Raw genomic sequence first — 55,923 nt, 5'->3', positions numbered from 1 at the left:
AATTCGATGGTCTCGGCCGCGCGGGCCAGCGCATGGATCGCGGGAAAGATCATCTCGCGTTGCTCCGGGGTCAGCGCCGCCAGCAGATGCGCCTGTCGCGCAGCCAGTTCGGGCGCCAGCACGGCATGGGCGGTCAGCGCCTTGTCGGTCAGCACGATCCTGAACTGGCGTTGATCGATCTCGCAGGGGGCGGTGGTGATATAGCCATCCGCGATCAGCGCGTTCACGGTCTTGCTGAACTGGCTTTTGTCGATGCCCGCGCTTTTACGAATCGCGGTCGAACGGTCATTCAACCCCATCGCCACCACGCGGATGATCCGCCATTGCGGCAAGGTCAGCGACCCGTGCCGCACCAGAATCGCGCGCGCCTGCGCCGCCAGCTTGGCGCTGAGCTGGGTGATCTGGAACGGCAGAAGCAACGCCAGATCAAAGCCATCGCGATCCAGCGCGCATTCTTCGCTGTCATCAGTCATGCCAAACTCCTCCCACGGCCAACCTCGGGCAAAACAGGTGGATATGTCAACCTTTTCGTTGACAAGTCTACCTTCATCGAACAGGCTGATCGGTAATTCATCAGGGAGGAGATGATGGAAAACCTGTTCAAACCGCTGGCAATGGCGGCCGCGATGACGATTGCCCCGACCCTGTCCTTGGCGGATGACTGGGCACCGCCGGGGCCGATCACCATGATGATCGGATTCTCGGCGGGCGGTGGCGCCGATACGCAGGCCCGCCTGATCGCACAAGGCCTGGAGGAAAAATACGGCTGGAAGGTGCTGCCGCAGCAGCTGACTGGCAACAGCGGGCTCAGCCTGGCGGCCGAACTGGCAAAGGCCCCGGCGGATGGCAGCGTGATCGGGATGGTCGTGTCCGAAACGCTGACCTACAGCGCCCTTGCCGTGGGCGACCCCGGCCTTCAGCTGGAAAATTTCACCTCGCTTGCGACCACCGCGAAATTCGAGCTGGGCCTTGTCGCGATGGCGGGCGGGGCCTTTGACAGTTGGGACAAGGTGGCCACGGCCGGAACGGAAGGCACGCCGATCCGGTTCGGCATCGCCTCGGACCGTCAGGGCGATGTGGCCTATCTGTTCGGCCAGGCCGTCGGCATCGACTGGAACATCGTGCCGGTCAAGGGCGGTGCCGGGGTCATGAACGGGCTTCGGGGCGGCGATCTGGATCTGGGCTGGGTCGCGGGCGCACAGTCCAAACCCGTCCAGCAGGGCGAGATGGTCAACATCGCCAGCGGCATCCAGACCGCGTTGACGGATTCGCCGGATGCGCCGCTGATCACCGATCTGGGCAGCCCCTTCGTGATCGACGGCTATTTCATGTTCATCGCGCCGGGCGATCTTGCGCCGCAGGCCCGGACGGCGATTGGCGCGGCGATCAGCGATGTCATCAACGACCCCGCGACCGAGGCAAATGCCCTGATCACCAAGTCCTTTGGCGGGCCCGACGTGATCACCGGCGACGCGCTGGACACGCGCATGCAACAACTGCTGGATGACGCGGCACACCTGCTTGAACAAGCCAACGCAAGCTGATCGCAACCCCGGCGGAGACATGCAGATGTCGCGGAACAAGGCAAACCTGATCCTTGGCTGCGGCGTGGTCGTTCTGGCCCTGACGGCACTTGCCTTCTGGGTCCCGAACGACAGCGCCACGGGCCTGATCGTCAAACAGCGCGGGCGACTGTCGATCGGCGATGCGATGGCACCGACCGCCGCCCTTGCCCTGATCCTGGTCGCCGGGCTGCTGATCCTGTTCGAAAAGGGTAAGCCCGCGCCCCGGATCACGTCACGGAACCTGCGGTTCCTGATCGCCTTTACCGGGGTCTTTTTCGTGTCGCTGGCGGTGATGCGATGGGCGGGGCCCGCGATCATCTGGACGATGGGCGGCCTTGGCCTGACCGAACATTCCTACCGCGATCTGCGCGACACCGCGCCCTGGAAATATGCGGGCTTTGTCATCGGCGGCACGGGACTGGTCGCGACCCTGATGTGCATGATCGAGGGGCGTGCAAGCTGGCGGGCCGTTCTGGTCGGCCTGCTGGCCGTCGCCGCCCTGATCGCCGTGTTCGACCTGCCCTTCCCTGATCTGCTGCTGCCCCCGAATGGTGATGTATGACGGAAATTCTGGACTATATCTGGCTGGGCGTCCTTGCCGTGTTTCAGGGGCCGCAGCTGTTTTCCCTTCTGGGTTTCGCCATCCCCGCCGCGCCTGTCATGGTTCTGGCAGGGCTGCTGGTCGGGATCGCCGTCGGCGCGACACCGGGGCTGGCTGGGCCGATGGCCATGGCAATCGCCCTGCCGATCCTGATCTCGATCTTCGGCTTTACCCCTGATGCGTTGCTGCCGGTCTTCGGCTTTCTGATCGGCATCATGAAGGGGGCTACGGTCGGCGGCGCTGTTCCGGCGATCCTGTTCAACATGCCCGGCACGCCGGATGCGTTGATGACCACGCTGGACGGATACCCGATGGCACAGCGGGGTCAACCGAAACGCGCGCTGCGGATCGCCCAGCTTTCATCGGTGACAGGGGACACGTTTTCCGACATCGTGCTGTTCGTCTGTGCGCCCTTTCTGGCGGTCATGGTCGAGGCCTATCTGGACCTGCCCGAAAAGACCGCCCTGCTGATCCTGTCGATCTCGTTCATCGCGGCGGTGATGGGCGGCTCCGTGGGCAAGGGGCTGCTGTCGGTCGGGCTTGGCCTGATCGCGGCATTTGTCGGCACCGGTCAGGCGTTGGTTCCGCGCCTGACCGGCGGGGTCGAGGGGTTGTCGAACGGCTTTTCGCTGGTCGGCGCGATCCTTGGGGTTCTGATCCTTGGCGAGATCTTCAAAAGCATCGAGGACATGATGCAGCGCGACCGCGCACAGCCCGCCACACAGCGCCGCGACACATCCGCCGTGCAAGATGGGCTGCAACCCGGCGACATGCGGCGGATCGCGCCACATGTCGCGCGCTCTGCCGTGATCGGCACCATCATCGGCGCCCTGCCCGGCGTCGGATCGACCCTTGCCGCCACGCTTAGCTATACTGTCGGGCGCAAGCGCCACGAAAAACGCCGCAAGGACAGCGATCCGGGTTTCGGCGAGGGCGCACCCGAGGGCATCGCTTCGACCGAGGCATCGAACTCGGCGGTTTCGGGCGCGAACCTGATCCCGGTCCTGTCCCTGGGCATCCCCGGCAATGCGGCGGCGGTTTTTCTGATCCTTGCCGCAGACAGCATCGGCGGGTTCAATCCGGGGCCGGCCGTGTTCAAGTTCACCGCCCCCGCAATCAACCCCGAACTGGTCACGGCCTTCGGCATCTTCACCCTGATGGTGATCGGCAACCTGCTGAACTGGACCATCGGCGGCAGGTTCATGCGTTCGATGGGGGTACTGGCACGGGTGCCCGGGCAGATCCTGCTGCCTGCGGTCCTGTTGCTGACCCTGACCGCGATCTATGTGCAGGAAACCAGCCTGTTTGCGCTGTGGGTCACCTTCGGCTTCGGCATTCTGGGTTACCTGTTCCGCCGCAGCGAGGTGCCGGTGCTGCCCTTCGTGATCGCCTTCATCCTTGCGCGCCCGCTGGAACAGACCGCACGCGAGGCTTTCGCAGCCACCGGCGGCGATCCGTGGTTCCTGTTCAGCAGTCCGACCTCGGTAATATTCACCGTCGCGGCGATCGCATCGGTCGCCTTTCTCAGCCGCAAATAGCGGCAACCCCGATTGATCGCGACAAGACGGGCGATACTGCCCCCCGGACCGCTTATCGGATTTTCCTCAGGCGTGCCGCCTGCGCAGCGAAATACACATCCCACGGGACATGATCGCGCCCGGTGACGGCGCGAAAGTCGCTGCGGTTGTCATAGCTGCCCAGCCGGATGCCCTGATAGATACCCGCAATGATCGGGCCGATGAAATCGCCCAGTTCGGCCGTGCGATCGGCGGCAAATTCCGCGTCGGACACCGGCTGATAGGACAGGGTGGTCCCGAAATGAAGGTTCAGCAGATCGACCAGCCGGGCCTGTGTGATCGGTGCGCCGTGCAGGTTCACCACCTTCCCGTCATGCGCATCGCCCGTCAGCAGCTCCGCATAGGCGGCGGCAAGTTCATCGCGTGTAGTATAGCCGCACAGCCCGTCGCCCGCGCTGTTGGCGACCTTGCCCGCCGATTTGTAGCTGTCGAGATAGTCCAGATCCGGCTCGATATAGATGCCGTTGCGACCGATGGCCCAAGCCAGCCCGCTGTCGCGGATATCGGCCTCGGTCTGGCGATTGGATTGCACGACGGGGGAAAACGGGGTGCCCCGATCCGGGCCCTGGATGCTGGTATAGACGATCTTGCGCACACCCGCCTTCCGGGCGGCATCCATGACATTGCGATGCTGCGGGATACGGTCCTGCGGCGAAGCCATGCCCGAAACCAGCAGAACGGTATCGACCCCGTGCAACGAGGCCTGCAACGCGACCGGATCATCATAATCGCCGGGGCGGATCTGCACATCCAGATCGGCGGCCCGGTCCGGCATGCGGGCAAGCCCGATCACGGCGTCGGGGCCCAACCGATCCACAAGGCTGCGGATGATCGCCCGACCCAACTGACCCGAGGCGGCGGTGACGGCGATGGTCATTAGATTTTCCTTTCCCTGTCGTGACGCGCGGCAAGATCATTGCCACGCATGTTCTCAGCCGTTGTGATAGGCCTTGCTGACGGCAAAGCTGTCTTCGAACCACTGCCACAGCACGACCTTGCCATCGCGTGTCTTGGCACGCAGCGCGAAGGAAAATTCCCCGATCTCGGCCCCGGAATGGGTGGTGATGCCGTTCATCCGGCCAAAGACGGCAACCGTATCGCCCTTGGCGAAAGCGTCCTCGTTCTGCCATGCGGTGGTCTGAAAATTCTGGCCGAACAGGTCCATGAACTGGAAGACGCGCGCTTTCCCGTCCCATGTGCCAATCCACGGCAAGGTCGCGTCACCTTCGTTTTGCCAGACCATGTCATCGGCCATCAGGTTTCCGACCGTTTCGGAATCGCCGCTGCCCATCGCGCCCATGAAGGCCATGACCGTCTGCAGGCTGGCCTGGGTCTGGGCGTCACTGTCCTGTGCGGCGGCCTTCTGGGCCAGCATCATGGCCAATGTGCCGCCGATCGTTGCTTGCATCAGATGTCTGCGCTGCATGTTTCTTCTCCTTGTCGATGATCAGATTGCGGGCTGGATGATGGTCCAGCCAAGGTCGGGGTTCTCACGAAAGGCAAAGCGTTCAAGATGGCTGGTCATCACCTCGATCACGCGATCCAGCTGGGTCCGGGTTTCGGCCGTGGCGACCATGCGAAGCCCCTTGTCCGATGCGGTCAGCTCGGCATGGCCGAAAGGCAGTTCGATGCGGCCGCTGCGTTCGTCGAATGTGACCGGAGCCTTGTGCCCGAAATGCTTGCACATCTGCCCCAGAAAACGTCCGGCGCGCGGGGTTTCGAAAGTCGTTTCCGCCTTCATGCGATTGCTCCTTCGCCTTGCCAACGAAAGATAGCCAAACGACATTGTTCCGTGTATCGCTTGAATGCGGAAGATACAGTTAAGTCAGGCGGAACAATGATCGACCAGCTGCGTCACATGGCCATCTTTGTGCGGGTGGTCGAGGAAGGGTCTTTTCGCGGTGCCGCCAGCGCGCTTGGCCTGTCGCCGTCGCGGGTCAGTCAGGCGGTGTCGGATCTGGAAAGCTGGCTTGGGGTCACGTTGCTGCATCGCACGACGCGCAAGATCGCGCTCAGCAGCGAGGGACGGATGTTTCATGCCCGCGCGGCGGACATGCTGCGCAGCGCCGAGGCCGGGTTGAACGAACTGAACGCCCTTTCGCTGGAACCCGTGGGGGCGTTGCGCATCTCGCTGCCGGCGTTTCTGGCATCCTCGGAACTGTCCAGCGCGATCGGAGAGTTCTCGCGCCGTCATCCCCATGTCGCGCTGTCCATCGCCTATAGCGACCACCGCCTTGGCCTGATGGAAGACGGGTTCGACATGAATGTGCGCGCGGGCTGGCTGGATGACAGTTCGATGATGTCGCGCAAGCTGGGCGAAAGCGCACGTGCGCTGGTCGCAGGCATCGACTATGCCGCGCGCCATCCCGCGCCGACCACCCCCGCCGATCTGGAAGATTGGGACTGGATCCGCTATCGCCAGCGGTCCGACATCACGACCCTGGAAGCACCCGACGGGCAGATCGTCAAGGTGACCGGCAAGTCGCGGCTGGAGGTCGACAATGTCGAGGCGATGTATCATTTCGCCTGCATCAACAGCGGCGTGACGGTCCTGCCCGAACATGTCGCCGCGCGGGGCGTTCAAGCCGGGCTGCTGACCAGACTGCTGCCGGACTGGCGGCTGAAACCGCTAGGCTTCTATGCCGTCTGGCCGGACAGCTCGCGCCGGCAAACCCTGACGCGGCTGCTGGTGCAGTTCCTGACAGATAGCCTGCAGGGGAAGTCGGCCACCACCCCGATCTGACATGACGGCCAGCGGACAGGCATCGCCCGCCCGGTGGCACGTTTGTCGATCTGGCGACGGCGGCTTACGGGATCTGAATGCCGATCTTGCCGACATGGCCCTTTTGCAGGAATGCCTCTTGTGCGCTGCGAATGTCGGCCAGCGGAAAGCTGTCGGCAATGACGGGCCGGATCTCGCCGCGTTCGATATATCCGACCAGATCGGTAAAGACACCGGGGTCCTGCCGCGTGCTGCCGATCAGCGTCTGATCCTTCAGATACAGCGTGCGCAGGTCCAGCTCCACGATCGGACCGGCAATCGCCCCCGAGGTGACATAGCGGCCACGTTGCGACAGCGCCGTTAGCAGTTCGGGCCAACGCGGGCCGCCCACAAGATCCAGAACCACGTCGAAGGCGTCATCCGGCAAGGCATCATCGCGATCCAGAATGGTATCCGCGCCAAGGGATCGCAGCGTGTCGGCCTTGGCGCGGCTGGTCACGGCGGTGACATGGGCGCCGCGACGCTTGGCAAGCTGGATCGCGGCGGACCCGACCCCGCCCGAGGCGCCAGTGATCAGCACATGTTCCTGCCCAAGGGCGGCACGCTGAATCATGCCCTCGGCGGTCGAGAAGGCACAGGGAAAGGACGCCAGTTCCAGATCGGAAAGCGGGCTGTCCACCGCGACGGCATGGTCGGTATCGACGGTGGCATATTGCGCGAAACCGCCATCCCGTTCAGACCCAAAGGTCACCAGATCATTCAGATCGTCGCTGGCGGTCGGGCGGTGCATCGGGCGCACCAGAACGCGCTGCCCGATCCGTGCGGCATCGACGCTCTCGCCCACGGCGACGATCCGGCCACAGCAATCTGCGCCCTGAATGCGCGGAAATGTCAGCGCGCCGGACCATGCGCCATCCGCATCAGACGCGCCGTCATAGCCCGTCGCGGCGGCCGAGTTCGTATCGCCGCGCACGGCCTTGGAATACCATCCTGTCCGTGTGTTCACATCGGTATTGTTGACCGCCGAGGCCCCGACCCGGATCAGCACTTCTCCGGCGGCGGGCTGCGGACGCGGCACGTCGCTGCGATACTCAAGGCGGTCAAGACCGCCATGGCCAGTCAGCAGAACAGCCTTCATCTTGTCGGGCAGGGTCATCCGGGGGGATCTCCTTCATTGGTAAAACGTTCGCTCTACTTGCCCATGTAGAACGAACCCTCTACATCGTCAAGCATGAGCGATATCCAAGAAAGAATTGCCGCCGGTCTGGAACAGGCCTTTGCCCGCCACGGCTTTGCCGAGCCAAGCGTCGATACGCTGCGCGACGCCGCCGGGGTCAGCCTGCGCACGCTGTATAAATACATGCCGTCGCGATCCGACATGATGCTGGCCGCGTTGGAACATAGGCATCGGCGCTATCTGAACCGGGTTCTGGATGATCTGCCGGTGGACCAGCAGGCGGCACGCGAGGCGCTGATGGATCGTGTCGCTGACTGGATGCGGACCGAAGCCAGCCACGGCTGCCTGTTTCATGCCGCCGTCGCGTCGGAACCCGGCAGCACCGCGCTGCGCGACCTGCTGGAACGCCACAAGCAAGAAGTCGCGTCCCGCGCCGCCCTTGCGACCGGCCTTGCAGGGCAAGAGATCGCGCTGCTGCTGATCCTGGAGGGGCTGACACAATCATGGCCCCTGCATGGCAAAAATGCCGTCGCCGCGGCCAAGGGGCTGGCAACCTCGCTGGCCTGAACCGGCCCGCCCACAGGCCCGCGCCTTTTGCCCCGCCGCGACCAGGCGATTACCGTATTATACCGAATTTCGGAAAACTGAACTCGGATAGGTGCTGTTTATATCGCTTCTGCAACCTGTATCTTCCTGTTCGTGCAAACCGCAACGGACGGGGGCCGACAGATGCGCGACGATATCGACAGCTTTCCGCAGATCAATCGCGGATATGACACGACCTTCCGCGCCGGGCGGCTAAGCCTGGGGCTGGTGGTGCCGATCACCGCCTATCGTGACAGCGCGGTGCCGGACATGGCCGGGCATCTTGCCCGCGTCCAGCGGGCCGAAGCGCTGGGTTTTCGCGCGGTCTGGTTGCGTGACGTGCCCTTCGATGTGCCCAGTTTCGGCGATGCGGGGCAATTGTTCGACCCCTTTACCTATCTGGGTTTTCTGGCGGGGCAGACGTCGCGGATTGCGCTGGGGGTCGCCTCGATCGTGCTGCCGCTGCGCCACCCGGCCCATGTGGCCAAGGCCGCCGCCAGCGTCGATGTCCTATCCGGCGGGCGGCTGATCCTTGGCGTGGCGTCGGGCGACCGCCCCGAGGAATATCCCGCGATGAACGCGGATTTCGACGGTCGCGATCAGGCATTCCGCGACGCGCTGGACTATATCCGCGCCATGGGCCAGCCAGCGCCGCGCATCGACAACAGTTTCGGCACCACGAATGGCACGGTCGAGATGTTGCCCAAACCGCAGGGCAACCGCCTGCCCCTGCTGATCACCGGATCCAGCCGCCAGTCGCCCGACTGGATCGCCGAACGGGGCGATGGCTGGATGACCTATCCCCGACCAGGGCAGGCGCAGGAACAGGTGCTTGCCCAGTGGCGTGCCCGCCTTGCCGCGTTGGGGCAGCCGCAGAAACCGGTTCTGCAACCGCTTTACATCGATCTGGCCGACAACCCCGAGGAAGGGCCGCAACCGATCCATCTGGGCGTGCGGACCGGACATCGCTGGCTGACCGCCTATCTGCATCAGTTGCAGGGAATGGGCGTCAACCATGTCGCGCTGAACCTGCGATTCAACCGCGCACCCATCGACGACACGCTGGACCGGCTTGCGCGGGACGTGCTGCCGCAGTTTTCCTGAAAGGAGACCGACATGAAGACCATCCTCGTCACCGGCGCCACACAGGGGCTTGGCCATGCAACCGCCGAAGCCCTGGCCCGTCAGGGGCACAGCCTGATCATCCACGGCCGCGACGCGGCCAAGTTGACGCAGACCGCGAACACGCTGCGCGAAACCGGCGTCTCGGTCGCGACCGAGTCTGCCGATCTGTCGGATCTGTCGCAGGTTGCGGCCATGGCACAGCGGCTGACCGCGACCCATCCGCGCATTGACGTACTGATCAACAATGCAGGCGTGCTTCGCACCGCAAGGACCGAGGCTGGCGGCCTTGATGTGCGCTTTGTGGTCAATACGCTGGCTTCGGCCCTGTTGGCGCGGCGCCTGCTGCCGGTGATCCCGCGGGATGGGCGCATCATTCACCTGTCTTCGGCCGCACAGGCACAGGTCGATCCGAAGGCCCTGGTGGGAAAAACCCGCCTTCGGGACATGGACGCCTATGCGCAAAGCAAGCTGGCGATCACATTGTGGAACCAGCATTTCGGTGACAGCCATCCCGATGGCCCCCTGTCGCTTGCGGTCAATCCGGGCTCGCTTCTGGCGACGCGGATGGTCCGCGAAGGCTTTGGTACATCGGGCAACGATCTGAACATCGGCGTCGATATCCTGATCCGTGCCGCGCTGACCGATGAATTCGCCACCGCCACTGGCCGCTATTTCGACAATGACGCGGGCCGGCTGGCCCGGCGCTATCCCGATGCGACCGCCGATGACATCGCCGCGCGGATCGACGCGCTGCTGACCGACCACCTCTGACACCCCGGAAGGAGATTTTCATGAAAGCGATGACCCTGACCGAATACGGCCCCGATGCCGCCTTTGTCGAAACCCAGATGCCGCGCCCGACGGCGACACCCGGACATGTCGTTCTTCGTGTGAAGGCCACCAGCGTCAATACCATCGACATGATGATCAAGGACATGGGCAGCGACCTGCCCCTGTCGCCCGCCCTGCCTGCCGTGCTTGGCATGGATTTCGCTGGCGTCATCGAGGAACTGGGCGACGGTGTGACCGGGTTTTCGGTCGGCGACGAGGTTTACGGCTGTGCCGGCGGGCTGGCCGATCTACAGGGCGCGTTGGCGGAATTCATGCTGGCCGACAGCCGCCTGATTGCCAGGAAACCGCAAAGCCTGTCCATGCGCGAGGCGGCCGCCCTGCCTCTGGTCGGGATCACCGCATGGGAGGCGCTGCACCGCGCCCGCGTCGATGCCGATCAGACGGTGCTTGTCCAGGGTGGCGCGGGCGGCGTCGGCCATATCGCGGTGCAACTTGCCCATCACCTGGGGGCACATGTCTCGGCCACCGGAACCGGCGCAGAGCAGATGCGCGTGATCAAGGGGTTCGGCGCCCGCCCCATCGACTTCAAGACCGCGAAGATCGACGATTACGTGGCCGAACATACCGGCGGCAAAGGCTTTGACGTGGTGTTCGACACCGTCGGCGGCCCCAACATGATCAACTCATTTGGGGCGGCCGCCTTGAACGCCCATGTCGCTACTACGGTTGCGCTGTCGGAAATCGACCTGAGCCCCGCGCATTTCAAGGGCCTGTCGCTGCATGTCGTGTTCATGCTGCTGCCGATGCTGCATGACGTCAACCGCGCCGCGCATGGCGAGATCCTGAACCGTCTGGCCGATCTGGTCGATGGCGGCGCGGTCAAGCCGCTGCTGGATGATCATCGCTTTGCCCTTGATCAGGTCGGCGACGCCTATGCGCGCCTGAAAAGCGGTCAGGCGCTTGGCAAGGTCGTTGTCGAGCTTTGATCCCTGCCGCCCGCCCCGGCATGTTCCGGGGCGGGATCTTTCCGGCCCCGATCACATGCAGGACATGACCCGCCGCCCCTGAGTGATGCCATTGGAACGCGCCGATTGATTTTTTAGACGGTACCGTCTATAAAATATCCATGACCCGCGCGCCCGACAGAATCGACGTTGAACCCACCCGCCGCGGGCGTCCCAGAACGGCGCCCGACCGGTCGCAGGCGCGGGCAAAGCTGATCGCTGCGGGCCTGATCCACCTGACGGAAAAAGGCTACACCGCCGCAGGCGTGGACGACGTTCTTGCCAGTTCGGGCGTGCCCAAGGGCAGCTTCTATTACCATTTTCAGAACAAGGCCGATTTCGGGCTGGCGCTGATCGAGGCCTATCACAACTATTTCCAGCGCAAGCTGGATGCCGCGCTGCTGACGCCCGACTTGCCGCCGTTGCAGCGGATCAAGGCCTTTACCGATGACGCCACAGCCGGAATGCGCAGGCACGGTTTTACGCGCGGCTGTCTGGTCGGCAATCTGGGACAGGAAATGGGCGCTTTGCCCGAAGAATTCCGCGACCGCCTGATCGCGGTGCTACAGGATTGGCAGAACCGCGTCGCGACCTGTCTGGAACTGGCTCAGGCCGAGGGAACGCTTGCGGTGCGCCATGATCCACATGCGCTGGCGGCGAATTTCTGGATCGGCTGGGAAGGTGCCGTGTTGCGGGCCAAGCTGGAACGCCGCGCCGACCCGCTGACCGGGTTTGCCGATTTCTTTCTGGAACATCTTACATCCTAAGGGGGGATCCACATGTTCGACGCCATCCTGATCGAGAAAGAGGGGGACGCGCAGTCCGTCTCGATCAAGCAGACCGACGAGGCGGCATTGCCGCAAGGCGATGTCACGGTCGAGATCGCCTTCTCGACCCTGAACTACAAGGATGCATTGGCGATCACCGGCGCGGGTCCGGTCGTGCGCGGCTTTCCGATGGTGCCCGGCATCGATTTTTCGGGGACCGTGTCGGACAGCGCCCATCCCGATTTCAAGCCCGGTGACAAGGTCGTGCTGAATGGCTGGGGCGTCGGTGAAAAGCATTGGGGCGGACTGGCCGGCAAGGCGCGCGTCAATGGTGACTGGCTGATCCACCTGCCCGACGGGATCGACATGCGGCAGGCAATGGCAATCGGCACGGCGGGATACACGGCGATGCTGTGCGTTCTGGCGCTGGAAAGGAACGGCGTCACCCCGAAGGACGGCGAGGTTCTGGTAACGGGTGCTGCCGGCGGTGTCGGCAGCGTGGCGACCGCGCTGCTGGCGGCCAGGGGCTATCACGTCGCGGCGGTGACCGGGCGGGAAGCTGAACATGACTATCTGCGCGGTCTGGGGGCGGGCAGCATCATCGACCGTCAGGATCTGACCGGCAAGCCGCGCCCGCTGGCCAGGGAACAATGGGCGGCAGCCATCGATGTGGCGGGCAGCACGGTTCTGGCGAATGTGCTGGCCGGGACCCGCTATGGCGGGACGGTCGCGGCCTGCGGTCTGGCGGCGGGGATGGATCTGCCCGCCTCGGTCGCGCCGTTCATCCTGCGCGGGGTAACGCTGGCCGGGGTCGACAGCGTGATGGTCCCCAAGCCGCGCCGGATCGAGGCATGGAACCGCCTTGCGAGCGATCTGGACATGGCCAAGCTAGAAGAGATGATCACCGAAATCCCGATGTCGGATGTGATCGGGACCGCACCGAAATTTCTGGAAGGACAGGTGCGCGGTCGGATCGTCGTCCCCATCGCATCCTGATCCGGCGTCAGGCCGGGCAAGCGTGGCATCGCCTGTCCTTGCCCGGCTGTCTAGCCGCGTGACGGCAGGATCAGGATTGCGCGGAAATCATTCACATTGGTCAGTGTCGGTCCGGTGACAATCTGGTCGTCAATCGCCGCAAAGAAGCTGTGCGCGTCATTGCGGGCCAGTGCGGCAGTCGGGTCGATGCCCTGTTCCCGCGCGGTGATCAGCGTTCGCGGACCGGCATAGGCCCCGGCCACCTCGGCCGCGCCATCGACGCCATCGGTATCGCAGGCCAGAACGTGGATGTCGGGATGCCCGTTCAGTTCCAGCGCCGCCGCCAGCGTGAATTCGGCATTGGGGCCACCGACGCCATCGCCCCGGCGCGTCACCGTGCATTCACCGCCCGACAGCAGCAGCAGGGGCTTGCCCGTTGCCTGCACGTGATCGGTCAGCGACAGCGCCAGCCGCGCCTGTTCCGCGCCCAGATCGCGGGCCTCGCCCTCCAACGCATCGCCAAGGGTCCGCACCTCGCACCCGGCGGTTTCTGCGGCATCGCGCGCGACCGCCAGGGATTGCGACGGCGCCGCGATGATCCGGGTTTCCGCAGTTTCCAGCCGCGCATCGTCGGGCGACACGACAGTAGAAGGCCGGCCAAGGACGGACCGCACCTGCGGCGACAGGTCGATCCCGTATTTCCGCAGGATCGCCTGAACATCGGCGGGGCTGCTGGTTTCGCCCACCGTCGGCCCCGAGGCGATCTGCCCCGGATCGTCGCCGGGAACATCCGAGATCAGCAATGTCAGCAATCGCGCCGGATGGCAGGCCGCCGCCAGCCGCCCGCCTTTGACCGCGCTAAGATGCTTGCGCACGACATTCATCTGACCGATGGGCGCGCCCGATGCCAGCAGCGCCCGGTTGACCGCCATCTTGTCATCCAGCGTCAGCCCCTGCGCCGGAGCGCATAACAAGGCCGACCCGCCCCCCGAAATCAGCGCAAGGACCAGATCGTCCGGCCCAAGCCCGGCCACCAGATCCAGCAGCCGTCGCGTCGCCGCCACCCCGGCCTCATCGGGCACGGGATGGGCGGCCTCGGCGATCTGGATGCCCTGACATTCGCGGGCATAGCCATAGCGCGTGATCACCAGCCCCTCGCAGGGGCCGTAATGCGCCTCGACCGCCTCGGCCATGCGGGCGCTGGCTTTGCCGGCACCGATCACCACCAACCGCCCTTTCGGACGCTGCGGCAGATGCGCGGCTACGACCCGCATGGGATCGGCCGCCTCAACCGCCAGACCGAAAAGGCCCGAAAGAAAACAGCTTGGATCGGCCGAGGCAGAGACAGGCATCGATCAGCACAGCCAGTTGCGATAGTCGCTGACCAGAAGATGCGTCGGATCGACATCCTCTTCGATCTGGGCAAAGCGGCCGATGGGCTCGCGGAAGATATTGTCGGTCTCGTCGTCGTTGACGGTCGAGACCTCGCCGATCAGAACATCGCCGCCCTCGCCCCAGAAGGCGTGCCAGTCGCCGGGGCGCAACGTCACGCTTTCACCCGGCGCGAAGCGCAGCTTTTCGCCCGGTGCGTAATCGCGACGGATGCCGTCGCACCAGACGGTGCCGCCGCGATCCTCGGCAAAGCGGCCCTGATCGTCCGAGCCGTAAAGCTCGATCACCATCGTCGCGCCGCCGCGGTTGATGATGTCCTCGGCCTTCAGCGCATGGGTGTGCATCGGCGACAGTTGATCCTGCCGCGAAATCAGCAGCTTTTCCGCATAGCACATGCCCCCGCCTTTTTGCAGATCCGACAGCAGGCCGTTGCGCAGGGTGAACAGGAACAGGCCCATCTCGTCGAACCGGCCATCGCCGTAATCGGTGATATCCCAACCGCAGCGCGCATCGATCACGTGACGCGCCGCATCGCGGCGGGATCTGAACTCGTCCGGCGTCCAATAGGCGAAGGGTGGCAGGGTAAAGCCATGGCTGCGGATCATGTCATCCGCCTGTGCCATGATCTCGTTGATACGAGAGCGTTTCATGCGATCAACTCGTGCGAGCTAAGGATTTCGATTACCATGGCGGCCGTCCAGGTAAAGCGCCCGCCGCCACAGGCTTCTCCGGTGATGGGATCGTAATATTCGGCAAAGCCGCCTTCTTCAATCAGGCGCAGGCAATCGGCCATGATGCGGTTGACCATCTGCATCTCGCCCGCGGCCTCCAGCCCGTTGGCGATCATGAAATTCACGATCAGCCAGACCGGCCCGCGCCAATAGCGCAGCCCTTCGAATTCAGGCGCCGTGGGGTCGTGGCTGGGCACCAGATATTCACAGCTTTCGGCAAGCGTGGCGATGCGGCGACCGATTGCGGCGGCGCGGTCTTGCGGGATCGGCGCAAAGACGGCCAGAATGCCGCCGATCGAGGCGCTTTGGATCTGTTTTCCGGTTATCCGGTCCAGACACAGATACTGGCCCAGATCCTCGTTCCACAGGGTTTCCATTGCGGCGATGCCCCGGTCGGCCATGTCGCGCGATTCCTGCGCGATCTGATCCATGCCAAGGCGGGCGGCCAGATCGGCAAGATCGCGGCAGGACCGGATCAGGATCGCGTTGAAACCGGGATCGATCACCTGGAAGGGCGACGCGTCATGCAGCTTGCTGTTGTCCCAGTTCAGGCTGCGGAATTTCTGCACCAGCCAGATATAGCGCTTGTACTGTTCGTCGGTCGGACGATGCGCCGGGTTGGCATGGGTCGTGTCGCGGCGGGTAAAGGGGATCACACCCTCGGTCGGGACGCGGGTGAAGGCATCGTCCCAATCGACCGAGTTGTCGCGCCCCGATTCCCAGGGATGCAGCAACGCGACAAGGCCGCTGCCTTTGGGATCGCGGGCGCGGTAGAACCATTGATGCCAGGCATGGATTTTCGGGATCATCGCCCGCGCCTGACGGTCGGCCAGCGCCTTGTCCCGTGCGCGGTCGTGAATGCGGGCCACGGCGAAGCCCGCCACCGGCGGCTGGGTGATGCCCGTGGTCGGCACCGGACGGTTCGTGCCCCAGATTTCGGGGCCCGGAAAATAGCCGTCATCGGGCTTGTGGAAGATGATATGCGGGACCATCCCGTCATCCCACTGATGGGCCAGCAGGGTGTCGATCTCGGTCCAGGCGCGGGCTTCGTCGAATTGCGAAAAGCCAAGCGCGCTCAGCGCCGAATCCCAGTTCCACTGGAACGGATACAGCCCCTGCGTGGGGACCGTGTAGGTGCCACGGTCATTGTCGCGCATGATCTGGCGCGCGTGGTCGATCATTTCGTGTTTCTGCATGGATAGGCCTCAGGCGACGGCGCGCGTGGTATCGGGATCGAACCAGCGCACCCGGTCGGGTTGCGGAGCAAGGGTAAGGGTATCGCCGGGTTTCACGGTCATGTCGCTGTCCAGAACGGCACGGAACAGCGCGCCATCGATATCGCACGTCACCAGCAGGTGCGCACCAAGCGGTTCGACCACCTTGGCCCGTGCGGTCAGGCCGCTATCGGCAAGGCGCAGATCCTCGGGGCGGATGGCAAAGTTCAGCGCCTTGTTCTTTTGCGGACCGTCGATGACCTGCCCGCCGACCGCCCATTTGCCGGCGCCTTTCGGCGTCGCGGGCAGGAAGTTCATCGGCGGATTGCCGATGAAGCCTGCGACGAATTCCGCGGCGGGGTTGCGATACACCTCCAACGGGGTGGCGGCCTGAACGATCTCGCCCTTGTGCATGACGCTGATCCGGTCGGCCATCGACATCGCCTCGACCTGGTCATGGGTGACATAGATCGCGGTGGTGTTGCTTTCGGCCAGAACGCCTTTCAGTTCGGCCCGCATCTCCATGCGCAGCAGCGCATCGAGGTTCGACAGCGGTTCATCCATCAGGATCACGTCCGGCTCCATCGCCAGGGCGCGGGCCACGGCGACGCGCTGACGCTGCCCGCCGGACAATTCACCGGAATAGCGTTTCAGCAACTGATCGATATGCATCAATCCGGCGGTCCGTTCGACGCGGCGCTTCACCTCGTCATTGGGCAGCTTCTGCATCCGCAGACCAAAGCCGATATTCTCGAACACGGTCAGATGCGGAAAGACGGCATAGTTCTGAAAGACCATGGCGATGCCGCGATCCTTGGGCGGCAGGTGATCCACGCGGCGACCGCCGATCCAGACCTCGCCCGTGGTCGCGGTTTCCAGCCCCGCGATGATGCGCAGCAAGGTGGTCTTGCCACAGCCCGAGGCCCCAAGCAGGACCATGAATTCCTGGTCCTGAATGGTCAGGTTGATGTCATGCAGCGCGGTATAGGCGCCGAAGGTCTTGGCAACGTTCTTGATTTCGATAACAGCCATAATCCTGGTTCCTTTTCGTCGCCCCGCCTCAGCGGTTGGCGATGCCCCACATGGCAAACAGGTATTTGCGCACGGCAAAGATGAAGATCAGCGCCGGCACCACGAGGATGAATCCGCCCGCGAATTTCAGGTGCAGCGGCGCCTCGCCAAGGGTCTGCAACAGGAAGGCGGTCAGGGTCCGGTTCTCGATGGTCAGCACGGCGGCGGCAAAGACCTCGTTCCACGAGATCACGAAGGCAAAGATCGCGCTGGCGGTGATGCCCGGCAGGATCAGCGGCAGCACCACCTTGGTAAAGGCGGTCAGCCGGGTGCAGCCCAATGTCCAGGCGGCCTCTTCCAGTTCGATCGGGATGCCCGAAAACAGCGAGAAGGTGATAAGCACCGCGAACGGGATCGCCAGCGTCGTGTGCACCAGCGCCAGACCCAGCGCGGTATCGTCCAGCCCGGTGCGGATAAACAGCACCGCAAGCGGCAGCGCCAGCAGCGGCAGCGGAAAGGCGCGCGTCAGCAGGATCAGCAGGCGGAACAGTTCCTTGCCGCGGAAATCGAACCGCGACAGCGCATAGCCCGCCGGGGCCCCGATCAGGATCGACAGCACCATCGTCAGCGCCGCCACGATGATCGAGTTCTTCAGCGCCGACAGCATCCCCCCGAAATTGGCAAAGAAGGTCAGGCTGCCAAGATCGAAGGCCGGAAAGAAGGACTTGGGAAAGCTGTTCACCGCCTCGGGCGAGGACAGGGTATTGATCAGCAGGAAATACAGCGGCACCAGCACCCAGGCGCATAGCAGCACCACGGCGGCCAGATAGACGATGCGCCCCGCCTTGCGCGCGTCCTGCGGATTGGCGTCGGTCGTGACGGCGGTCATATCGTTGCTCCTTTCGGGACGCGCAGGGCGCGCAGGATGACAAGGGTGAACACGATCGAGATCCCCAAGACGATCAGCGCAAGCGCCGCCGCCGCATTGCCGTTCTGCAGGTCGAACTGATAGGAATAGATCTCACCCATCAGAACCGGGAACAGCGTGCCGCCCAGGGCCGCAACCACCGCGAACACCTCGAAGGCAAGAACCACGCGCAGGATCAGCGCCGTCTGCAGCGAGGGGCGCAGCAAGGGCAGCGTCACCCGCAGGAACCGCTGCCAGGGCGATGCGCCGAACACCTCGGCCGCTTCGTAATATTCCTTGGGGATCAGGCCGATGCCGGCGACAAGAATGACCAGCATGATCGCCGTCGCGCGCCAGATTTCGGCCAGCGCAATCGCCACGAACACCATCATCGGGTTCTGATAGCTGAGGAAATTGACCGGCTGATCGACAAGGCCAAGCCCGCTCATCATGGAATTCAGGAAGCCCGACTGTTCAAAGATCGCCAGCCAGATGATGCCCGCCGCAAGATCCGAAATGCCAAGCGGGATCGTCCAGACATACAGGACAAGATCGCGCCCCTTCTTCATCCGGTTGACCATCGTCGCCATCAGCAGCGCCAGCGCCAGCTGAACCGGCACCACGGCGGCCGCCAGCAGCATCGTGTTCTTCAGCGAGATCGGAAATTTCCAGTGGCTCGCCACGTCGCGGAAATTGGCAAAGGTGAATTCTGCGCCCTGCGTGAACGCCTGTTTCGCCACAAGGGCAAAAGGATACAGGAAGAACACGGCCAGGAACAAGGTCACCGGCAGGATCAGGACATAGGGAAGCAATCGAGCGTTCATGGATCCGCTCCTTCAGGGGTCGCGCATGCGCCGGGTGATTGACGGGATAAGGTGGCCCGGGCCGTGATGGCCCGAACCGGGGTCGGTGACGACGGGGCGCGTCACTCGACCGGGCAAGGACCTTCGGAAGCGGCATCAGGGGCCCAGCAGGGCGCGCCGGTTTCTTCCATGATCCTGGCAAGGGTCTTTTTCTGGTCTTCCAGAACCGCGTCGATCGGCTGACCGGCCAGGATGATCCGCTCGAACGTGTCGACGAAGACGCGGTCGAAATCACCGCCCCGATCGCCCAGTCCCGCAGGCAGCAGACCCGGATTGGCGTCAGGGGCCGCGCTCATCTTGGCGACGGCATCGCCTGCGGCACGAACCGAGGGCGGCAGATCGTCGGGCAGTTCGACATCGACGACCGGGAAGAAATTCGTGGCCCGCAGCGTCGCGATCTGGGTTTCTGGCTGCATCATGTAGCCGACCAGCGCCTTGGCGGCATCCATGTCAGGCGCGGTGCGCGGAATGGCAAGACCCGCCAGGACCGGCATGAACCCGCGACCGGTCGGACCGGCAGGCGCCGGGAAGGCCACGAAATCGTCGGGACGTTCGTTGAAGGCCTGCGCCAGCCGCGAGGTGTGGTCGAACACGATCCAAGCGTCGCCCGACAGCAGCTGTTCCTGCATGAACGAGAAATTGGTCGAGGCCGGGTTGGTATGGGACCACAGTTCGCTGAACTTTTCCCACGCAGTCACGGCCTCGGGCGAGGCGAAGGTCCGCACCACACCGTCGGTATAGGACGGATACAGATAACCCTGGAAAAAGCGGTGTTTCAGACCCTTGGGCCCTGCGGGAAAGCCGAATTTCTTTTCGCCGGTCGCCTCTTCGACATTGGCGGTCCATGCGATCAGCTGGTCATAGGTCAGCGCATTGATATCGGCGCCCTCGGGCAGATATTGCAGCGCCTCCTTGTTGGCGGCCATGATATAGCTGGCCTGCATCCAGGGGATATACTGCATCTGATCGGTGCCCAGCATCGCCAGCGAATTGAATGTATCGCTGACCGAGGACAGGCCAAGATCGCCCAGATCCTGCAGGTCATCGGGGTTCATCGCCGAGAAATTGCCATGCAGCGCGCCCATCACCTCGATCGAGCCCTGCCCGGCCTCAAGCTCGGCCTTGATGCGGGTCAGCCAGGGGCCGTCCTCGTTCGGCTGATAGTCGACGCCGCCGTCAAAGCCCGACAGCACGGTGTCACGCATCGCCTGCGCCTCTTCGACGGGGCGGGCCTGCGTGGACCAGAACAGCACCTCGGCCTGTGCGGCCGTCGCGGCGCAAAGGATGGCAAGGCCCGAAACCGCGCCGGAAAGTTTGGAAATTAGCGTCATGAAGTCCTCCCTTGGCATGACGGCGACCGACCTCCTCGTCGATGCGCCCCTATGGGCCAACCGTCGCGGCACCGCGCCACGTCCGGCAAACCCATCTGATCGCAGACCCGCCCCCTTTTCAGATTGGGGTTACCGAATCCTCGCGACTGACCCATAGTTTGATATAACGATATACCTTCTGTCAAACGAATATGCGCGGCCCGTCGCAAAGCCCCCTCAGAATCACAGCCATCGCTTGATTTTCACATGATATCGCGGCACATATTGTGCCTAATCGTTCTACCAGAAGGCCGTTCCATGTCGGGCAAACCCACGCTTGCGACAGTCGCAGAAAAGGCAGGCGTGTCGGTGCCCACGGTCAGCCAGGTCCTGCGCGGAACCGGGCGCATTTCCGAACAGACCCGCGACAAGGTGCTGAAGGCGGCGCAACTGCTGCATTACGTCCCCGATTCCCGCGCAGCCGCGATGCGGTCGGGCGAGAACCGGGAAATCGGCTTTGTCATCAATCAGTTGATGAACCCCTTCAACGCCGAGGTGGTGTCCGGCGTCGTCGATCTGCTGGAGGCCGAAGGTTATATGGTCAGCATCGTCGATACGCGCGACGACGCCGACCGGCAGGATCGTCAGTTGCAGGCCTTTATCCGGCACGGGCGTGGCGGCCTGCTATGGGTGCCGGCGATGAACACGCCCGACGCAAGTTTCGACCTTCTGGCGACGCATGGCATTCCGACTGTCACGTTCCTGCGCCATGTCCGGCCCGAACTGGATCACGTGGGGATCCGCAATGCCGAAGGCACGGCCGCCGCGACCAATCACCTTGCCGATCTGGGCCATTGCCGGATCGTCTATCTGGGCGGGACCGGCATGCCCATCGTGCGGCGCGAGCGTATTCGGGGCTATCGCAAGGTGATGTCCGAACGCGGCCTTGGCCCCGGACTGATCTGGGATTGTGAGGGCGACAAGCTGGCCGGGATGGATGCGATGACGGCTCTGCTGCAGGCGCATCCCGACGTTACCGCCCTCGTCTGCAACGGCGATATGGTCGCCCTTGGCGCAAGTCTGGCCCTGTTGCGCCTTGGGTTGCAGCCGGGTCGCGACCTGTCCATCGTGGGCTTTGACGACATTCAGGACGCCGCCGTGGCGACACCGCCTTTGACGACCATGTCGGTATCACCGCAAAAGCTGGGCCGTCGTCTGGCGCGTGCGTTGCTGGACAGGATCGAGGATCCGACGATGCCGCCCACGGTATCGGAACTGACGGCACGACTGGTGGTGCGGGACACGACCGCACCCCCGGCCAGGCCCGTTCAGCAAAAACCGGGATAGGCCTGCTGCCTGACCGCGCTTTCGACCATGGATGCCAGCGTGATCAGGTCAAAGATCGGCAGGCCGAATTCCTGTTGCAAACCATGCGCATAGGGCGGCAGATCGGTGCATTCCAGCACCAGCGCCCCGATCCGCGGCTCGCGCGCCAGCAGCGCCCTGGTTGCCGCGTGCAACTCCGCCCGCACCTTGTCCAGATCCATATCGTCGCGGTCGTTGCGCAGAATGACGGCGCTGAATTCTTCGCAATCCTGCAGTCCCTGAACGACGATCGGCACATGCTGTGCGCCGACCCCGGCCAGATGCCGGTCGGTCAGGGCCGGGGCGCTGGCGGTCAGGACGCCGACCGGTGCGCGAGTCATCTGGTGGACAAGCGGCAGCTGGATCAGCGACGACAGAAAGACGGGGACCGAGACGGCCTCGGCGATCTGGCGCTGAAACAGGGCCAGAAACCCGCATGATCCGGTGATCGCCCGCACACCCTGCCGTTCCAGATTGCGCGCACCCTCGCAAAGCCGGTCGATCATCGCGTCGCTGGGATTGTTCAGCAATTCGGGCACGGTGATCCCGTGCAGAACCTCGTAGCAGCTGGTGAAGGGCAGGCTTGACGGGTTCTTGATATGGCCCGGAGGCTTTGGGAAATAGCTTTCCAACGACAGAACCCCGACCGACAGGCCGCAAATGTTCCGTCCACCCTTGGTGACTGCCATGACGATGCTTCTCCCTTCCTAAAACCGGTCCAGACGGAACGGCGACAGATCGATCGAGGTCGGCTGACCCGCTGCAAGCTGGGCAATCAGCCGTCCCGTGGGTGCGCCGCCCGACAGGCCAAGATGGCTGTGCCCGAATGCCAGAAGCACGTTACGATGCCCCGGCGCATGACCGATCACCGGCAGGGAATCCGGCAATGAGGGGCGATGCCCCATCCATTCACCCGCCTCGCCCACGCGCAGATCGGGGAACATCTCGCGGCCAAGGGTCGCAAGGTTCTTGGCGCGGCGATAATCCGGCGGCGGCTTGAGGCCCGCCAGTTCGACCGTACCCGCCAGCCGCAACCCCCCTTCCATGGTCGAGGCGACGACCATGCGCCCGGCCTCCATCAGGGTGTTGTTGATGGTCACGCCGGGATCGCGGATGGTCAGGTGATAGCCCCGCTCGGTCTCTAGCGGGACATGCTGACCCATCGTTTTCAGCAATTGCGCAGACCAGGCCCCGGCGGCGATCACCACCCGGCGAAAGCGCCGCGTGCCATCGCTGCAATGCAGGTCGACGCCGTCCAGATCGGGGCTGACGGCGCGAATATCGGCGCGGTGGATCACGCCCCCCTGATGCAGCACACGTTCGGTCAACAGGCTCAGCAGGCGCTGTGGTTCGGTCGTGCGCCCCTGCCCCTCGGTCAGGATCGCGGCCTGATAATCATGCGACAGGTCGGGTTCGACCTCGCGCAGCTCGCCGGCATTGATCTTGTGCAGCCGGGCCCCGCGTTCGCGCCGCAGACGCCAGCCAAGCGCGCCCAGATCGGCCTTTGCCGCGTCGCGATACAGCGTGACATAGACACAGCGCCGGATCAGATCCAACTGGCCGGTCGGGCGCAGCAGATCCTCGTACAGGTCGACCACAGGCGCATAAAGCGCGCGCAACGCGTCCGCCTGACGTTCGACCCGCGCAAGCCGGCCCGAGGCCAGAAAGCGCAGCAACCACGGGGCCGCGACGGGCAGATGCGCTGCCCGCACCGCCATGGGCCCCAGCGGGTCGATCAGCCAGCCCGGCACCGATTTCCACAGGCCGGGCACGGATTCCGGCACGCAGGACCAGGGCGACAGGTTGCCCGCATTGCCGTAAGAGGCCCGCTGTTCGTCGTCCCCGGCGCGGTCGATGATCTGCACCCGGAACCCCTGTTCCTGCAGATACAGCGCACAGCATATCCCAATGATCCCACCGCCAATGATTGCGGTGACGTTGTCGTCCCGTGACATGTCTTTTCCCGAAGATGTTCTGCAGTCGCCGAAAGGCGCGGGCACCCCGGAAAAAGGGGCGCCCGCGTCGGATCAGTTCGACATTTTCGCCGCGGCGTCGGTCATGATGCCATAGGTCTGACGCATGTCATCGATCCAATCCTGACCGTGGCGATAATCGACCGTCGCGCCCATATTGGCGAACGCCTCGATCACCTTGGGATCCTGCATCGCTTTGGTGGAAGCCTCGATCAGGGTATCGACCACCTCTTGCGGGACATCCTTCGGGGCGAAAATGCCCGACCAGCCTTCGAAATCGCCGGTAACGCCCAGATCGGCAAAGCTGGGCACATCGGGATAGGCGTCCGATGCCGTGTTCACCGCCAAAAGACGCGCTGCCCCCGATTTCAGATGCGGATCGAAGGCCGGGGGAAAAGAGACCGCGCTGTCGATATGCCCGCCGATCAGCGACACCATGGATTCCGACGTGGTGTTCGCATGGACATAGTTCACCTGATAGTCGGCCTGATCGGCGATGATGCTGGCCAGGATGGTCCCCGACGAGGCCGCACCCCACGACCCCTGCGTCACGGTCTGTTCCTTGGTCCCGGCCACGAAACCGGCAAAGTCCTGATACGGGCTGTCGGCCTTGACCAGCAGGCCAAGCGGAACCGAGGACAGTTTCACGACCGGGGTGAAGCTGTCGAAATCATAGGGAACCTGCGCGAAATTCGGCGTGACCAGCACATTGCTGAGACCCGCATTCAAAAGCGTATAGCCATCGGGCTTGGCATTGGCGACCTCGGTCGTGCCCACGACGCCGGTGCCCCCGACCTTGTTGATGACGGCAACCGGCACGCCCAGCACCTCTTCCATCGCATCGGCCCAGACACGGGTGGTCAGGTCGGAATCGCCCCCCGCACCCCAAGGCACGATTACCTTGATCGGCTTTTCGGGATATTCGGCCAGCGCGGGCGCGGCCAGCATGGTCAGGGCGGTGGAACCGGCCGCGATCAGCTTTAGCAAGGTCATGTCAGTCACTCCTGTTGAGATGTTATTCAGCGGCAGCAAGGGCCGCTGCTTTTCGACGTCCGCGCCGGTTCGACCGGATGGCCGAAACCACCGACAGAACCGACAATCCGATAAAGATCCACCCGATGGGCGAAGCCAGCATCCGCAGGTAATCGCCCCCCACGATCGACACCGCCTGATCCAGGTTCTGTTCCAGAAGCGGCATCAGGATGAACCCGATGATGAAGGCGGCGGGGTTCAGCCCGACCAGCCGCATCCCGTAGCCCAGCAGCGTAAAGACCATCAGGATCATCACGTCGGACAGGCTTTGATTGGCGGTAAAGGCGCCCACGACCGCAAAGACGGTCACGCAGGGAAAGATGAAATAGGGCGGGACCGAGGCGACACGCATCCACAGCGGAAACCCAAAGCGGGCAATGACCAGCAGGAACAGATCGACCAGCAGGAACCCCGCGAAGATCGCGTAGATCACATCGGTATGTTCATAGAAGATCGTCGGCCCCGGCGTGATCCCGTGGATCAGGAAAGCCCCCATCAGCAGCGCGGTCACGTCATCGCCCGGAATGCTGAGCGTCAGCATCGGGATCATGCTGGACCCGCAGACCGCATTGTTCGAGGATTCAGCCGCGGCGATGCCGTGAAGCGAGCCCTTGCCGAATTCCTCGGGGTTCTTCGAACTGCGCTTGGCCTCGCCATAGGCCAGAAAGGCCGCCGCGCTGGACCCAAGCCCCGGCAGCGCGCCGATGACCGTCCCGATCCCCGAGGATTTGATGATCGTGCCCAGCACAGACCGGTATTCGCGCAGGCTGACGCGGCTATCGGCAGGGTCGTCCGAAACTTTCAGAACCAGATCCTGATGCGGTGTCTTGCGGCGGCGGACCGCGTCGATCACCTCGGGCATGACCAGAACGCCGATCAGCACCGGAAGGAAAGTAAAGCCGCTCATCAGATCGGGAATGCCGAAGGTCAGCCGCACCGCACCGGTCAGCGACGACATGCCGACCATTGCGAACATCATCCCCAGGCAGCAGGACAGCAAGCCGCGAGGCACCGATTCCCCCGTCATCGAACCGACGACCGTGAAGGCAAAGACCAGCAACCAGACCTTTTCGATCGGACCCGCCTGCAAAGAGATCAGCGAGATCGGCGCCGCCACGAAAATCAGCACCAGCGTCGCCAGCATCTCGCCCGTGACCGAGGCATAAAGCGACATGCACAGCGCCTTGCCCGCCTTGCCGCTGCGTGCCAGCGCGTGACCATCCAGCGAGGTCAGGAACGAGGCCGCCGCCCCCGGCGTGTTGATCAGAATCGCCGAGATTGAACCGCCATAGATCCCGGCCTTGTAGACGGCCAGCAGCATGGTGATCCCGACGATCGGATCGACATAGAAGGTCAGCGGCAGGATGATCGCGATGGCCATGATCGCCGAGATGCCGGGAATGGCGCCAAACACGATACCGACACAGACACCCAGCACGATCCCCAGCAGCGGACCTGCGGACATGACGGTGGCAAAGCCTTGAAAGATATTGCTGAACATCACGACCTCAGAACGACCATTCGGGCAGGTAGACGCGGATCAGTTCGCGGCAGCCATAGAAGATGATTGTGGGCGTGATCAGCGACATCGCCAGGATCGGCATCCATGACCGACCACCCAACAGCACCGCCACGGCAAGGATCACGGCGGGCGTCGCGACCAGAAAGCCAAGGATTGGCAGCGCCCACCAATAGGCAGTGAAGATCGCGATATAGATCACGACCCCGTCCAGCCCTTCGGCCTCGATCAGTTCGGTCGGCAATAGCGGGCGGTCCTGCAGGATGCCGCGCAGCGACGGCAGCCCGATCATCAGCGAAAACAGGATAATCAGCGAGGCCACCACGCGCGGCATCAGCATCGAACCCAGCTGCGTTTCCACCCCGCCCTGCGCCAGCCCATCCAGCGTCAGGATCAGGACCCCGGCCACGATCAGCACCGAACACAGGATCACATCCAGATGCCGGCGTGTCATGATCGACACCTGGATCCGGGAAACGCATTCGGGCATGGACCGGCGCGATGCCAAAGCGGCACCCCGGTCGCCATCATCTGTACGACCATCATTCCTCGACGCCTGTCGCGCCGCCCCTGTTGTTCAGCCTCGCCGTTGATCGGCGTCTTGTTTTCTGTGATCAAGCTTTGATCAAACTGTCATATAAAAGCAAATTTGAAATTTTTTGCTTTCCAACGATTTTTCTTATGGGCACCCTGAGCGCAGGATTTCAGGGGGCCGCATGAACAGCAAGCAACTGACCGTCTTTCACGAGGTGATGCGCTGCGGATCCTTCAGCGAGGCCGCGCGCAACCTGAACCGCACCCAACCCGCGATCAGCGCGATGGTCGCCAATCTGGAACAGGAACTGGGCTACAAGCTGTTCATCCGCCGTTCGGGTCAATTGCTGCCCGTTCCCGAAGCGCATTATCTTTTCGCCGAAACCCAAGACATCATGGACCGGATGCGCACGGTCGAAATGAACATGAAGCGCGTCGGCGAACTGGAACAGGGACAGTTGCGGATGGTGTCGATGCCCGGCCCCTCGGTCGTGCTGATCCCGCGGCTGATCGCGCGTTTCGCCAGCACGCGCACGGGTCTGAACATCGCGCTGCTGACGCGCAGCTCGGCCCAGGTGCGTCACCTGATCGCGACGCAACAATTCGACGTGGGGCTTGCGGATTGGAGCGATGAGGACATCCCCGACAATGGCCTGCTGACGCATGACCGCGTGACATTGAACTGCGTCTGCGCCTTGCCTGCGGGCGATCCTCTGGCCGCGCGGCCCGTCATTGCCCCGCAGGATCTGCGTGAACGCGATCTGGCGGCACTGTATCCGGGCCATGTCACCTATCGCCTGACCTCGCAGGCCTTTGCACAGGCGGGCGTTCCCTTCCATCCCCGGTTCGAGACGCAGTATTTCTATCCGCTGCTGTCCTTTGTCGAGACAGGGCTGGCTTGCGCCGTGGTCGATCAGCTGACCGCCGAAAGCTATCGGCTGGCCCATCCCGAACACCCGCAAGTGGTCTTTCGCCCCTTCGCCCCGGTGGTGCCGTTTTCCGTGGCCATCGTGACGCCGATGCACCGCCCCCTGTCGCGGATCTCGCAGGCTTTCGCGGCGACCCTGAAACGCGAACTTGAAAGCTATGTCACGCCCGCCGCCACCTGAACCGACCGCCTAGCCCGATTTCAGCGCGGCCAGAACCCTCCTTGCGGCGGCGACGACCGGATCGTGGGTTTCCCTGAGGATCTGCACCCGATCAAACCGTTCCGGATCGCGGGTGACGGCCTCGCGCAGCGATTGGCCGAAGGCCATGCGCAGTTCGGTCCCGATATTGAACTTGCAGATGGCCGATCCGCGCGCCAGCGTGCTGCGCTGCGCCACCGGCACGCCCGATCCGCCGTGGATCACCAGGGGCACATCGGTCACGGCCTCGATCGCGCGGATGCGGCCTTCGTCCAGGCCGCCTTCCTTCTGCCGCTGCAGATGGACATTCCCGACCGAGATGGCCATCGCGTCCACGCCGGTTTCCAAGGCAAATCGCGCGGCCTCGTCCGGGTCGGTTCCGGCGGAATCATCGCCGCCGGAATAGCCGACAAAGCCGATCTCGCCCTCGCAGGACACGCCCGCCGCATGGGCCATCTGCACGATCTCGCGGGTCTGGGCGATGTTCTCGTCCAGGGGTTTGCGCGATCCGTCGAACATGACCGAGGTGAACCCGCACGCGATCGCCTCGCGGCATTCCTCGACGGTATAGCCGTGATCCAGATGCGCCACGACCGGGACCGAGGCGTGCTGCGCCAGGTGCCGGAACATCGCGCCCAGCACCGGCAGCGGCGTATGCGCGCGGCAGCCCGGGCCAGCCTGAAGGATCACGGGGCAATCCTCGGCCTCGGCGGCGGCGACGAAGGCGCGCATGTCCTCCCACCCCAAGGTCACGAGGCCCGCGACGGCATAACCGCCCCGCAGCGCAGGTTGCAGCACCTCGGCAAGGGTCACGAGGCTCATTTGAACTTGCTCACCATGTCCATGATGCCGGGGATCGTGTGCAACTGGTGCGCATGGGTCGGCTGGAAATGCTGCTTCAGGCTGCGCTGGCTGAAACCGCCGAGGATGGTGAAATAATACATCTGGTAACCCGGCAGCACCGCGCAGGGATGATAGCCCTTGTCGAGGCAGATCGTCGATCCGTCCACGATGTGATAGGCATCGCCCGGCTTGCCATCCTCGCGCTGGAGCATCTGCAGGCCGGACCCGTAATTCGGCTTGAAGCGGAAATTGTAGGTCTCGTCATGGCGCGTTTCGGCCATGCTGCCATCGTCGGCCTTGCGGTCGGTGTCGTGCTTGTGGCTGGGAAAGCCGGACCAGCCGCCCTCGCCCACCGTGAACAGCTCCGAGACCAGCAGTCGACCCACGCGGTCATGGTGGTTCGACCCCAGGATGTGCTTGATCTTGCGGTGGGTCTTGGTGTCGTCGGACCCGTATTGCACCACGTCCAGATCGGCGGCGCGGACGTCGAAGGGCTCCAGCACGCGGTCGTATTTCGCGCCGGCGACAAAGATCTCGGCCTGCGGGGACTTGCAGGTCAACCGGACCTTCGCCCCGACCGGAACATAGACGCCCTCGGGCTCTCCGTCCCAGACATCCTCGGTCCGGTTGCCCAGATCGGGGTAATGCGCGCCATCGACGGCGACATCGACGGTGCCCGTCGCGGGCACGACGCAGGTCTCGTAGCCCGGCACGGCATAGTCGAAATGCTGGCCCTGCGTCAGCTTCACGATGTTGAAATAGTTCAGCGGAACCAGCCCGTCGTCGATATCGACGATGGGTTCGTTGCGGTTGTCATAGGGGGCGATATGCATGGGTCTTTCCTTCAGCAATCCGTCGCGCCCGGATGGGCGGCCAGGAATTCGTTCAATCCTTGGGTATCGGGCATGGCGGGCGCGCATCCGGGGCGCGACACCACGATCGAGGCGCAGGCCGAACCGCGCAACACGGCCTCGCGCAGGGGGCGGCCATCGGCGATCCCCGCCAGCAGCCCCGCCATGAAGCTGTCGCCCGCGCCGTTGGGCTTGATCGCGGTCACCGGGAAGATGCCGGTGCGGATCTCCTGCCCGTCCGCGAAGGTGATCGCGCCCTGATGGCCCATCTTGTAGACGACCAGCTTGCCTTGGGCCGCCAGTTCGCGCGCCTTGGCCAGACCCTTGTCGATCCCGCCCGCCATGAAGCCGAATTCCTCGTCATTGCCGACGATCATGTCGCTTTCGGCACCGGCCCGCGACAAGACCTGCGCCGCGACCTCGGGCGAGGGCCAGGAATAGGGGCGATAGTCGATGTCGAAGATGATCGGCAGCCCTGCACGACGCGCAAGGTCGAAGGCGTGGAACGTCGCCTCGCGTGCGGGATCGGCGGCAAGGACGGTGCCCGCGGTGATCAGCGCGCCGAAAGCGGCGTAATCGACGCGCTCGACATCCTGCGGCGTCACCTGGAAATCGACGGCGCCGTTGCGATAGATGACGTTCTGGAAATCCTCGATCCGGCTTTCATAGACCGCCAGCGACAGGCGGTATTCGCCCCCCACCACCTGCAGATGGGTCGTGTCGACCCCGTAATGCCGCAACCGGTTGACGGCAAAGCGCCCGACCGCGTCGTCCGATACGCTGGTCACCAACGCCGCGCGACAGCCCAGCTTGACCAGACCCGCGCAGATATTGGCCGAGGAACCGCCCAGATCGGCCTGGAACATCCCGGCATCTTCGGATTTCACGCCCGGCGTGGCGGCGAACAGGTCCATCCCCGCCCGCCCGAAGACCACGAAGCTGCGCTTCGCGATGGCGTCCAGAAGCGCCTGCATCAGACGCCCCTCCGCTGGTTCGCGCGGCCCGATTCCCAGTCCAGATGCGCCTGGCGCACCTTGTCGCTGTCGGTGACATGGGGGGTGCCGACCTCCCACCAGGCATGGCCCTGCTTGGTCCAACCCTCGTAGGCATCGACGTTCATCACGATGACATAGGTGCGGTCGCTGGCCTTGGCGCGCTTGAAGGCTTGGGCCAGCTCGGCGGGGTTTTCGACCCGCTCGGCGGTGGCGCCCATCGCCGCGGCATGGGCCGCGAAATCGACGCCGAAGGGGCGGGTCACGGTCGGGCAATCCGCGATCAGGTTGTTGAAGCTGTCATTGCCGGTGTTGTTCTGCAGCTTGTTGATGACCGCGAAGCCGCCATTGTCCAACAGCATCACGATCAGCTTCTTGTCGCTGAGGACCGAGCTGTAGATGTCCGAGTTCAGCATCAGATAGGAGCCGTCCCCGCAGAAGGTGATGGTGTCCTGATCCGGTTCCTGCTGCGCCTGCGCGATGCGCGCGCCCCATGCGCCCGCGATTTCATAACCCATGCAGCTGAAGCCGAATTCCACATCGACCGTGCCGGTGTCCAGCGTGCGCCAGTTGGCCGTGACCTCGGCGGGCAGACCGCCTGCCGCCGCCACGATCCGGTCGCGGCTGTCGCACAGCGCGTTCACGATCCCGATGGCCTGCGCATAGCTGTTCGGCCCGTTCCCCGCGCGAGTATTCTCGGCCACGTAATCGTTCCATTTCGCGCGTTCGGCCTTGGCGAAATCCACCCATTCGGTCGGGGCGCGGTATCCGCCCAGGGCTGCGTGCAGCGCGGTCAGCGACAGCTTCGCGTCGCCCACCACGGGCAGCGACAGATGCTTGCTGGCATCGTGCCGCGCCGCGTTCACCGATACGAAGCGCGCGTCCTGCGCGAAGGCCGTCCAAGACCCGGTGGTGAAATCCTGAAGCCGCGTGCCGACCGCAAGGATCACGTCGGCCTTCACCGCGATGGCGTTGGCGCTGTCCGATCCGGTGACCCCGATCGGCCCGATATTCAGCGGATGTGTGTCCAGCATGTTGGCGCGGCCCGCGATGGTTTCGACCACCGGGATGTCATGCGCCTCGGCCAGGGCGGTCAGTTCGGCCACCGCGCGGGAATACTGCACGCCCCCGCCCGCGATGATCATGGGCCGTTTGGCACCCGACAGCAGCGCGATGGCATCCGCGATCTCGGCCTGGTCCGGCGTCTGGCGGCGGATGCGGTGGACCTTCTTTTCGAAGAAGACCGCCGGATAATCGTAAGTCCAGCCCTGCACATCCTGATGCAGCCCGATGAAGGCGGGCCCGCAATCGGCCGGGTCCAGCATCGTCGCCAGCGCGTTGGGCAGCGATTGCAGGATCTGCGCGGGATGCGCGATCCGGTCCCAGTACCGCGTCACCGGCTTGAAGGCGTCGTTCACGCCGAAGGTGGGGTCGTTGAAATTCTCCATCTGCTGCAGGACGGGATCGGGCAGACGCGTCACGAAGCTGTCGCCGCACAGCAACAGCATCGGCAGCCGGTTGGCATGGGCCAGCGCCGCCGCGGTCAGCAGGTTCGAGGTGCCCGGCCCCGCCGATGCCGTGCAGAACATGAACCGCTGGCGCAGCCACTGCTTGGCATAGCCTGCGGCGGCAAAGCCCATGCTCTGTTCGTTCTGCCCGCGATACAGCGGCAGTTCCTCGCGCATGGTGTTCAGCGCCTCGCCCAGGCAGGTCACGTTGCCGTGGCCGAAGATGCCGAAACCGCCGCCGCAGACGCGATGCTCGGCCCCGTCGATCTGAATGTACTGGTTCGCCAGCCAGCGGATGATGGCCTGCGCCGTGGTCAGGCGGATGGTCGGTTGGGTCATGGTGCTGGCCTCGTTAATCTTGCAGCCTTGGGGTGATTGCATCTTGCAGGTGGTCGAATCTGACGATACAACTTTTGCAACCGGTTGCAATTTGATTTTCGGGGAGGGGACGAAAGTTGCGCGAAATCGGAATTGGGATTCTTGGCGGCGGCTATATGGGCAAGGCGCATTCGGTCGCGATGGCGGCGGTCGGCGCGGTCTTTGCCACGACGCTGCGGCCACGACTGGAGATGATCTGCGCCTCGCGCCCGGACAGCGCGGAACGATACCGACGCGAATACGGCTTTGCCCGCGCGACGGCGGATTGGCGCGAACTGGTGAACGACCCACGGGTCGAGGCCATCGTGATCGCCACGCCGCAGGACACGCACCGCCAGATCGCCGAGGCCGCCTTTGCCCTTGGCAAGCCGGTCTTCTGCGAGAAACCCCTTGGCGCCGGGCTGGAGGACAGCCGCGCGATGGTCGCCGCCGCCGAGGCGAGCGGCCAGGCCAACATGATCGGCTTCAACTATATCCGCACGCCCGCCAGCCAATATGCGCGCAAGCTTATCGCGGATGGCGTGATCGGCCAGGTGACCATGTTCCGCGGTGAACATACCGAGGATTTCTATGCCGACCCGCAGGCCCCCGCGACATGGCGCACGACGGGCATGGCGAACGGCACCATGGGCGATCTGGCCCCGCACATGATCAACGGCGCCCTTGCCCTGCTGGGCCCCATCGCCAGCGTCATGGCCGAGATCGAGACCGTCCACCCCACCCGCCCCGGCGGCGAGGTGACGAATGACGACCACGCCCAGATGATGGTCCGCTTCGACAATGGCGCGATGGGGCAGATGTATTTCTCGCGCATCGCGACAGGGCGCAAGATGGGCTATGCCTATGAAATCTCCGGGACCAAGGGCGCGATCCGCTTCGATCAGGAAGACCAGAACGCGATCTGGCTGTACCGGATGGAAGGAGACGAGGCGATGCGCGGCTTCACCAAGATCCTGACCGGCCCCGCGCATCCCGACTATCAGCCCTTCTGCCTGGGGCCGGGCCACGGCACCGGATACCAGGACCAGATCATCATCGAGGCGCGCGATTTCCTGAAGGCGATCGAGACGGGACACCCCGTCTGGCCGACCTTCCGCGACGGGCTGGAGGTGACGCGCGTCGTCCAGGCCGCCCTGCGATCCGCCAGCGACCGCCGCTGGATCGACATTCAAGACATCTGATCACCGGAGAACACCAGATGAGCATTCGTATCGGAAACGCGCCCTGCAGCTGGGGTGTGGAATTTGCCGGTGACCCGCGCAATCCCGATTGGCGGCAGGTGCTGAAGGAATGCGCCCAGGCCGGCTACAAGGGGATCGAGCTTGGCCCCGTCGGCTTCATGCCCGAAGATCCCGCGGTGCTGGCGGATGCGCTGGCCGAACATGACCTGGAACTGATCGGCGGCGTGGTCTTCCGCCCCTATCACGACCCCGCCGCGTGGGACGAGGTGCTGGACGCCACCCACCGCACCGCCCGCGCGCTGAAGGCGCATGGCGCGCAGCACATGGTGCTGATCGATTCCATCTCGCCGCGCCGCGCGCCGACCGCCGGACGCGCCTCCGAGGCCGAGCAGATGGACCGCGCCGAATGGCAGTCCTTCCGCGACCGCATCGCGGAATCCGCCCGCATCGGCACCGAGGAATACGGCCTGACCGTCGGCATCCACGCCCACGCCGCGGGCTTCATGGATTTCGAACCCGAACTGGAACGCCTGCTGAACGAGGTCGACGAGAAGATCCTGAAGATCTGCTTCGATACCGGCCATCATTCCTATGCGGGCTTCGATCCAATTGGTTTCATGAAGCGCCACATGGATCGCATTTCCTACATGCATTTCAAGGATATCGACCCGAAAGTGAAGGCATCGGTGATCCAGAACCGCACCGGCTTCTACGACGCCTGCGGTCAGGGCATCTTCTGCAGGCTGGGTCAGGGCGATGTCGATTTCCCGGCGGTCCGGCAGGTGCTGCTGGATGCGGGCTTCCAGGGCTGGTGCACGGTCGAACAGGATTGCGATCCGACCATGGACGTGACCCCCATGGAGGACAGCCGCGCCAATCGCGAATACCTTGAATCAATCGGCTTCAAATAGGGGGCAGGCCATGACGAAACTGAAATGGGGCATGATCGGCGGCGGCGAAGGCAGCCAGATCGGCCCGGCGCACCGTCTGGGCGCCCTTGCAGACAGCCGCTTCGACTTTGTCGCGGGCGCGCTGGACCACCGCCCCGAGATCGGGCGCGAATACGCGACCCGGCTGGGCATCGCCGCCGACCGCGCCTATGGCGGCTGGGAGGAGATGCTGGAGGGTGAGCGCAATCGCGACGACCGCATCGACCTTGTGACCGTCGCCACGCCCAACTCGACCCATTTCGAGATCACCAAGGCGTTCCTACAGGCCGGCTTCAACGTGCTTTGCGAAAAGCCGATGACCATGACCGTCGAGGAGGGCGAAGAGATCGTCCGCATCGCCCGCGAAACGGGCAAGATCTGTGCGGTCAACTATTGCTATTCGGCCTATCCGATGGTCCGGCAGGCCCGCGCGATGGTCCGCAACGGAGAGATCGGCAAGGTCCGGCTGGTCGTGACGAATTTCAGCCACGGCCATCACGGCGATGCGACCGATGCGGACAATCCGCGCGTCCGCTGGCGCTATGATCCCGCGATGGCGGGGGTGTCGGGCCAGTTCGCGGATTGCGGCATCCACGCGCTGCACATGGCCAGCTTCATCGCCGACGATCAGGTCGAACGGCTGTCGGCGGATTTCGCCTCGACCATTCCCAGCCGGGAACTGGAAGACGACGCCATGGTCAACTTCCGGATGGAGGGCGGCACGGTCGGGCGTCTCTGGACATCCTCGGTCGCGATCGGGCGGCAGCACGGCTTCGACATCCAGATCTTCGGGGAAACCGGCGGGCTGCGTTGGGCATCGGAACAGCCGAACCAGCTGATCCATACGCCCGTCGGCGGTCGGACGCAGATCATCGAGAAGGGCGAAGGCGGCCTGCACGCCGATGCGCAGCGTCTCAGCCGCGTGGCCATCGCCCATCCCGAGGGCTTCCCGCTGGCAGTGGCTAACATCTATTGCGATCTGGCCGATGCGATCGCGGGTCATGACCGCGACGGGCTGCCCCTTGCGGCGGATGGGGTCCGGTCGATGGCGGCGGTCCATGCCGCCGTGGCGTCCGCCAAGCGCCAGGGCGAATGGGTCGAGGCCCGCCCCTCGATCTTCCGATGAACGATGCGGGCGGTCCTTCGGGGCCGCCCCACCCCGGTTACGGCAGCGGGCGCAGGGTCTTGCGCTCGACGATACTGCAAGGGAACAGCCGCGCCTCGGGATAGCGGTCGGGATCGTCCATCGTCGCCACCATCAGCTCGATCGAGGAATTCACGATCTCGCGGATGGGCTGGCGGATGGTCGTCAGGGCGATGTTCTCCCAGCCCGCGACCTCCATGTCGTTCAGCCCGATGATGCCGATATCGCCCGGCACCGACAGGCCCGCATCCGAAATGGCCGAGATCGCCCCGATGGACAGCACGTCGTCGCCGCAGAAATAGGCCTGCGCGGGTCGGTCCCTCAGCAGCTGCTGCATCCGTTCGCGCCCGGCCTCGAAGCTGTAGGCGCGCGCATGGCTGCAGGTGACGCGCACGTCCGGATGCGCCGCCAGTTCCGATAGGAACCCTGCCTGCCGGTCCTGGGTCGAGGTCGCACCCTCGGGTCCGCCCAGAAAGGCCAGATCGACATAGCCCCGCGCAATCAGCGTCCGCGCCGCCATGCGCCCGCATTCGACGTTGTCGATCCCCACGACATGCACGTCCGGGGCGCTGGAATATCGCCCGAAGGCGTTGACCACCGGGACGCCCGCATCGCGGAACGCCTGCGAGAATTCGGGCGGCAGGGTCGATGACGCGACCATCACCGCATCCACCGAATACTGTCGCAGCATGCGGACGGAATTCGCCGGTTCCACCTCGTCGGTCAGGTTGACCAGCAAGGGGCGCAGGCCCCGCGCCTGCAGGCCGCGCGTGAACTGGTCAAAGACGGTCAGGAAGATCGGGTTGTGGAAGTTGTTCGACACCAGCCCGATCATCCGCGTCCGCCCCGTCGTCAGCGACGAGGCCAGCGCGTTCGGGCTGTAGCCCAGATCCCTTGCGGCCTTTTCAACCTTGCGGCGGGTCTTGTCGCTGACCGAGGCGCCGGGCGTGAAGGCACGCGACACGGCCGAGCGGCTGACGCCCGCGCGTTCCGCGACCTCTTTCAATGTGACGACCATGACGGCTCCGCTGCGATTTGGCATTCCGATACCCTGTCAGTGCAGGCTTGCACATTAGATTTTGGCAAGGTTGATTGCAACCGGTTGCAAAATGGCGCGCGATATGGTTTCATCATCGGCGGAGGAAAGGCCGAACGCCTTGCTCGCATACCGAATCTGGGAGGGTTCAATGAAGAGAACGGTTCGCACGCTTCTGATCGCCGCCGCGATCGCCCCGGCCCCCGTCGCCGCAATGGCCGAGGGCGAGAAATACATCCTTGTCAGCCACGCCCCCGACAGCGACAGCTGGTGGAACACCATCAAGAACGGCATCGCCCTTGCCGGTGAACAGCTGGATGTCGAGGTCGAGTACCGCAACCCGCCCACCGGCGACATCGCGGACATGGCGCGCATCATCGAACAGGCCGCAGCCTCGGGGCCGAACGGCATCATCACCACGCTGGCCGATTACGACGTGCTGAAGCAGCCGATCATGGATGCCGTGGCCTCGGGCGTCGACGTGATCATCATGAACACCGGCACCGGCGAGCAGGCCCGCGAGGTCGGCGCCCTGATGTATGTGGGCCAGCCCGAATACGATGCGGGCCTTGCCGCCGGTCAGCGCGCCAAGGGCGACGGCGTGCAATCCTTCCTCTGTGTGAACCACGCCATCCAGCAGCCGACCCTGGCCGAGCGCTGCCAGGGCTTTGCCGACGGGCTGGGAATCGATCTGGGCACCTCGATGCTGGACAGCGGCGCCGACCCTGCGGAAATCAAGAACCGCGTACTGGCCTATCTGTCGGCCAATCCCGATACCGACGCGATCCTGACGCTCGGACCCGTCTCGGCCGATCCGACCCTGCTGGCGCTGGAGGAGAACGGCATGGCGGGCGACATCTATTTCGGCACCTTCGACCTGGGCGAGGAAATCGTGAAGGCGATCAAGTCCGGCGTCATCGAATGGGGCATCGACCAGCAGCCCTTCCTGCAGGCCTATCTGCCGGTCGTGATCATGACCAACTATCACCGCTATGGCGTGCTTCCGGGCAACAACATCAATGCGGGTCCGGGCTTCGTGACCGCAGAGGGCCTCGAGAAGGTCGAGCAGTTCGCCGGCGAGTATCGCTGAGCCGCGACGATCCGGGCGCCCGGCCATCGGGCGCCCCTTTCCCACAAGCAACATCGACAGGAGCGCGCTGATGGGCGACGCAGCTTCAACTTCGCCGTCGCAGGACGAGCGGATCAAGGAAATATCGGCCCTGCGCCGCGCGCTGATCCGGCCCGAACTGGGCGGCATGGTCGGCACGGTCGCGGTCTTCACCTTCTTCCTGCTGTTCGCATTCGACAGCGGCATGTTCAACAGCCAGGGCGTGATGAACTGGGCGGTCGTCTCGGCGCAGTTCATGATCATCGCGGTCGGCGCCTGCCTGCTGATGATCGCGGGCGAATTCGACCTGTCGGTCGGCTCGATGATCGGCTTCGCGGGCATGATCATCGCGATCCTGGGCGTCACGCTTGGCTGGCCGATGTGGATGGCGATCCTTGCGACCTTCGCGCTTTGCATGGCGATCGGGGCGCTGAACGGCTGGATCGTGGTGCGCACGGGCCTGCCCAGCTTCATCGTGACGCTGGCCTTCCTGTTCATCCTGCGCGGCTTCACCATCTTCCTGCCCCAGACGATCGAGCGGAAGACCATCATCGGCGGCATCCGCGACGCGGCGCAGGGCGATTGGCTGGCTGCGGCGTTCGGCGGCAAGATCCTGGGCGGGCTGTTCGTCTGGCTGGGCGACATGGGGCTGATCTCGGTGTTCGATCGCGGCACCCGCGCGGGTCAGCCGGTGGTCGACGGCATCCCCATGCTGATCGTCTGGGCGCTGGTCCTGATCGTCTTCGGCCATGTCGTCCTGACGCGCACGAAATTCGGCAACTGGATCTTCGCCGCAGGCGGCGATGCCGAGGCCGCGCGCAATTCCGGCGTGCCCGTCAACAAGGTCAAGATCCTGATGTTCATGTTCACCGCCTTCTGCGCGACGGTCTTTGCCGTCTGCCAGGTGATGGAGTTCGGATCCGCAGGCGCCGATCGCGGGCTTCTGAAGGAATTCGAGGCGATCATCGCGGTGGTCATCGGCGGCGCGTTGCTGACCGGCGGCTACGGCTCGGTCATAGGGGCGGCGCTTGGGGCGCTGATCTTCGGCGTCGTCCAGCAGGGCCTGTTCTTCGCGGATGTCGAAAGCTCGCTCTTCCGGGTGTTCCTGGGGGTGATCCTGCTGGGCGCCGTGATCCTGAACACCAATATCCGCCGCATCATCACCGGAGAGCGCTGATCATGACCAACGGGAACGCTCCGATCATCCAGATGACCGATATCGAGAAGCATTTCGGCAGCGTGATCGCGCTGGCCGGCGTCTCGGTCGACATCTTTCCCGGCGAATGCCATTGCCTTCTGGGCGATAACGGTGCGGGCAAATCGACCTTCATCAAGACCATGTCGGGGGTCCACAAGCCGACCCACGGCCAGATCCTGTTCGAAGGCCGCCCGATGCATTTCAACGATCCGCGCGATGCCATCGCCGCGGGGATCGCCACCGTCCACCAGCATCTGGCGATGATCCCGCTGATGTCGGTCAGCCGCAACTTCTTCATGGGCAACGAGCCCGAAAAGAAGGTCGGCCCGTTCAGGTTCTTCGACCACGATTACGCCAACCGCGTGACGATGGAGGAGATGCGCAAGATGGGCATCAACCTGCGCAGCCCCGATCAGGCGGTGGGTACCCTGTCGGGCGGCGAGCGTCAGACCGTTGCCATCGCGCGCGCCGTGCATTTCGGCGCGAAGGTGCTGATCCTGGACGAGCCGACCAGCGCGCTTGGCGTGCGTCAGACGGCGAATGTGCTGGCGACGATCGACAAGGTGCGCAAGCAGGGCATCGCGGTCGTGTTCATCACCCATAACGTGCGCCATGCGATGGCGGTAGGCGACCGCTTCACGGTGCTGAACCGGGGCCAGACGCTTGGCACCGCGCAGCGCGGGCAGATCACCCCCGAGGAACTGCAGGACATGATGGCGGGCGGTCAGGAACTGGCCGCGCTGGAGGGCAGCCTGGGCGGGACCGTCTGACGGCCCCCCAAACGGAATGGCCTGCGGCGGAATACGCGCCGCAGGCGGTTGTGATTCACGCCAACTGGATCACGCGATCGGCCCATTTCTCGGCGATATGACGATCATGCGTCACCAGCACCATGGCAATGTTTTCCTGGGCGCCGACACGTTCCAGCATCTTCAGCGTCTCTTTCTGGGTGATCGGATCCAGGCGCGAGGTCGGCTCATCCGCCAACAGCACCTTGGGCCGCACCGACAAGGCCCGCGCGATCGAGATCCGCTGCAATTCGCCGCCCGAAACCTCATCGGGACGCCGCGACAGAAGCGAGGGGTGAACGCCCAGATTTTCCAGCGTCCGCAACACGACCTGCCAATCCGATCCGTGCAGCCGCGCGACATCGCGCAGCGACCGGTCCAGCGGAATCCGTGTCGGAAACGCCGCCGGCGGGTCCTGATACAGCTTTTGCACGGCATGGGCCGACAGCGACCTGGCGCGCAGCACGGACCCGGCAACCGGCGGCAACAAACCCGCCAGCGCGTCCAACAGCGTCGTCTTGCCGATGCCGCTGGGACCGGTCAGCGCGACCCGTTCGCCCTGACGCAATTCCAGGTCAAAGCCGCTGATCAGCCGCTTCCCGCCCCGAACGACATCGACAGCCTTCGCCGTCAGAACGATGTCGCCCGCCGGATGCGATTGTGCCTTGTCCCAGAATTGCGGATCGGCATGCAGCAGGCTGCGGGTATAGGGATCGGCGGGCGCTGTCAGCACCTGATCTGCGGGCCCCTGCTCGACCAATTGCCCCTCGCGCAGGACGATGACATGGCCGCCCAGACGCCGGGTGACCGCCACCTCATGCGTGATCGCCAAGAGGGTGCCGCCCGATGCGGGCACGCGGGCCAGCAGATCGACCACCTTCGCATGACGGGCCGCATCCAGCCCCTTCGTCGGCTCATCGGCCATCAGGATCGGCGCCTTGGCGGCCGTCGCCGCCGCAAAGGCGACGCGCTGCGCCATGCCGCCCGACAAGGCGCCCGGCAAACGATCCTCGGCCCCGGTCAGACCCAGCGCGGCAAAGGCGTCGACGGTTTCCCGACGCGCCTCTGCCCGCGATGTGCCCGCGACGAAACGATGGGATTCCGCGACCTGACGAAACGCGCGCATCAACGGATCCAACGCCCGCCACGGTTCCTGCGGCAGGGTCGCCAGTTCATGACCCCACATTGCCGCACGCTGGGTTGCGGCCAGGGTATCGACCCGCCGCCCGTTCACGGTGATCCTGCCTTCGGACCGCAGGGCGCCAGGCAACGTGCCCAGAATGGCCTGCGCGATCAGGCTTTTGCCCGCGCCGGTTTCGCCCATGATGACCAATGTGCCACCCGGCGCGACCGAAAAGCTGACCGGCCCCATCAGGAGCGTGGTCCCGGCAAAGACCGACAAGGCTTCGACTTCGATGGAATATGTCATGAGCGGCGCAGCCCTCCGACGGACAGATGAAGGGCCAGGACGGTCAGCACCAGACAGCCCACCGGTTGCAGGATCAGGAAGGGCGCTTCGCGCCAATAGGGCAGCAATTCTGTCATCATCACGCCCCATTCCGCGGTGGGCGGGCGCACGCCGACGCTGACAAAGCCAAGCGCGGCAACGGCCGTGACCGCGGTCGCGGCCCCGAAGGCGGCGATGGTCAGCAGGCCCGGCCCGATTTCCGGGATCAGGTGGCGGCGGATCAGCAACCACGGTCCAAGACCCAGCAGACGCGACGCCTCGACCGAGGGTTCGGCCAGAACGATACGCGCACGCTGCCGGGTATAGCGGAAATAATCCACCCACAGCGTCAGCGAGATCCCCGCATACAGCGCCCACCACGATCCCGGAGAGATCGCCGCAAGCATCAGCACCAGCAGCAGACCCGGCAAGGCCAGAACCGCATCGGCAAAGGCCCCTAGCAGCCGGTCGGTCCAGCCACCGAACCATGCGGCGACAACGCCCAGCAGCGTGCCCGGCAGGCCGGCGGTGATCACCGACAGAAACGCCAGCGACAGCGACAATTGCGCGCCCGACAGCAGCCTTGCGGTCATGTCGCGCCCAAGATTGTCGGTGCCAAGGGGATGTTCCGCACTGGGCCCCTGCAACGTATCCAGCAGCGATTGCTTGGCCGGGTCCTTGCCGATCAGGTCTGGCCCGCCGATGGCCGCCACCGCCAACAGGGCCAGCAGGGCAAAGCCGACAAGGCGCGACACGGGAAGGCGGCGCGATGTGGTCGGCGCGATGGCCTCGATCATCATGTCAGTCTGGTTGCTCATGCCGCACGCCCCCTTGGATCAATGCCCCGGCAGGCAAGGTCGATGCACAGGTTCAGCGCCACATAGGTCAGTCCCAGCACCAAGGCGGTGCCCTGTACCATCGCGATATCGCGCCCGAAGATCGCGTGAACCAGCGCATGACCGATACCCGGCCAGGCAAAGACCGACTCCACGATCACGACGCCTTCGATCAGATAGGCCAGCTGCACCCCGATATAGGCGACGACCGGAACAGAGGCGTTGCGCAGCACATGCCGGGTCAGCGTCAGTCGCGCGGACAGGCCTTTGGTGCGGGCGAACAGGCGCCAGTCCGCACTCATCGCCTCGGCCACGGCGTCGCGGACGACGCGGTTCGACACGGCGGCCAGCCCCAGCCCAAGTGTCAGCGACGGCAGCACAAGGTTCGAGGCCCCCTTGAACCCGGCGACCGGAAACAGCTTCAACTGCACGGCAAAGACCAGCACTAGGACGATCCCCAGCGCAAAGGCCGGGATGGCCCGCAGGAAGATCGACACCGCCAGCGTCATCCGGTCCAGAACCCCACCGGGACGCAGCCCCGTGACGATGCCGACCGGCAGCGCAATCAACAGCGATGTGATGACCGCCCCCGCCGCCAGCAGCAGCGAATAGCCAAGCTGCGCGCCGATTTCTTCGGCGACAGAGGTGCCGTAGACCGCCGAGGTGCCCAGATCGAACTGTGCCAGCGCCTTCAGCCAGGTCCACATCTGGACCAGAGCAGGCTGATCCAGGCCCAGTTCGATACGCACCGCCTCGGCCGAGGCGGCGTCCATCATGTCATAGCCATAGCGCCCGGCCGCGATGCGATAGGCCGCATCCCCCGGCAGGGCCTGCATCATGGCAAAGCTGACAATGCCGACGATCAAGGCCACGATAATCGCCTGCACCCCGCGCGTGGCAAGGGTGGCAAGCGCTGCTTTTGCAAATGGTGTCATCAGATCACTCGGCCCAGAACATCTCGCTCAGACCATAGCTGCGCTGCAGCGGGTCGATGATCACGCCCTCAAGCCCATTCGCGACGGACACGGTATGTTCGTACCAGACCACGGGAATGACCGGCAATTCGCGATGCAAGGCCTGGGTGACGGTCGCGATGCCTGCGGCGCGGGCCTGCGGATCATCGGTCGAGGCGACGATCTGAATGGCCTCGGCCACGGGCAGATTGGTCCAGCCCATCGCGCCCCAATCGCCCCCCTCGGCACCGAAATCCTCGGTCACGGGGCCGATCGGGTCAGGCGTCAGGCCATAGTTGCGCGCGAACAATCCGACCTCCAGCGATCCGTCCTGATGGCCCTTCGGAATCTCGGAATAGCTGGCGACGCTGACTTCCAGGTCGATTCCGATCGTGCGCCAGGTATCCTGCAAGGCAGTCGCGATCAGCGGCAGTTCGGGACGATCCGGGAACGTGCGCAACTGGATCTCGAAACGCTCTCCATCGCGGGTCAGGATACCATCGTCGCCCGGCTTCCAGCCCAGTTCGGCCAGCAAAGCGGATGCGGCGTCAATATCGGTCGCCAGAGGTTCAAGATCGGCCGAGTGCCAATCGCTGAGCGCGGGCGGAAACAGCTGGGTTGCCGCCGATTCAGGAAAGCGGGTGATCGATTTCGCGATCCCTGCCCGCGGTGTCGCAAGGCTCAGCGCCTCGCGGGCGCGAACATCTTCGAAGAACGGATGCGACGCGTTGACCTTCATCAGCACGGCCCGCGGGATCGGCACGGCGGTGGTCGTGATCGTATCGACATGCTGCAAATGGCTGTACCCAGAAGCGTCGAAGGTGAACACCAGATCCGCATCGCCGCTTTCGGCCAGCAGGGCGCGGGTCTCGGCGCGGCTGGCGGCCAGATAGGTCGCCGTTTCCAGTTTCGCCTTTTCCCCCCAGTAATCGTCGAACCGCGCCATTGCGACGCTTTGCGGCGGCATGAACTTCGTCACTTTGAAGGGGCCGGTGCCGATCAAGGCGCTGGGGCTGCCTTTATCGTCAAAGGCCGCAGGCGCGGGAATGATCGTCGTGGAATGCGTCAACAGCGACGGCAGGGCGGTGAAGGGCGTTTCCAAGGTGATGACGACCTTGCCATCCTGTTCGAAAATCCCGTTGATCGGCGATTTCTGCAAGATCCCGGGCTGTTCCCAAGCACGGGTCAGCGCAAAGACAGCCGCCTGCGCGTCGAAGGCGGATCCATCATGGAACGACACCCCGTCCCGCAGCGTGAACTCCCATGTCAGACCGTCATCTGACACCGTCCAGTCGGTCGCAAGTCCGGGGCGCAGCGTCCCGGCTTCATCGGCATCGACCAGCGTCTCCATGATTTCCAGCGCCATGACGATCGACCCTGACACGGTCGGATCATAGCTGGCGATTTCCCAGGGTGAGGCGACGGTCACGTCGGTTCTGGTCTCGGCCAGAACAGGCGTCGCGACGGTGATGGCTGCAATGCACACAGCAGCGCTGATGGATCTCGGCACGAAAGGTCTCCGCAATGGCTATCGAAAGAATCGCGCCGCTGCTACCAGAGGGTGCGACGATATACCATAACTTAAATTGGACCGTGCCAACCGACGCCCCGGATGCGCAATACGCCGCCGGGGCCGAACGCTTAGTCCGGCGCGATACAGCGGACCTGCCGATCCTTGCCGATTTGTTCCAATGGCGGACGCGCCGCGGAACATTCCGGCATCGCCTTGGGGCATCGGGTCGAAAACGGGCAGCCGGGGGGCGGGTTCAACGGGCTGGGCAGGTCGCCCTTCAGCAGGATGCGCGACCCGCGATCCCTGCGCGACACGTCGGGGCGCGGGATCGCGCTGATCAGCGCGCGGGTATAGGGGTGATGCGGATGCGCGAAGACCTCGGTCACGGGGCCTTCCTCGACCACGATGCCCAGATACATCACGCAGACGCGGTCCGCGATATGCCGCACCACGCTGAGATCATGCGAGATGAACAGATAGCTCAGCCCCAGATCGCGCTGCAGCCGCAGCAGCAGGTTCAGGATCTGGCTCTGGATGGACACATCCAGCGCACTGACAGGCTCGTCGCAGATGACCAGTTTCGGGGACAGCGCAAGCGCCCGCGCGATCACGACGCGCTGCCGCTGACCGCCCGACAACGCGGTGGGGCGGCGGTCGCGCTGGTCGGGGTTCAGGCCGACCAGCTCCATCAGCTCATCCACGCGGGCGCGCACCTTGTCGGCGGGCCAGCCGTTGATGACCAGCGGTTCCGCGATGGAACGGGCGATCGACATGCGCGGGTTCAGCGCCGAGACCGGGTCCTGGAACACCACCTGCATCTGCTGCCACAGCGCGCGACGCTCGGCCGGGCGCAGGGTGGCAAGGTCGCGCCCCTCGAACAGGATGCGGCCACCCGTGACGGGGGCCAGCCCAAGTGCTGCGTTGCCGGTCGTGGACTTGCCGCAGCCGGATTCGCCGACGACGGCGACGGTCTCGCCCTGGTGGATGGTCAGGCTGACCCCGTCCACGGCGCGGGTGACGGGGGCGGAACGCCCGCCCCTGCCCGGAAAATGCACCTTGAGGTCCTGCAATTCCAGAAGCGCGGTCATGTCATTCCCTCGGACAGGGGGTGGAAGCAGGCCACGCGATGCGCGCCCTCGGACAGGGCGGGCGTGGCGTCGCATTGCGCCGTCGCGCGGTCGCAGCGGGTCTTGAAGCGGCAGCCCTGCGGCCAGTTCCGGGGGCTGGGGACATTGCCCGGAATGGCGAACAGTTCCTGCTTCGGCGGATGGTCCAGGCGCGGAATGGTGCGCAGCAGCATCGCGGTATAGGGGTGGCGCGGCTGGCGGAAGATGTCGTGCACGTCGCCCTGTTCAACCACGCGCCCGCCATACATCACGCAGACGCGGTCGGCCATTTCGGCCACGATCCCCATGTCGTGGGTGATCATCAGGACAGCGGTGCCCTCTTCCTCGGCCAGGTCGCGGATCAGGTCCAGGATCTGCGCCTGGATGGTCACGTCCAACGCGGTCGTCGGCTCGTCCGCAATCAGCAGCCGGGGCCGCGATATCAGCGCCGCCGCGATCATCACCCGCTGGCACATGCCGCCCGACAGTTCCGCTGGCAATTGATGCGCCCGGCGTTCGGGATCGGGAATGCCCACGCGACCCAGCATGCGCACCGCCTGCTGCGCGGCATCGGCGGCCGAGGCGCGGCCATGGACGATCAGGCTCTCGGCGACCTGCGCGCCGATGGGCATCAGCGGGTTCAAGGATGACACAGGTTCCTGGAAGATCATCGCCAGCCCGTTGCCGCGCAGATCGGCCATGTCCTGCCCGCCCGCGCCATGAACCGGCACCCCGTCAAAGCGGATGCTGCCGCGCGTGATGCGCAGGCTGTCGGCCAGAAGCCCGATCACCGACAGCGCCGTCAGCGATTTCCCCGAGCCGCTCTCGCCGACCAGCGCGACGACCTCGCCCGGGCGGACGTCCAGCGTGACGCCATCGACCAGTTGCAGCGATCCGGCTGCGACCGCAAGATCCGTGACCTCCAGCAGGCTCATGGCGCGGCCACCGCTGCGGCCCAGGGGCTGACCGGATGCGCGGCGCCCGCCGCCATGCCGTCGCCCTGCCCCGCCTGCACCAGCGAGGGGATCGCGAACTGCACCGGATAGACGGTGTCGTCGGTCAGCTGCACCGGGTGATGTTCGCTGATCGCGGTCGCCACATCCGCCGCCGCGCGCCGGTCCACCAGGATCGTCGCCGTGCTGGCATCGATGCGCGGACGGGCCATCGCGGTTTCCGGCGTATCGCCCCGGTCGATCAGATGCGACAGGATCTGCAGCACCGCCGGGAAGATCTGCCGCCCGCCCGCCGCGCCAAGCGCAATCTCGGGGCGGCCATCGCGCAGCGCGATCACCGGCGACATGTTGGCCAGCGGCTTGACCCCCGGCGCGATCGAGTTCGGTTGCCCGCGGCGCGGATCGAACCACATCATGCCGTTGTTCATCACGATATCGGTCTGCGGCAGCACCACCTTGGACCCGAAGCGCGACAGCAGCGTGTTGGTCAGCGAAACCATGTTCCCCTGCGCGTCGATCACCGACAGGTGGCTGGTGCAATCCTCGGTCGCGGCGGCGTGGCCCAACGTCTTCAGCCGGTACTCATAGGCCTCGCGGCAGGCGACCGCATGGGCCGCCGATTGTTCCGCATCGGACAGCGTGCCGATCTGCCGGTCCTGAAGATGCGACAGCGCCCGCAGCAGGCTTGGCCCGCCGGACAAGCCGGGGATGACGCAGATCTGCCGGTCGCGGTAATCCTGAACCTGAGGTTTCTGCCATACCACGTTGTAATCGCGCAAATCCTTGGCGCTGAGGCAGGATCCGTCCTGCGCCAGGTCCTGCAGCATCAGGTCGGCGGTTTCCCCCTCGTAGAATTCGCGGGGGCCGTGCTGGGCCAGTCGGCGCAGGACGGCGGCCTTCTTCGGCATGGGCAGAACGGTGGCCGAGGCCGTATCGGGATGCGGCTGCCGAAGGTCGGGGTCCAGGAACAGCATCGTCGCCGCCGAGTTGCCCAGAAGGTTCGTGCGATCCACGGCAAAGGCCAGGTCCGCGAACCAGTCGACCGTCATGCCACGGGCCGCGATCTGGGCTGCGGGGGCCACGATATCGGCCCAGGACATGGTGCCGAAACGTTCCAGCGCCGCGGCAAAGCCCGCGACCGCCCCCGGCGTGCAGATCGACGATCCGCCCGTGATGTTGCGGTTGTCGCGCACGGCGGGCCAGTCGAACCAGTCGCCGTCCGAGCCGCCCGCAAGCGGATAGTCGGCGGGGTCCAGCCCCTGCGGCGACATCAGGTTGAAATCCAGCGCATCGACCGTGCCGTCGGCCGCCGCGTGCAGCAGGAAGCCGCCGCCGCCGATGCCCGACAGCCAGGGCTCGACCACCGACAGGACCAGCGCGGTGGCGATGGCGGCGTCCATCGCGTTGCCGCCCTGCGACAGGATGTTCGCGCCGATCTGCGCGGCCTCGCGGTGCTGTGCCACGACGATGCCCCGGGCGCCTGCGACCTGCGGCTTGCTCAGCGACCAGGCCTGCGCGCCGCCGCGAATGACTGGTTGTTCGTTCATTGCGGTGATCCCTTGGTGGTATGGACGGGAAGCTGCGGCAGCGGGAAGTCGGGCTGATCGGTCAGGCCGCGATGATGCTGCGCCAGCTCTCCGCAGGTGGGGCGCCAGATGTCGTCGCTGTGGGCGATCATGCGCCACAGATCCTCCAGCATGTCGATGCGGGCGGGGCGGCCGCTGATCCAGTCATGGACGGTCAGCATGAACAGGCTGCCGTGACGGCGGGCGGAGCGGGCCTCGGACTGCCAACGCTCGCCGATCTCGATATGGGACCGCGGCGCGCGATCGCCCGCGCCCAGGAACTTGAAGAAGATCGCGTCGTCGATATCCCACCGCACCGGCAGCTCGGTCACGCCGCCGATGGTATAGGGCACGTCCTCGCCCATCAGCGAGGAATCCCACAGCTCCAGACGCCGCAGTTCGCGCAGCATGTGGGGCGTCATCTCCCATGCGGGCGACCGGAAGCCCTCGGGGCGCTGGCCGGTCTGCGCGACGAACAGCTGGATCGAGCCCTCCAGCGCATCGGTGAACTGCTGGTCCGAGATGTCGCCGACCAGTTCGTGCCAGTCGCCATGCAGCGCGATCTCGTGGCCGCGCTCGACAAGGCCGGGCAGCAGGTCGGGGTTCTCGCGCGCGACGACCGCCGGCACGAAGAAGCTGCCTCGCAGGTCCAGACGCGCCAGCATGTCGGTCATCCGCGACAGCCCGCGCCGCATCCCCGCCATGCGATGTTCGGGCACGGCGATGGTTTCGGGCCGTGCGTTCCGCGTGGCCCACAGATAGGGCGAGACCGCGTCCACATCGACGCTGAAACACGCGGCGGCGCGCTTGCCCTCGGGCCAGGGATATGGCGCAGGCGACCAGATCATAGCGGCGACTTCTTGTCCTGATAGACATCGAGGCTGCCCGCCGAATTGCCGCCATCGACCGACAGGGTCGCGCCGGTCACGTTGCGGGCCGCATCGGATGCAAGGTACAGCGCGGCATTGCCCACATCCTCGGCGGTGGTTTCGTGGCCAAGGGGGATGTTCGCCATCACGCGGTCGACATGCTCCTTGGGCAGGCTGGACACCGCGCTGCCCGCCGCGAATCCCGGTTCCAGCGCGTTCACGCGGATCCCGAATTCGGCCAGTTCCAGCGCGAAACCCTTGGTCAGGCGGTCCAGCGCGGTCTTGGACATGCAATAGGTCACCATCGTGCGCCGCATCTTGCGCGCCGCCCCCGACGAGATGTTGATGACATTGCCCCTGACGCCCGCCTTGATCATCTGCAGCGCGAAGCCGCGCGTCAGCACGAAGGGCGCGCGCAGGTTCACGGACATGATCCGGTCCCAATCCGCGACCTCCATGTCCAGCATGAACGCAGACGGATAGAGCGCGGCATTGTTGATCACCACGTCCGGCGCCCCCCATTCGGCGGCAACGGCGGCCAGCAGGTGATCCAGCCCGGCATCCTCGGTCAGATCGGCGGCGACGGCAAAGCCGGGCATTCCGTCCACGTTCAGATCGGTCCGGCAGACGATCGCGCCGTTGGCCTCGAACTGTTCGGCCAGGGCGCGGCCCATGATGCCGCTGGCACCGGTGACGACCACGCGCTTGCCCTCGAAGGCGGTTCCGAAATGCATTCTCAGCGTCCTTTTCCAATGATGTCGCTCAGGCGGTCGCCAATCAGGTTGGCCGACAGCACCAGCATGAACAGGGCAAGCCCCGGGAAGGTGGCGATCCACCAGGCCGTCGCGACATAGTTGCGGCCCGTGGACAGCATCGCGCCCCAGCTTGCGGTGGGCGGCTGCACGCCGAGGCCCAGAAATGACAGGCCCGCCTCGAACAGGACCATCAGCCCGAATTCCAGCGTGGCCACGACCAGGATCGGCCCGATGATGTTGGGCAGGATGTGGCGCAGCAGCGCGCGCGGGACCGAACAGCCCATCGACCGCGCAAGGGTCACGAAGGGCTGGCGGGCGACCGACAGCGTCTGGCCATAGGCCACGCGGGCATAGCGCGGCCACCGCGTCAGCGCGAGGACCAGGATCACGTTGAAGAAGCCCGGCCCAAGCACCGCCACGGTGATGATCGCCAGCAAAATCGCGGGGATCGACAGGAAGATGTCGACCAGCCGCATCAGCACGGTCTCGGTCCAGCCGCGCAGGTATCCGGCCAGCATGCCGACGGTGATGCCCACGACCCCCGACAGCAGCACCGACAGGACGGCCACGGAAATCGACACCCGCGCACCGTGGATCAGGCGGCTGAGGATGTCGCGGCCCAGCTCGTCCGTGCCCAGCCAGTTGGTGGCGCCCCGGCTCTCGAAGCCCGGCACCTTCAGGCGGGCCAGCAGGTTCTGGCGGTCGGGGTCCATCGGCGCCAGAAGCGGCGCGAAGATCGCGACCAGCACCATCGCGCCCAGCAGGATCGCGGGCCACCAGGGCAGGATGCGGGCGGGCAGACGGGTTGCGGCAACGCTCATCACTGGCCCCCCAGACGCACGCGCGGGTCGATCACCGAGTACAGGATGTCGGCGGCGAGGTTGGCGAAGATCGTGGCGAAGGCCCCCAGCAGCACGACCGCCTGCACCACCGCGAAATCGCGCGAGGCGACGGATTGCACCGTCAGCTGCCCCAGCCCAGGCCAGGCGAATACCGTCTCGACGATCACCGCGCCCGCCAGCAGCTGCGAGATTTCCAGCGCCGTGATCGACACGACCGGAATGGCCGAATTGCGCAGCAGGTGCCGCCGGACCAGCCGGGGTGTCCGGACCCCCCGCGCACGGGCCGAGCGGACATAGTCGCGGCCAAGCTCGTCGATGACGGCGGACCGCGTGATCCGCGCATAGGTCGCCAGCGACAGAAGCCCAAGCGCGATCGAGGGCATCACCAGATGCGCCAGCGTGCCGGTGCCCGAAGGCGGCAGCCATTTCAGCCAGACCCCGAAGACGAGGATCATCATGATCCCGCTCCAGAAGGTGGGCATCGACTGGCAGGCCAGCACGACGCCCATGATCCAGCGAGAGATCGCCCGCCCCCGCGTCAGCGCCATGACGACGCCCGCGGGCAGACCGATGGCGAATGCCACCAGCAGCGCGCCCCCCGCCAGTTGCAGGGTCTGGGGGATGCGGCTTGCCAGGATCTCGGCCACCGGGGCGTTCTGGATATAGGACCGGCCCAGGTCGAAGCGCAGCATGTCGCCAAGGAAGGCGATGTACTGTTCGATCAGGGGCCGGTCGAAGCCAAGCGCGCTGCGCATGGCCTCGAAATCCTCCTGCGTCGCCGTTTCGGGCAGCAACAGGGCGGTCGGATCGCCGGTCAGGCGCTGGATGAAGAACACCAGCGTGATGACGCCGAACGCCGTGACCATTGCCTGAAGCAAGCGTTTCAGAAGGAAGGCGGACATCACTCGGACCAGCTCATGCGGTTGAGGAACATGCTCTCATTGGCGGTCGGCGTGAAATCCAGATCCGCCGACGCGCCATACAGCACCGCCGCCTGATACATCGGCAGGACGTAGTAATTGTCGCGCACCATCTGGTGGGCCTTGGCATAGGCGTCCTGACGCACTTCGGGGTCCAGCGACACGCGCGCCTCGTCCAGTAGCTTGTCCAGTTCCGGGTCGTTCACGCGGCTCCATGCGCTTTCGGAATGCAGCAGCGGATAGGCGATGCCGTCCGCATCCTGACAGGCGCAGGACCAGCGACCGAAGCTGAGTTCCGCGTTATCCGCAGGCTCGGACCGCACGATGTTCAGATAGGTCGGCATGTCCGTCACGCTGATCGAGACGTTGAAGCCCACGTCGTTCAGCATCTGCTGCAGCGCCTGCACGATGCGCTGGTCAAAGACCGGCGCGGTGGCGAAGGTCGCGGGGGTCGCGGCGATATCCGCCTTGGCCGACACGATTTCCTTGGCGGCATCGGGATCGAAGACCCAGGGCTCGATCGCCTCGGCATAGCCGAAATGCGCGGGCGAGGCCAATTGCGCCATCGGCACCTCGCCGGCACCCAGCAGACCTTCGGTGATGCCTTGGTTGTCGATCACCATGCTGGCGGCCTTGCGCAGTTCGGGATCGTTGAAGGGCGGCTTGTCCAGGTTCAGGCCCAGATAGGCCACACGCTCGGTCGGGGCGGACAGCGCCTTGACGTCGCCCTGACCTTCCAGCTGCGCGGCGCCGTCGCTGTCCAGACCCACGACCAGATCGGCGGTGCCCGCCTGCAGGTTCGCAAGGCGCGTCGCGGCATCGGGCACGGCGCGGAAGGTCGCGCCCTCGAACGGACCCGCCTCGCCCCAGTAATCGTCGTTGCGGGTCAGCGTGACGGACACGCCACGATCCCAGCCCTCGAACTTGTAGGGGCCGGACCCCACGGGGGCCGCGTTGAACGCCTCGGCGCCGACTTCCTCGACCACGTGCTTGGGCACGACCGACAGCTTGACCAGCTGCGCCATCAGCGCCGGATAGGGGCCGTCGGTGGTCAGCTTGACGGTCACGTCATCGACCGCCTCGGCGGATGCGATCTGGTTGAACTGGCCCAGCTGCGGCGAGGCGAATTCCGGGTCGGTGATGCGCTGGACGGAAAAGACCACATCCTCGGCCGTCAGCTTCTGGCCGTCATGGAAGGTCACGTCGTCGCGCAGGGTCAGCAGCATCTCGGTATCGCTGACCTGTTCCCACGCGGTCGCGATCTGCGGCACGATATTGCCGTCATTGTCGCGCGTGACCAGGTTGTCGAAGATGTTGCGATAGACATAGTAGCTGTCGGGGTTCCATTGCACCTGCGGGTCCAGCGAGGACGGCTCGCCCGACAAATCGACGGTCAGGTCCTTGGCCATCGCGGGCAGTGCAAGGGTGGCGGCTGCGACACTGGCCAGCAGCAGGTTGAGCTTGGGGGTCATTGAGGTCTCCTGTTGGTCGCAGCGTTTTCGTGGTTGTTGCGCGCCGCCAGCCCGCTGCCCGGCATCAGCGGCGCGTCGTTCTTCAGAAGCTGGCGAAGGAAATAGCGTTCCTGCGCATCGATCAGCGCCAGTCGCGCGCGCTCGATGCCGGCGGCGTCGCGTTGCAGCACCGCCCCCACCAGGTCTGACACGTCGTCCCGGCGGAACAGCGTGCCGCTGTCACCTTCCAGGAAATGGGTGATCCGCGCGGAATGGTGCCACAGCTTGCGCAGGTGGCGCGCGGTAAAAGGGTTGATCGCCCCCAGAAGCAGCCCGTCGATCCGGTCCACATGCAGACGCACCGCGCTGACCGCGGCATCGTCGCCACCGCGCGACAGCGCCTTCAGGATGTCGTGGATCTGCTCCATCTCAGTCAGGGCGGCGTCGGTCAGGCGCACATGGGCAAGGCCGGGTTCGACGATGCGGCGGGCCGACAGCACGTCGCCGATCAGCTGGCCGGTGATCGGCAGCACCTCCCACCCCATGCGCGCCTTGGGCGATGCCCAGCCGTCAAAGCCCAGCCGCATCAGCCCCGCACGGGCCGCGGCGCGCGACAGGCCGAAACGCTCCATCGCGTCGGCCTCAGTGATGACCTCGCCGGGCGCGATCTCGCACCAGATGGTGGCGGCAAGCATCCGGTCCTCGGCAAAGCGGGACTTGGCGTCGGGGCTGGGAAGCCCGCCATCCGACAGGCCCGAACGCAGCATGGGAGAGCTTGGATCATACATGAAATGTCATACCGCTCGCTTTAACATGTCAGTTATGGTGTGATGACATTTCTTATATGGCAAGAGAAATCTTAAGTGGAGGTTGTCGTGACCAAAAAACTGTCTGTTCTTGGGGCATTGGGCCTGCTGGGTCAGCATCTGATCGCGCGACTGCTGCGCGAATCATCCGTCGAAATCGTCAGCCTGCATGACCACCGCCACGGCGAATCCGCCCGTCATGTCCCGTGGTTCGCCAATCCGGACGCCCGAGACTTTGCCCTTCACCAGCCCATTCTTGCACCCGAGGCCAAGGCCGCCGGTGATCTGATCCTGTCCTTCCTGCCCGATGACGGCGCCGAAGCGATCGAGCGGCAGCACTTGCAGCGGGGCGCACGGATCGTCTCGCATTGCGAATATGCGCGTCAGGCCGGACTGCTGCTGGCGCCGGGATTGCCGCTGCCCGACACCCGGGGGCATCAGCTTCTGTCCACGCCCAACTGCACCACGGCAATGTGCGCTGCCCCCCTTGCGCAATTGCACCAAAGCTTCAGGATCGAGGCGGTGCATGTGACCACCCTGCAAGCCGTCAGCGGCACCGACCTGCCCGGAATGCCGGCCTATCTGGCGCATGACAACGTGGTGTCATCCTTGCCTGGCGAAGCGATGGCGCTGGAATCCGAACTGAAGACATTGTTCGACGCCGCCTTCCCGGTCAGCTGCATCGCCACCCGCGTGCCCGTCTGGCGGGGCCACACCCTGTCATTGATGATCCGCCTGAAAGCAACTGCAAAGGTGCGGGATGTTCAGCAGGCACTGGCCGCCACACCCGGCATTCAGCTGCCAGTTGCCACCCTGGACCTGCCCATCTGGAAGCCCGAGACCGCAAGCGATCAGACCCTGTGCACCGTCGCGGCCATTGACCAAGGCGATGATGGCTGGCTGAAACTCTCGCTGCGCGGCGACAACCTGCGCGCGGCCACGACGGGACTGATGGCGCGGATCGCGACCAGCCTTTAGCAACTGTGTTCAGCTGTCGGGCAGGGGTTACCAGGGGATGCCGGTTTTGAGGATGGCGTTTGCGATTGTAACCAGCCTTCGAGCGATGGCGACGATGACCAGCTTGTGGGGTTTCCCGTGTATTTTGAGGGCCTGTGCGACTGGCTTCAGAACGGGGTTGTGAGAGGCTGCAGCCAGTGCGGCCTGGAACAGGACATGTCTCAATGCGCGCCGTCCTCCGGCGATTGCCCTCTTGCCCCGCATTGCGCCACTGTCGTGCGGGATGGGAGCAAGGCCGGTCATCGCCGCAGCTTCACCGGATGTCATCCGCCCGAGTTCCGGCATTTCCGCGATCAGCATGGCCGCAGAGACGGGGCCAATCCCGGGGATGGACAGCAGAAGCCTTGCCTTTGCCGCCGACGCTGCCTCCTGCTCGATGACGCCTTTGATCCGCTGCTCAAGGTCACCGATCTGAGCGTCCAGCATTGCCATGAGGCTGGCATCCATGCCCTTGAGATCGGCGGGGACTTGTTGCTTTCTGCGCGCCGCGATCTGTGCAGAAAGCCGTTTGCGCATTTCTACCACCTGCGCCCTGCGTGTTGTTAGTGCCCTGAGAACACGCAGGTTCTCTCCCGGCAGTTTCCGCCCGGCTTCAGGCCTGAATGGCATGAACCTCGCGATGAACTCGGCATCGATCCGGTCGGTCTTTGCCCGTGTGCCCCGCGGGAAAGGGCAAAGGCTTTGATCTGTGCCGGTGGTAGTTGCACAGCCTCCACCCCGGCCGCGACAAGCGTGGACCGGAGCACCCATTCCTGACCGACCGTTGCCTTAAATCCGACCCGCACTGGCTGGGACAAATCGTGGAGCTGCGTGAGAAGTTCCGCATGGCCGGCCGCGGTGTTGGGCAGGCGGAGCCGTCGCCCACTCGACGCACAAAAGCCGTCGAGCCAATCGCGGGAAACATCTATGCCGATCACGGCTGCTGCTGGCATCATATCACTCTCTCTTCCTTATGCTTCGCGGTCCCGCAAAACGGGCCGCCGTCGACTGTTCGAGACGGTGAAGAGAGGCGGGATCAGCCTGCTAGCGATCGCGGTCAGGCCACAAGGTGTTCAGCGCTGTATCC

The 55,923-nt window shown here is 64.8% G+C and carries 55 protein-coding genes (1 of these 55 only partly in view); 19 read left to right on the top strand and 36 right to left on the bottom strand.

All coding sequences use genetic code 11. From position 1 onward, the window contains the following. Positions 1 to 473, bottom strand: the 5' portion of a protein-coding gene (locus BMX67_RS15900; RefSeq protein ID WP_090737107.1) for a MarR family winged helix-turn-helix transcriptional regulator. The gene continues 28 nt to the left of window position 1, outside the view; 473 of the gene's 501 nt are visible here — the first part of the coding sequence; the start codon lies at positions 471 to 473; the stop codon falls past the left edge of the window. Between the two features lie 114 nt (positions 474 to 587). Here BMX67_RS15900 and BMX67_RS15895 point away from each other — a divergent pair, with 114 nt between their 5' ends. From BMX67_RS15895 to BMX67_RS15885, 3 genes are read left to right on the top strand one after another with little or no spacing between them, the layout of a single operon-like run. Then, positions 588 to 1,544, top strand: a complete 957-nt coding sequence (locus BMX67_RS15895; protein WP_245739489.1) for a tripartite tricarboxylate transporter substrate-binding protein — start codon at positions 588 to 590, stop codon at positions 1,542 to 1,544. 25 nt (positions 1,545 to 1,569) lie between these two features. Continuing rightward, positions 1,570 to 2,127, top strand: coding sequence for a hypothetical protein (locus tag BMX67_RS15890; protein WP_090737133.1), 558 nt, complete (start codon positions 1,570 to 1,572; stop codon positions 2,125 to 2,127). Beyond that, positions 2,124 to 3,704, top strand: coding sequence for a tripartite tricarboxylate transporter permease (locus BMX67_RS15885; protein ID WP_090737105.1), 1,581 nt, complete (start codon positions 2,124 to 2,126; stop codon positions 3,702 to 3,704). Before BMX67_RS15890 ends, BMX67_RS15885 begins: the two co-directional genes overlap by 4 nt. Before the next feature lie 52 nt (positions 3,705 to 3,756). Here BMX67_RS15885 and BMX67_RS15880 read toward each other — a convergent pair whose 3' ends face one another. From BMX67_RS15880 to BMX67_RS15870, 3 genes are read right to left on the bottom strand one after another with little or no spacing between them, the layout of a single operon-like run. Further along, positions 3,757 to 4,620, bottom strand: coding sequence for an NAD(P)H-binding protein (locus BMX67_RS15880; RefSeq protein WP_090737103.1), 864 nt, complete (start codon positions 4,618 to 4,620; stop codon positions 3,757 to 3,759). 54 nt (positions 4,621 to 4,674) lie between these two features. Then, positions 4,675 to 5,169, bottom strand: a complete 495-nt coding sequence (locus BMX67_RS15875) for a nuclear transport factor 2 family protein (RefSeq protein WP_245739488.1) — start codon at positions 5,167 to 5,169, stop codon at positions 4,675 to 4,677. A 21-nt stretch (positions 5,170 to 5,190) separates the two neighbouring features. Continuing rightward, a complete protein-coding gene (locus BMX67_RS15870) occupies positions 5,191 to 5,484 on the bottom strand; it encodes a DUF2218 domain-containing protein (RefSeq protein WP_090737100.1) in 294 nt (97 codons plus the stop codon). Between the two features lie 96 nt (positions 5,485 to 5,580). On the opposite strand from BMX67_RS15870, the gene BMX67_RS15865 reads away from it, so the two are divergent. Then, positions 5,581 to 6,486, top strand: a complete 906-nt coding sequence (locus tag BMX67_RS15865) for a LysR family transcriptional regulator (RefSeq protein WP_090737098.1) — start codon at positions 5,581 to 5,583, stop codon at positions 6,484 to 6,486. A 64-nt stretch (positions 6,487 to 6,550) separates the two neighbouring features. On the opposite strand, the gene BMX67_RS15860 is transcribed toward BMX67_RS15865, so the two are convergent. Continuing rightward, the gene (locus tag BMX67_RS15860) at positions 6,551 to 7,621 is read right to left on the bottom strand and encodes an alcohol dehydrogenase family protein (RefSeq protein ID WP_090737096.1); all 1,071 of its coding nucleotides are present in this window, start codon (positions 7,619 to 7,621) and stop codon (positions 6,551 to 6,553) included. A 75-nt stretch (positions 7,622 to 7,696) separates the two neighbouring features. Here BMX67_RS15860 and BMX67_RS15855 point away from each other — a divergent pair, with 75 nt between their 5' ends. The 6 genes from BMX67_RS15855 (at position 7,697) to acuI (ending at position 12,911) form a co-directional block, all read left to right on the top strand. Further along, positions 7,697 to 8,209, top strand: coding sequence for a TetR/AcrR family transcriptional regulator (locus tag BMX67_RS15855; RefSeq protein ID WP_090737095.1), 513 nt, complete (start codon positions 7,697 to 7,699; stop codon positions 8,207 to 8,209). A gap of 162 nt (positions 8,210 to 8,371) precedes the next feature. Then, positions 8,372 to 9,331 carry an LLM class oxidoreductase gene (locus BMX67_RS15850; protein ID WP_090737093.1) on the top strand — a complete coding sequence of 320 codons (960 nt, stop codon included), beginning with the start codon at positions 8,372 to 8,374 and terminating at the stop codon, positions 9,329 to 9,331. A 12-nt stretch (positions 9,332 to 9,343) separates the two neighbouring features. Further along, positions 9,344 to 10,123 carry an SDR family NAD(P)-dependent oxidoreductase gene (locus tag BMX67_RS15845; RefSeq protein ID WP_090737091.1) on the top strand — a complete coding sequence of 260 codons (780 nt, stop codon included), beginning with the start codon at positions 9,344 to 9,346 and terminating at the stop codon, positions 10,121 to 10,123. Positions 10,124 to 10,143: 20 nt separating this feature from the next. Continuing rightward, positions 10,144 to 11,130, top strand: a complete 987-nt coding sequence (locus tag BMX67_RS15840; protein ID WP_090737089.1) for a zinc-dependent alcohol dehydrogenase family protein — start codon at positions 10,144 to 10,146, stop codon at positions 11,128 to 11,130. Positions 11,131 to 11,270: 140 nt separating this feature from the next. Further along, positions 11,271 to 11,915, top strand: coding sequence for an acrylate utilization transcriptional regulator AcuR (gene acuR, locus BMX67_RS15835; protein ID WP_090737087.1), 645 nt, complete (start codon positions 11,271 to 11,273; stop codon positions 11,913 to 11,915). 12 nt (positions 11,916 to 11,927) lie between these two features. Further along, positions 11,928 to 12,911 (top strand): acrylyl-CoA reductase (NADPH), encoded by a 984-nt coding sequence (gene acuI / locus BMX67_RS15830; RefSeq protein ID WP_090737084.1) that lies wholly within the window; start codon positions 11,928 to 11,930, stop codon positions 12,909 to 12,911. Positions 12,912 to 12,961: 50 nt separating this feature from the next. On the opposite strand, the gene BMX67_RS15825 is transcribed toward acuI, so the two are convergent. The 7 genes from BMX67_RS15825 to BMX67_RS15795 form a co-directional block, all read right to left on the bottom strand. Beyond that, positions 12,962 to 14,242, bottom strand: a complete 1,281-nt coding sequence (locus BMX67_RS15825) for a glycerate kinase type-2 family protein (RefSeq protein ID WP_090737082.1) — start codon at positions 14,240 to 14,242, stop codon at positions 12,962 to 12,964. A 3-nt stretch (positions 14,243 to 14,245) separates the two neighbouring features. Further along, positions 14,246 to 14,932, bottom strand: a complete 687-nt coding sequence (locus BMX67_RS15820; protein ID WP_090737079.1) for a D-lyxose/D-mannose family sugar isomerase — start codon at positions 14,930 to 14,932, stop codon at positions 14,246 to 14,248. Continuing rightward, positions 14,929 to 16,209 (bottom strand): amylo-alpha-1,6-glucosidase, encoded by a 1,281-nt coding sequence (locus BMX67_RS15815; protein ID WP_090737077.1) that lies wholly within the window; start codon positions 16,207 to 16,209, stop codon positions 14,929 to 14,931. The genes BMX67_RS15820 and BMX67_RS15815 overlap by 4 nt, the downstream gene beginning before the upstream one ends. 9 nt (positions 16,210 to 16,218) lie before the next feature. Further along, positions 16,219 to 17,259 carry an ABC transporter ATP-binding protein gene (locus BMX67_RS15810; RefSeq protein WP_090737075.1) on the bottom strand — a complete coding sequence of 347 codons (1,041 nt, stop codon included), beginning with the start codon at positions 17,257 to 17,259 and terminating at the stop codon, positions 16,219 to 16,221. Between the two features lie 28 nt (positions 17,260 to 17,287). Continuing rightward, positions 17,288 to 18,127, bottom strand: coding sequence for a carbohydrate ABC transporter permease (locus BMX67_RS15805; protein WP_090737073.1), 840 nt, complete (start codon positions 18,125 to 18,127; stop codon positions 17,288 to 17,290). Continuing rightward, the gene (locus BMX67_RS15800) at positions 18,124 to 18,969 is read right to left on the bottom strand and encodes a carbohydrate ABC transporter permease (protein ID WP_090737072.1); all 846 of its coding nucleotides are present in this window, start codon (positions 18,967 to 18,969) and stop codon (positions 18,124 to 18,126) included. The genes BMX67_RS15805 and BMX67_RS15800 overlap by 4 nt, the downstream gene beginning before the upstream one ends. Positions 18,970 to 19,070: 101 nt before the next feature. Further along, positions 19,071 to 20,339, bottom strand: a complete 1,269-nt coding sequence (locus BMX67_RS15795) for an ABC transporter substrate-binding protein (RefSeq protein WP_090737070.1) — start codon at positions 20,337 to 20,339, stop codon at positions 19,071 to 19,073. A gap of 297 nt (positions 20,340 to 20,636) precedes the next feature. Here BMX67_RS15795 and BMX67_RS15790 point away from each other — a divergent pair, with 297 nt between their 5' ends. Continuing rightward, a complete protein-coding gene (locus tag BMX67_RS15790; RefSeq protein WP_090737068.1) occupies positions 20,637 to 21,665 on the top strand; it encodes a LacI family DNA-binding transcriptional regulator in 1,029 nt (342 codons plus the stop codon). Here the strand turns inward: BMX67_RS15790 and BMX67_RS15785 are convergent. The 5 genes from BMX67_RS15785 to BMX67_RS15765 all read right to left on the bottom strand — a co-directional run bounded on the left by BMX67_RS15785 (position 21,647) and on the right by BMX67_RS15765 (position 26,661). After that, positions 21,647 to 22,372 (bottom strand): aspartate/glutamate racemase family protein, encoded by a 726-nt coding sequence (locus BMX67_RS15785; RefSeq protein WP_090737066.1) that lies wholly within the window; start codon positions 22,370 to 22,372, stop codon positions 21,647 to 21,649. The genes BMX67_RS15790 and BMX67_RS15785 overlap by 19 nt on opposite strands. An 18-nt stretch (positions 22,373 to 22,390) precedes the next feature. Beyond that, positions 22,391 to 23,638 carry an NAD(P)/FAD-dependent oxidoreductase gene (locus BMX67_RS15780; protein ID WP_090737064.1) on the bottom strand — a complete coding sequence of 416 codons (1,248 nt, stop codon included), beginning with the start codon at positions 23,636 to 23,638 and terminating at the stop codon, positions 22,391 to 22,393. Between the two features lie 72 nt (positions 23,639 to 23,710). Further along, a complete protein-coding gene (locus BMX67_RS15775) occupies positions 23,711 to 24,649 on the bottom strand; it encodes a Bug family tripartite tricarboxylate transporter substrate binding protein (protein WP_090737062.1) in 939 nt (312 codons plus the stop codon). A gap of 22 nt (positions 24,650 to 24,671) precedes the next feature. After that, positions 24,672 to 26,189, bottom strand: a complete 1,518-nt coding sequence (locus BMX67_RS15770) for a tripartite tricarboxylate transporter permease (protein ID WP_090737060.1) — start codon at positions 26,187 to 26,189, stop codon at positions 24,672 to 24,674. Positions 26,190 to 26,196: 7 nt separating this feature from the next. After that, on the bottom strand, positions 26,197 to 26,661 hold the full coding sequence (locus tag BMX67_RS15765; RefSeq protein WP_217645883.1) for a tripartite tricarboxylate transporter TctB family protein: 465 nt from the start codon (positions 26,659 to 26,661) through the stop codon (positions 26,197 to 26,199). A gap of 262 nt (positions 26,662 to 26,923) precedes the next feature. Here BMX67_RS15765 and BMX67_RS15760 point away from each other — a divergent pair, with 262 nt between their 5' ends. Next, positions 26,924 to 27,850, top strand: coding sequence for a LysR substrate-binding domain-containing protein (locus BMX67_RS15760; protein ID WP_090737058.1), 927 nt, complete (start codon positions 26,924 to 26,926; stop codon positions 27,848 to 27,850). 9 nt (positions 27,851 to 27,859) lie between these two features. Here the strand turns inward: BMX67_RS15760 and BMX67_RS15755 are convergent, their stop codons facing one another. The 4 genes from BMX67_RS15755 to iolD are packed head-to-tail and all read right to left on the bottom strand — an operon-like array spanning position 27,860 to position 32,401. Next, positions 27,860 to 28,690, bottom strand: a complete 831-nt coding sequence (locus BMX67_RS15755; RefSeq protein WP_090737056.1) for a class II fructose-bisphosphate aldolase — start codon at positions 28,688 to 28,690, stop codon at positions 27,860 to 27,862. Then, positions 28,687 to 29,544: a 5-deoxy-glucuronate isomerase gene (locus BMX67_RS15750; protein ID WP_090737054.1), complete on the bottom strand. Its 858-nt coding sequence runs from the start codon at positions 29,542 to 29,544 to the stop codon at positions 28,687 to 28,689. The genes BMX67_RS15755 and BMX67_RS15750 overlap by 4 nt, the downstream gene beginning before the upstream one ends. Positions 29,545 to 29,555: 11 nt before the next feature. After that, positions 29,556 to 30,536, bottom strand: a complete 981-nt coding sequence (gene iolC, locus BMX67_RS15745) for a 5-dehydro-2-deoxygluconokinase (RefSeq protein WP_090737052.1) — start codon at positions 30,534 to 30,536, stop codon at positions 29,556 to 29,558. Further along, on the bottom strand, positions 30,536 to 32,401 hold the full coding sequence (gene iolD / locus BMX67_RS15740) for a 3D-(3,5/4)-trihydroxycyclohexane-1,2-dione acylhydrolase (decyclizing) (protein WP_090737050.1): 1,866 nt from the start codon (positions 32,399 to 32,401) through the stop codon (positions 30,536 to 30,538). The genes iolC and iolD overlap by 1 nt, the downstream gene beginning before the upstream one ends. A gap of 116 nt (positions 32,402 to 32,517) precedes the next feature. On the opposite strand from iolD, the gene BMX67_RS15735 reads away from it, so the two are divergent. Genes BMX67_RS15735 through BMX67_RS15725 form a run of 3 tightly spaced genes read left to right on the top strand, consistent with a single transcriptional unit; the run spans position 32,518 to position 35,676 of the window. Continuing rightward, positions 32,518 to 33,621, top strand: a complete 1,104-nt coding sequence (locus tag BMX67_RS15735) for a Gfo/Idh/MocA family protein (RefSeq protein WP_090737048.1) — start codon at positions 32,518 to 32,520, stop codon at positions 33,619 to 33,621. A 17-nt stretch (positions 33,622 to 33,638) separates the two neighbouring features. Next, positions 33,639 to 34,532, top strand: a complete 894-nt coding sequence (locus BMX67_RS15730; RefSeq protein WP_090737046.1) for a sugar phosphate isomerase/epimerase family protein — start codon at positions 33,639 to 33,641, stop codon at positions 34,530 to 34,532. Between the two features lie 10 nt (positions 34,533 to 34,542). Further along, positions 34,543 to 35,676 carry a Gfo/Idh/MocA family protein gene (locus BMX67_RS15725; protein ID WP_090737044.1) on the top strand — a complete coding sequence of 378 codons (1,134 nt, stop codon included), beginning with the start codon at positions 34,543 to 34,545 and terminating at the stop codon, positions 35,674 to 35,676. 37 nt (positions 35,677 to 35,713) lie between these two features. Here the strand turns inward: BMX67_RS15725 and BMX67_RS15720 are convergent, their stop codons facing one another. Then, positions 35,714 to 36,712, bottom strand: coding sequence for a LacI family DNA-binding transcriptional regulator (locus tag BMX67_RS15720; protein ID WP_090737042.1), 999 nt, complete (start codon positions 36,710 to 36,712; stop codon positions 35,714 to 35,716). Between the two features lie 169 nt (positions 36,713 to 36,881). Between BMX67_RS15720 and BMX67_RS15715 the strand changes: the two genes are divergently transcribed. From BMX67_RS15715 to BMX67_RS15705, 3 genes are all read left to right on the top strand, one after another. Continuing rightward, on the top strand, positions 36,882 to 37,820 hold the full coding sequence (locus BMX67_RS15715) for a sugar ABC transporter substrate-binding protein (RefSeq protein WP_090737040.1): 939 nt from the start codon (positions 36,882 to 36,884) through the stop codon (positions 37,818 to 37,820). A gap of 70 nt (positions 37,821 to 37,890) precedes the next feature. Then, a complete protein-coding gene (locus BMX67_RS15710) occupies positions 37,891 to 39,015 on the top strand; it encodes an ABC transporter permease (protein ID WP_090737039.1) in 1,125 nt (374 codons plus the stop codon). Between the two features lie 2 nt (positions 39,016 to 39,017). Next, positions 39,018 to 39,806 carry an ATP-binding cassette domain-containing protein gene (locus tag BMX67_RS15705; protein WP_022706079.1) on the top strand — a complete coding sequence of 263 codons (789 nt, stop codon included), beginning with the start codon at positions 39,018 to 39,020 and terminating at the stop codon, positions 39,804 to 39,806. 55 nt (positions 39,807 to 39,861) lie between these two features. Here BMX67_RS15705 and BMX67_RS15700 read toward each other — a convergent pair whose 3' ends face one another. From BMX67_RS15700 to BMX67_RS15640, 13 genes are all read right to left on the bottom strand, one after another. After that, the gene (locus BMX67_RS15700; protein WP_090737037.1) at positions 39,862 to 41,253 is read right to left on the bottom strand and encodes an ABC transporter ATP-binding protein; all 1,392 of its coding nucleotides are present in this window, start codon (positions 41,251 to 41,253) and stop codon (positions 39,862 to 39,864) included. Next, positions 41,250 to 42,089 carry an ABC transporter permease gene (locus tag BMX67_RS15695; protein WP_090737035.1) on the bottom strand — a complete coding sequence of 280 codons (840 nt, stop codon included), beginning with the start codon at positions 42,087 to 42,089 and terminating at the stop codon, positions 41,250 to 41,252. The genes BMX67_RS15700 and BMX67_RS15695 overlap by 4 nt, the downstream gene beginning before the upstream one ends. Then, a complete protein-coding gene (locus BMX67_RS15690; protein WP_090737033.1) occupies positions 42,086 to 43,042 on the bottom strand; it encodes an ABC transporter permease in 957 nt (318 codons plus the stop codon). Before BMX67_RS15690 ends, BMX67_RS15695 begins: the two co-directional genes overlap by 4 nt. Before the next feature lie 4 nt (positions 43,043 to 43,046). Beyond that, the gene (locus tag BMX67_RS15685) at positions 43,047 to 44,546 is read right to left on the bottom strand and encodes an ABC transporter substrate-binding protein (protein WP_245739486.1); all 1,500 of its coding nucleotides are present in this window, start codon (positions 44,544 to 44,546) and stop codon (positions 43,047 to 43,049) included. 155 nt (positions 44,547 to 44,701) lie between these two features. Further along, entirely contained in the window at positions 44,702 to 45,661 is a 960-nt protein-coding gene (locus BMX67_RS15680; protein WP_090737031.1) for an ABC transporter ATP-binding protein, read from the bottom strand. Then, positions 45,658 to 46,614, bottom strand: coding sequence for an ABC transporter ATP-binding protein (locus BMX67_RS15675; RefSeq protein ID WP_022708316.1), 957 nt, complete (start codon positions 46,612 to 46,614; stop codon positions 45,658 to 45,660). Before BMX67_RS15675 ends, BMX67_RS15680 begins: the two co-directional genes overlap by 4 nt. Next, positions 46,611 to 48,179: a gamma-glutamyltransferase gene (locus tag BMX67_RS15670; protein ID WP_090737029.1), complete on the bottom strand. Its 1,569-nt coding sequence runs from the start codon at positions 48,177 to 48,179 to the stop codon at positions 46,611 to 46,613. Before BMX67_RS15670 ends, BMX67_RS15675 begins: the two co-directional genes overlap by 4 nt. Next, the gene (locus tag BMX67_RS15665; protein WP_090737027.1) at positions 48,176 to 49,045 is read right to left on the bottom strand and encodes a polysaccharide deacetylase family protein; all 870 of its coding nucleotides are present in this window, start codon (positions 49,043 to 49,045) and stop codon (positions 48,176 to 48,178) included. The genes BMX67_RS15670 and BMX67_RS15665 overlap by 4 nt, the downstream gene beginning before the upstream one ends. Continuing rightward, a complete protein-coding gene (locus tag BMX67_RS15660; RefSeq protein WP_090737025.1) occupies positions 49,042 to 49,800 on the bottom strand; it encodes an SDR family NAD(P)-dependent oxidoreductase in 759 nt (252 codons plus the stop codon). Before BMX67_RS15660 ends, BMX67_RS15665 begins: the two co-directional genes overlap by 4 nt. Positions 49,801 to 49,802: 2 nt before the next feature. Next, entirely contained in the window at positions 49,803 to 50,642 is an 840-nt protein-coding gene (locus BMX67_RS15655) for an ABC transporter permease (protein WP_022708312.1), read from the bottom strand. Beyond that, on the bottom strand, positions 50,642 to 51,565 hold the full coding sequence (locus BMX67_RS15650) for an ABC transporter permease (RefSeq protein WP_022708311.1): 924 nt from the start codon (positions 51,563 to 51,565) through the stop codon (positions 50,642 to 50,644). Before BMX67_RS15650 ends, BMX67_RS15655 begins: the two co-directional genes overlap by 1 nt. Further along, complete coding sequence (locus BMX67_RS15645) at positions 51,565 to 53,055, bottom strand: ABC transporter substrate-binding protein (protein ID WP_090737023.1); 1,491 nt, start codon at positions 53,053 to 53,055, stop codon at positions 51,565 to 51,567. The genes BMX67_RS15650 and BMX67_RS15645 overlap by 1 nt, the downstream gene beginning before the upstream one ends. After that, positions 53,052 to 53,801, bottom strand: a complete 750-nt coding sequence (locus BMX67_RS15640) for a GntR family transcriptional regulator (RefSeq protein ID WP_022708309.1) — start codon at positions 53,799 to 53,801, stop codon at positions 53,052 to 53,054. The genes BMX67_RS15645 and BMX67_RS15640 overlap by 4 nt, the downstream gene beginning before the upstream one ends. Before the next feature lie 108 nt (positions 53,802 to 53,909). Here BMX67_RS15640 and BMX67_RS15635 point away from each other — a divergent pair, with 108 nt between their 5' ends. Further along, positions 53,910 to 54,818, top strand: a complete 909-nt coding sequence (locus BMX67_RS15635; RefSeq protein WP_175479939.1) for an Asd/ArgC dimerization domain-containing protein — start codon at positions 53,910 to 53,912, stop codon at positions 54,816 to 54,818. Positions 54,819 to 54,845: 27 nt separating this feature from the next. On the opposite strand, the gene BMX67_RS15630 is transcribed toward BMX67_RS15635, so the two are convergent. Next, a complete protein-coding gene (locus BMX67_RS15630) occupies positions 54,846 to 55,607 on the bottom strand; it encodes an IS110 family RNA-guided transposase (protein WP_217645881.1) in 762 nt (253 codons plus the stop codon). Positions 55,608 to 55,923 lie beyond the last annotated feature (316 nt).

Origin of the sequence: Paracoccus homiensis (assembly GCF_900111675.1) — a bacterium.
In the GTDB taxonomy this organism is placed as follows: Bacteria; Pseudomonadota; Alphaproteobacteria; order Rhodobacterales; family Rhodobacteraceae; genus Paracoccus; species Paracoccus homiensis.
This window is presented reverse-complemented; position numbering and strand designations above follow the sequence as displayed.

Bases quoted from the DNA above. Each gene is read 5' to 3' on its own strand.
- BMX67_RS15895 (WP_245739489.1), top strand. From the start codon at position 588: ATGGAAAACCTGTTCAAACCGCTGGCAATGGCGGCCGCGATGACGATT.
- BMX67_RS15890 (WP_090737133.1), top strand. From the start codon at position 1,570: ATGTCGCGGAACAAGGCAAACCTGATCCTTGGCTGCGGCGTGGTCGTT.
- BMX67_RS15885 (WP_090737105.1), top strand. From the start codon at position 2,124: ATGACGGAAATTCTGGACTATATCTGGCTGGGCGTCCTTGCCGTGTTT.
- BMX67_RS15880 (WP_090737103.1), bottom strand. From the start codon at position 4,620: ATGACCATCGCCGTCACCGCCGCCTCGGGTCAGTTGGGTCGGGCGATC.
- BMX67_RS15875 (WP_245739488.1), bottom strand. From the start codon at position 5,169: ATGCAGCGCAGACATCTGATGCAAGCAACGATCGGCGGCACATTGGCC.
- BMX67_RS15870 (WP_090737100.1), bottom strand. From the start codon at position 5,484: ATGAAGGCGGAAACGACTTTCGAAACCCCGCGCGCCGGACGTTTTCTG.
- BMX67_RS15865 (WP_090737098.1), top strand. From the start codon at position 5,581: ATGATCGACCAGCTGCGTCACATGGCCATCTTTGTGCGGGTGGTCGAG.
- BMX67_RS15860 (WP_090737096.1), bottom strand. From the start codon at position 7,621: ATGACCCTGCCCGACAAGATGAAGGCTGTTCTGCTGACTGGCCATGGC.
- BMX67_RS15855 (WP_090737095.1), top strand. From the start codon at position 7,697: ATGAGCGATATCCAAGAAAGAATTGCCGCCGGTCTGGAACAGGCCTTT.
- BMX67_RS15850 (WP_090737093.1), top strand. From the start codon at position 8,372: ATGCGCGACGATATCGACAGCTTTCCGCAGATCAATCGCGGATATGAC.
- BMX67_RS15845 (WP_090737091.1), top strand. From the start codon at position 9,344: ATGAAGACCATCCTCGTCACCGGCGCCACACAGGGGCTTGGCCATGCA.
- BMX67_RS15840 (WP_090737089.1), top strand. From the start codon at position 10,144: ATGAAAGCGATGACCCTGACCGAATACGGCCCCGATGCCGCCTTTGTC.
- acuR (WP_090737087.1), top strand. From the start codon at position 11,271: ATGACCCGCGCGCCCGACAGAATCGACGTTGAACCCACCCGCCGCGGG.
- acuI (WP_090737084.1), top strand. From the start codon at position 11,928: ATGTTCGACGCCATCCTGATCGAGAAAGAGGGGGACGCGCAGTCCGTC.
- BMX67_RS15825 (WP_090737082.1), bottom strand. From the start codon at position 14,242: ATGCCTGTCTCTGCCTCGGCCGATCCAAGCTGTTTTCTTTCGGGCCTT.
- BMX67_RS15820 (WP_090737079.1), bottom strand. From the start codon at position 14,932: ATGAAACGCTCTCGTATCAACGAGATCATGGCACAGGCGGATGACATG.
- BMX67_RS15815 (WP_090737077.1), bottom strand. From the start codon at position 16,209: ATGCAGAAACACGAAATGATCGACCACGCGCGCCAGATCATGCGCGAC.
- BMX67_RS15810 (WP_090737075.1), bottom strand. From the start codon at position 17,259: ATGGCTGTTATCGAAATCAAGAACGTTGCCAAGACCTTCGGCGCCTAT.
- BMX67_RS15805 (WP_090737073.1), bottom strand. From the start codon at position 18,127: ATGACCGCCGTCACGACCGACGCCAATCCGCAGGACGCGCGCAAGGCG.
- BMX67_RS15800 (WP_090737072.1), bottom strand. From the start codon at position 18,969: ATGAACGCTCGATTGCTTCCCTATGTCCTGATCCTGCCGGTGACCTTG.
- BMX67_RS15795 (WP_090737070.1), bottom strand. From the start codon at position 20,339: ATGACGCTAATTTCCAAACTTTCCGGCGCGGTTTCGGGCCTTGCCATC.
- BMX67_RS15790 (WP_090737068.1), top strand. From the start codon at position 20,637: ATGTCGGGCAAACCCACGCTTGCGACAGTCGCAGAAAAGGCAGGCGTG.
- BMX67_RS15785 (WP_090737066.1), bottom strand. From the start codon at position 22,372: ATGGCAGTCACCAAGGGTGGACGGAACATTTGCGGCCTGTCGGTCGGG.
- BMX67_RS15780 (WP_090737064.1), bottom strand. From the start codon at position 23,638: ATGTCACGGGACGACAACGTCACCGCAATCATTGGCGGTGGGATCATT.
- BMX67_RS15775 (WP_090737062.1), bottom strand. From the start codon at position 24,649: ATGACCTTGCTAAAGCTGATCGCGGCCGGTTCCACCGCCCTGACCATG.
- BMX67_RS15770 (WP_090737060.1), bottom strand. From the start codon at position 26,189: ATGTTCAGCAATATCTTTCAAGGCTTTGCCACCGTCATGTCCGCAGGT.
- BMX67_RS15765 (WP_217645883.1), bottom strand. From the start codon at position 26,661: ATGACACGCCGGCATCTGGATGTGATCCTGTGTTCGGTGCTGATCGTG.
- BMX67_RS15760 (WP_090737058.1), top strand. From the start codon at position 26,924: ATGAACAGCAAGCAACTGACCGTCTTTCACGAGGTGATGCGCTGCGGA.
- BMX67_RS15755 (WP_090737056.1), bottom strand. From the start codon at position 28,690: ATGAGCCTCGTGACCCTTGCCGAGGTGCTGCAACCTGCGCTGCGGGGC.
- BMX67_RS15750 (WP_090737054.1), bottom strand. From the start codon at position 29,544: ATGCATATCGCCCCCTATGACAACCGCAACGAACCCATCGTCGATATC.
- iolC (WP_090737052.1), bottom strand. From the start codon at position 30,536: ATGCAGGCGCTTCTGGACGCCATCGCGAAGCGCAGCTTCGTGGTCTTC.
- iolD (WP_090737050.1), bottom strand. From the start codon at position 32,401: ATGACCCAACCGACCATCCGCCTGACCACGGCGCAGGCCATCATCCGC.
- BMX67_RS15730 (WP_090737046.1), top strand. From the start codon at position 33,639: ATGAGCATTCGTATCGGAAACGCGCCCTGCAGCTGGGGTGTGGAATTT.
- BMX67_RS15725 (WP_090737044.1), top strand. From the start codon at position 34,543: ATGACGAAACTGAAATGGGGCATGATCGGCGGCGGCGAAGGCAGCCAG.
- BMX67_RS15720 (WP_090737042.1), bottom strand. From the start codon at position 36,712: ATGGTCGTCACATTGAAAGAGGTCGCGGAACGCGCGGGCGTCAGCCGC.
- BMX67_RS15715 (WP_090737040.1), top strand. From the start codon at position 36,882: ATGAAGAGAACGGTTCGCACGCTTCTGATCGCCGCCGCGATCGCCCCG.
- BMX67_RS15710 (WP_090737039.1), top strand. From the start codon at position 37,891: ATGGGCGACGCAGCTTCAACTTCGCCGTCGCAGGACGAGCGGATCAAG.
- BMX67_RS15705 (WP_022706079.1), top strand. From the start codon at position 39,018: ATGACCAACGGGAACGCTCCGATCATCCAGATGACCGATATCGAGAAG.
- BMX67_RS15700 (WP_090737037.1), bottom strand. From the start codon at position 41,253: ATGACATATTCCATCGAAGTCGAAGCCTTGTCGGTCTTTGCCGGGACC.
- BMX67_RS15695 (WP_090737035.1), bottom strand. From the start codon at position 42,089: ATGAGCAACCAGACTGACATGATGATCGAGGCCATCGCGCCGACCACA.
- BMX67_RS15690 (WP_090737033.1), bottom strand. From the start codon at position 43,042: ATGACACCATTTGCAAAAGCAGCGCTTGCCACCCTTGCCACGCGCGGG.
- BMX67_RS15680 (WP_090737031.1), bottom strand. From the start codon at position 45,661: ATGACCGCGCTTCTGGAATTGCAGGACCTCAAGGTGCATTTTCCGGGC.
- BMX67_RS15675 (WP_022708316.1), bottom strand. From the start codon at position 46,614: ATGAGCCTGCTGGAGGTCACGGATCTTGCGGTCGCAGCCGGATCGCTG.
- BMX67_RS15670 (WP_090737029.1), bottom strand. From the start codon at position 48,179: ATGAACGAACAACCAGTCATTCGCGGCGGCGCGCAGGCCTGGTCGCTG.
- BMX67_RS15665 (WP_090737027.1), bottom strand. From the start codon at position 49,045: ATGATCTGGTCGCCTGCGCCATATCCCTGGCCCGAGGGCAAGCGCGCC.
- BMX67_RS15660 (WP_090737025.1), bottom strand. From the start codon at position 49,800: ATGCATTTCGGAACCGCCTTCGAGGGCAAGCGCGTGGTCGTCACCGGT.
- BMX67_RS15655 (WP_022708312.1), bottom strand. From the start codon at position 50,642: ATGAGCGTTGCCGCAACCCGTCTGCCCGCCCGCATCCTGCCCTGGTGG.
- BMX67_RS15650 (WP_022708311.1), bottom strand. From the start codon at position 51,565: ATGTCCGCCTTCCTTCTGAAACGCTTGCTTCAGGCAATGGTCACGGCG.
- BMX67_RS15645 (WP_090737023.1), bottom strand. From the start codon at position 53,055: ATGACCCCCAAGCTCAACCTGCTGCTGGCCAGTGTCGCAGCCGCCACC.
- BMX67_RS15640 (WP_022708309.1), bottom strand. From the start codon at position 53,801: ATGCTGCGTTCGGGCCTGTCGGATGGCGGGCTTCCCAGCCCCGACGCC.
- BMX67_RS15630 (WP_217645881.1), bottom strand. From the start codon at position 55,607: ATGGGTGCTCCGGTCCACGCTTGTCGCGGCCGGGGTGGAGGCTGTGCA.